Below are 57,515 nucleotides of genomic sequence, written 5' to 3'. Positions count from 1 at the left end.
GGTCATGTGAATGGCTTTCGGTGATCGAGGTCGATGGACGGGGCGCTCTGCGTGCGCCGACGTTGAGTTAGAACGGGTCAGCGACAACAGAGCTTGCGCATGCGCCGGGTCATCGAGTCGAAAGTCACGTGCCCAGTGTCGTCGGGCCGGGAGGAACGGTCGAGGTTTTGCGCTCTGCTGATTTTTAGGCGCCCCGTTCGCCGACCTGCGCATTGGTGTGATCTGTCCCCTGGTCAGTGGGACCTGGTTTTCGGGCGGCGACCTGGTGGCGGATACTCTTGATCGAGGTCTTCGGTGCGGGACAGCCCCCTGCGCCGACCGGTTTGACAGGCCTGTCATTCGTCCGGTGTTGAAGAGGATTGCGGTAAGGAGAACCTGGTGACGTACATCATCGCCGAGCCCTGCGTCGACGTCTTGGATAAGGCGTGTGTCGAGGAGTGTCCGGTCGACTGCATCTACGAGGGCGAGCGGATGCTCTACATCCAGCCCGACGAGTGCGTCGACTGCGGTGCGTGCGAGCCGGTCTGCCCCGTCGAGGCCATCTTCTACGAGGACGACGTGCCTGACGAGTGGGAGCCTTACGTGGGCGCCAACGTCGACTTCTTCGACGAGCTCGGTTCGCCGGGCGGGGCGAGCAAGGTCGGCAAGGTCGAGTCGGATGCGCCGTTCATCAAGAGCCTGCCCCCGATGAACACCGAAGAAGACTAGCCCCAGTGAAACGCGTCAGCACCGCGCTTCCCGACTTCCCCTGGGACACCATTGCTGCGGTCAAACGCACCGCTGCCGCGCACCCGGATGGAATCGTCGATCTGTCGGTCGGTACGCCGGTCGATCCGGTCGATCCGGTGATCCGTGCCGCGCTGGCGGCGGCGTCGGATTTCCCGGGCTATCCGACGACGGTCGGCACCCGCGAATTACGTTGTGCCGCAACGTCGGCGCTGACGCGACGCTATTCGACGGCGCAACTCGACGACTCGGCGATCCTGCCGGTGATCGGCACCAAGGAAGCGATCGCCGGGCTAGTCAGCGCGCTCGGCGTCGAGCCCGGGGAGAATGTGATCATCCCCCAGGTCGCCTACCCGACCTACGAGGTGAGCGCGATTCTGGCCGGTGCCACGCCGATTCGTGCCGACGCGTCGGGCATCGCCGACGTCGATTCCGCCGCAATCGTTTTCGTCAATTCACCGTCGAACCCGACCGGTGCGGTGATGGACGTCGACACGCTTCGACGCATCGTGGCGTGGGCGCGTGACCGCAACGCCGTCGTCGTGTCCGACGAGTGCTACCTCGGCCTGGCGTGGGAGGCCGAGCCGGTGTCGGTACTCGACCCGCGCGTCTCCGGGGGCGACCACACCGGATTGCTTGCCGTGCATTCGCTGTCCAAGGTGTCCAACCTGGCGTCCTACCGGGCGGGTTTCCTCGCCGGCGACGCCGAACTGATCGCCGAATTGCTCGCTGTCCGAAAGCATTCCGGCTTCATCGTGCCTTTCCCGATCCAGGCGGCGATGGTCGCCGCGCTCGACGACGACCGGCACGTCGACGAGCAGGCGGCGCGCTACCGGGCACGCCGCGACATTCTGAAGCCAGCCGTCGAAGCCGCCGGATTCACCGTGGACCATTCGCAGGCCGGGCTGTACCTGTGGTCGACGCGCCGGGAGTCGGGGCGCGACAGCATCGAGTGGCTCGCGCAGCGCGGCATTCTGGCCGCGCCGGGCGACTTCTACGGTCCGGCGGGTGTGAATCATGTGCGCATCGCACTGACCGCCACCGACGAACGGATCGAAGCCGCCGCCCGCCGGCTGCGCGGCTGATGCGCACTCAGTAGAACAAGTGACCGTCTCCGGTGTTTGGTGCGCCGGGGGCGTGGTATTCGATCCACTGACGACGCCGAAATGAATGTGAGTTAGATCTCATTTCGGCGTCGATCGCGATGCCAGCTTTGTGCCGCGGTGTCCCAATTTTCTTAAAGGCCGCTGAAAGAGTTCGGTACTCGGTTCACCCGCTGTTCATGTTCGTGACGGTTTCCAGACGAAAACTCCGGTGCGGCACCGGATTTGCACGCCGCTGCAATTCTCGTCAGGCGCTAGGGTTTTCGGCGTACCAGCGCGGGCGGTTATGGTCCGGGCGCGAGAGGCATCGCGAGGAAGACCCACCATGACAGTCGTCGATACCCGCCGCCGGTTGACCAGCCCCGAGGCCGTCCGCGAACGAAGCGGCGGCGTGGCCGCCGACATCTTGATCCTCGTCGGCGCGATCGCGTTGATCTGGGTGATCGTGCGGATTTCGCAGGGGATGAACGCCTCGGTGAACCTGTCGAACGCGCCGACGTCGATCGACACCAACCCGGCCAAGCTCCCGTACTACGCGGCGCGGTCGTTGCTGCGCATGTTCATCGGCCTCGGGCTGTCGCTGATTTTCACGTTCGTCTACGCAACGATCGCCGCACGGTCCCGCCGAGCACGAATCGTGTTGTTGCCCGTCCTCGACATTCTGCAGTCGGTGCCGATCCTCGGCTTTCTGTCGATCACGGTGACCATGTTCATCGCGCTGTTTCCCGGCTCGGAGCTGGGACTGGAATCAGCGGCGATCTTCGCCATCTTCACCTCGCAGGCGTGGAACATGACCTTCGCCTTCTACCAGAGCCTCACGTCGCAGCCCCGCGATCTCACCGAGGCTGCCGTGAACCTCAGATTGTCGCGCTGGCAACGGTTTTGGCGATTGGACGTACCGAGCGGCATGATTCCGCTGGTCTGGAATTCGATGATGAGCTTCGGCGGCGCGTGGTTCTTCCTGACGGCGTCGGAAGCGGTGTCGGTGTCGGGCAAGTCGTTTGCCCTGCCGGGAATCGGTGCCTACGTGGCCTCGGCGTCGAGCGAAGGCGATCTCGGTGATGTCTGGTGGGCGATCATCACGATGATCATCGTGGTGGTGGTCGTGAACTTCGCCTTCTGGAGTCCGCTGACGGCTTGGGCCGAGCGCTTCCGCGTCGAGAACTCGGCGTCGGGGCGCGAGCCGAAGTCGTTGGTACTCAACCTATTACGACGATCGCACGCCGCAGGTTTGGCGAATCGACTGCTCGATCCGGTCACCGATGTCTGTGACCGGGCGTTCGGGGTGCTCGGCGGTCGTACCGGCCCGCCGCCGGTTGTGCACGCACAGCGCCGACGAATCGCCGACGTCCTGTTCGCTCTCGCTGTGGCCGCATTGCTCGGCTATACGCTCTACCGGATCGTCGAGGTGATTCTCGGCGACGTCGGACTTCATGAAGTGGGCTACACGGTCCTGCTCGGCTGCGCGACGATGGCCCGCATCGTCGTGGTGATGATCGTCTGCACCGCGATCTGGGTGCCGATCGGAGTTCTGATCGGGCTCAACCCCAAGCTGTCCCGGATGCTGCAGCCGGTCATCCAAGTGTGCGCGAGTTTTCCGGCCAACTTCCTGTTCCCGATCGTGACCGCCGTGTTCCTCGCGCTACACATCGGCCTCGACGTCGGCGGCATCGTGCTGATGGCACTCGGTACGCAGTGGTACATCCTGTTCAACGTGATCGCGGGGGCGTCGGCGATACCCAACGATCTGTTGGAGGCATCCGCCGATATGCGGTTGTCCCGGTCCCTGCGCTGGCGAAAAGTGTTGCTGCCGGCCATCTTCGCGAGCTACGTGACCGGTGGTATCACCGCTGCGGGCGGTGCGTGGAACGCCTCCATCGTCGCCGAGATCATCACCTACAACGGTCAGACCTACAACGCGCACGGCCTCGGCAACTACATCGCGCAATGGACGGCGTCGACGGCACCCGATCACTGGGCGCACCTGCTACTCGGGATCTGTGTGATGTGTGCCTTCGTGGTGGCGACCAACGCCGTCTTCTGGCGCAGGCTCTACGCACTCGCCGAACGCCGCTACACACTCTGACGGCTGCTGCCACCCCCTCTACCGACAAGGACGTCCCATGACCGCCATCGCCAAGGCACCGCTGATCGACATCGCCGATCTGACGAAGAGTTTCGAAGGGCCGCAAGGTGATACGTTCACCGTTCTCGACGGTATCGATCTGCGTATCGACAGTGGTGAGATCGTCGCACTACTGGGCCGGTCGGGGTCGGGAAAGTCGACGCTGTTGCGTATCATCGCCGGCTTGATCCCGGCGTCGTCGGGGAAGGTCGACGCAGGCGGAGCTCCGTTGGTCGGGGCCAATCCGGCGACGGCCATGGTCTTTCAGTCCTTCGCGCTGATGCCGTGGCTCACCGTGCAGGACAATGTCGAGCTGGGTTTGGCGGCACGGGGAGTGGGCCGCGACGAACGGCGTGAACGTGCCCTGCAAGCCATCGACATCATCGGTCTGGACGGTTTCGAGTCAGCCTATCCGCGCGAGCTCTCCGGCGGCATGCGCCAGCGTGTCGGCTTCGCCCGCGCGCTGGTCCTGCAGCCCGACCTGCTGCTGATGGACGAGCCGTTCTCGGCGCTCGACGTACTGACCGCGGAGAACCTGCGAAATGAGCTCGTCGAGCTGTGGACGCAGGACGACTTCCCGACCAAGAGCGTGTGCATCGTCACTCACAACATCGAAGAGGCGGTACTGCTCGCCGACCGCGTCGTCGTACTCGGCAGCAAGCCCGGCCGAATCATCCACGAAGCCCGGGTCCGGATGGAACGGCCACGTGATCGGCAGAGCACCGAATTCGAGGCGCTGGTCGATGAACTGTACGGAGCGCTGACCGGTCGCGATACTCAGCTGCAGGTAGATACCCCGGTCGGTGAGGCCACTCCGGTCACCCGCCCACTGCCCGACGCGACCGTGGGCGGGCTCGCTGGTCTGGTGGAGATGGTCGCCGCTCGAAATGGAACCGTCGACCTGCCCGACCTCGCCGCGGAGCTCAACTTCGAGATCGACGATATGTTGCCGCTCGTCGACGCCGCGGCGATGCTGGGCTTTGTGTCCGTCGACGACAACGACATCTCGCTCACCGACATCGGCGAACAGTTCGTCACCGCCAGCATCGTCGAAGCCAAACAGGTCTTCGCCCGGCAGGCCGGCGACCGGGCGCCGCTGGTGCGCACGATCGTGCGGGCGCTGACTTCGAGCGCGAATCGCAGTCTGCGACTCGGCTTCTTCGAGGATCTGCTGCGCCGCGGTTTCGCCGCCGACGATGCTCAGCGCCAGTTGCACACCGCGATCGACTGGGGCCGCTACGCGGAACTCTACGATTACGACGCCGACGACGACCAGCTGCGACTGGATCCCGCGCAGCCCGCGAGCTTCGGCTGAGTTTCGTCATCCTCGGAATCGACGCGGTTAGTTCTTGTGCAGCGCCGCGTTCAGGGCGATGCCGTCGCCCTTCCACGGCACCACTTCGACTGCGCCGGTCGAGGAGTTGCGGCGGAACAGGATGTTCGAGTGCCCGGACAGCTCGCGCGCCTTGATGACCGTGCCGTCGGGCCCGGTCACCTTGGTGCCCGCGGTGACGTAGAGACCCGCCTCGATGACGCAGTCGTCGCCGAGCGGGATGCCGCAACCAGAGTTGGCGCCCAGCAGGCAGCGCTTTCCGAGGCTGATGATCTCCTTGCCGCCGCCGGACAGGGTGCCCATCGTCGACGCGCCGCCACCGATGTCGGAGCCGTCGCCGACGACCACTCCCGCCGAGATGCGGCCCTCGACCATCGAGGCACCCAGCGTGCCCGCGTTGAAGTTGACGAAGCCCTCGTGCATGACGGTGGTGCCCGACGCGAGGTGTGCGCCCAGCCGCACCCGGTCGGCGTCGCCGATGCGCACGCCGGCGGGCGTCACGTAGTCGACCATCCGCGGGAACTTGTCGATGTGCGAGACGATCACCGGTCCGCGCGCGGCGCGCAGGCGGGCGCGGACCTGCTCGAAGCCGTCGACTGCGCACGGGCCGTGGTTGGTCCACACCACGTTGGCGAGCAGCCCGAACTGGCCGTCGAGGTTGGCACCGTGCGGCGCGACGAGACGGTGCGAGAGCAGGTGCAGGCGCAGGTAGACGTCGTAGGCGTCGGTCGGCGGCTCGGTCAGGTCGGCGATGTTGGTGCGGATCGCGACGGTCTTGACCCCGCGCACGTCGTCGACGCCGACGAGCTCGCGCAAATAGTCCGGGGTGTCGGCGTCGTCGAGGACGACGGTCCCGGTGATGTCGATGGTGGCGAGCTCGGGTTCGGGGAACCAAGCGTCGAGCACCGTGTGGGTGTCGGCGCCGGTGCCGTTGGTCAGGGTGGCGATTCCGATCGCGAATGCTCCATGCGTAGTCACGAGGCACGAGTTTACCGGGCATAGTCTTGGGTGGTGACCATCAGCGCTTATCGCGAACGCAGGGCCGGGCGGGTCCCCGGCGTGCTGTGGTGCTCGACGCACGCCGGCGGCGCGGCGACGATCCTGCCCGACGGCTGCATGGACATCATCTGGACCGGGGAATCGCTGATGGTCGCCGGTCCCGACACCGTCGCGGCGTCGTATCTGAGCGCAGGGCCGCATCGGATGGTCGGGTTGCGGTTCGATCCGGGGGTCGCGCCGTCGGTGCTCGGTGAGCGGGCGGATGCGTTGCGGGACAGTCGAATTGATCTCAGCGCCGTGTGGGGTGATCGTCGTACGCGCAGCTGGCTGGACCGGATGTCATTGTCCGACGACCCCGCCGGGGCACTGGTCGACATGTGCGCCGAAGCGCTGGCCGACGTTCCCGAGTGGGTCACGCCCACCGTCGCGATGCTGCGCGACGGCGTCGACGTCGCCGACGCGGCCCGCGCCGCCGGAATGTCCCCGCGCACCTTTCAGCGCCAGGTCAATCAGCGAATCGGATACGGTCCCAAGGTCTTTCAGCGGATTTCACGCCTCACCGACGCCCTGCCCGACCTTCGAGCGGGACTGTCGTTGTCCGACGTCGCGCACCGTCGCGGATACGCCGACTATCCGCACATGCACCGGGAGTTCAAGGCGTTGACGGGCGAGTCGCCGGCTGACCTTCGCGGCACGTCGCCGTGAGTCCGGGCCGGGTCGGCGACCCTCACACCTCCAGTGCCGCATACAGTTCGACGCTGTTGCCGTCCGGATCCGCGACGCTCGCGTATCGCTGGCCCCAGAAGGCGTCGAAGGGCTCGAGGTGGCCGTGGTGGCCCGCGCCGGTGAGCTCGGCGTAGACGCGATCCACCTCGGCCGGTGTGCCGCAGTCGAATGCCAGCGACACGCCTTCGTTGGGGCTGGCGGGTGGCGTCCATCCCGGCTGGAACGACTGTGCCACCGCGTGCGTGTCGAACATGATGCGGAAGCCGTCGACGTGGGACTCGACGTGTTGCGCCTTCTCGACGCCGTCGGGGAATTGATCGTCGCCGAAGGTCAGCCCGCAGATGCGGTAGAAGTCGACACTGGCTGACATGTCGGCGACCAGGACGGACAGCGCGTTGAATCGTGGAGTCATGACTACGTACGGTAGCGGGCGCCGCCCGAGGAGTCTTGAACGTTTCGGCCACTCGCGCCCGGTACGGTGAAGGCCATGTCCCTCGACTTGTCCGCCGATCCCGCGCAGCTCACCGCCGACTTGATCGACATCCGCAGCGAATCGCACGACGAGGCGGCCATCGCCGACGCCGTGGAGCACGCATTACGTACGCAGACAACGGGTTTCGAGATCGTCCGACACGGTAACCGGGTGCTCGCGCGTACCGCGGCGGGCCGGCCGAGCCGGGTGATCCTCGCCGGGCACCTCGACACCGTGCCCATCGCCGACAACGTCCCGCACCGCCGCGAGACCACCGCCGCCGAGGGCGAGGTGATCCATGGCTGCGGCAGCGTCGACATGAAATCCGGCGACGCGGTGTTCCTGCACCTCGCCGCGACGCTCGACGATCCCCGCCACGACCTCACCCTGATCTTCTACGACTGCGAGGAGATCGCGGCCCAGTACAACGGACTGGGCTTCATCGAACGGGAACTGCCCGGCTGGCTCGACGGCGACGTCGCCATCCTCGGCGAGCCGACCGGCGGCCTCATCGAGGCGGGTTGCCAGGGCACCTTGCGAGTGTCCGTCTCCGCGTCGGGGCAACGGTCGCACTCCGCACGATCGTGGATGGGGGACAACGCGATTCACAAGCTCGGCGGGCTGTTGACAACACTGTCCGGGTACGCGCCCCGACGCGTCGACATCGACGGCTGCGAGTATCGCGAAGGGCTCAACGCGGTCGGGATCAGCGGCGGCGTCGCGGGCAACGTCATCCCCGACGACGCCGCGGTCACCATCAACTTCCGCTTCGCCCCCGACCGCAGCATCGAACAGGCGACCGACCACGTCCGCGAGGTGGTGACGTCGTCGCCGAGCGGCGATCAACTGACGGTGACCGTCACCGACGCCGCGGCGGGTGCGCTGCCCGGGCTGTCGAATCCCGCCGCCGCCGAACTGGTCGCCGCCGCCGACGGCAACTTCCGCGCCAAGTACGGCTGGACCGACGTCTCGCGCTTCTCCGCACTCGGCATCCCGGCCGTCAACTACGGCCCCGGCGATCCCAACCTCGCCCACCGCGTCGACGAACGCGTCCCCGTCGCGCAGATCCACGAGGTGCATCGGGTGCTGCGAAACTACTTGCGGTAGGTCCGATCACGTCGACTCGGCTCGTTTGCGTAGCCGCCCCGGCGTGGCCGGTCCGTGCGATGCGCCCGCGCGACTACGCTGGCCGCCATGACCACAGGAGACACCGACGACGCGATGATGCCCGACGAGGGCTGTTACGTCGGCCCGATGCGGATACGACGTTCCGCCGACCAGCTTGCGATGACCACCGATCGCCGACTGCTCGACGCCTCGCAGCGCACCTCCGAAGCGCGTGCCCAGCGAGCCCAGAAGGATCCGTGGCGGGTATTGCGCATCCAATCGGAATTCGTGTCCGGATTCGACGCCCTGCGCGACCTGGGCGAGGCCGTGACGGTGTTCGGCTCCGCCCGCACGCAGCGCGGTACCGATACCTACGAACTCGGCGTCGGTGTGGGAGAAGCGTTGGGGCGCGCGGGATTCGCCGTCATGACCGGTGGCGGCCCGGGCGCCATGGAAGCCGCGAACAAAGGCGCGTTTCAGGCCGGCGTGCCGTCGATCGGCCTCGGTATCGAGCTGCCGTTCGAACAGCGTCTCAACGAATGGGTCGACATCGGCCTGAACTTCCGCTATTTCTTCGCGCGCAAGACGATGTTCGTCAAGTACGCGCAGGCGTTCGTGTGCCTGCCCGGCGGCTTCGGCACGCTCGACGAACTCTTCGAGGCGCTCACCCTGGTACAGACGACGAAGATCACCCGGTTCCCGATAGTCCTTGTGGGAAGCGACTTCTGGTCGGGGCTGATGAATTGGATCCGGGAGGTGCTGGTCGCGGAGAAGATGGTCGGCGCCGCCGACGTCGACCTCCTGCAACTCGTCGACACACCCGAGGAGGTCGTCGAGGCGATCGCCCGTACCCGCCGCGAGCTCGACGAGCAGGCACCTCGGTGAGCGCGATCTGCGTCTATTGCGCCTCGGGACCGGTCGGCGACTCCTATCTGCGCCTGGCCGCCGACCTCGGGACCGCGCTCGGCGACGGCGGGCACACCCTGGTCTCCGGCGGCGGCAACGTGTCGATGATGGGTGCGGTGGCCCGGGCCACGCGTGCGGCGGGCGGGCAGACCGTCGGTGTCATCCCGCAGGCGCTAGTCGACCGGGAAGTCGCCGACACCGCGGCCGACGAGCTGATCGTCACCGACACCATGCGGCAGCGCAAGGCGCTGATGGACGACCGCGCCGACGGATTCATCACGCTGCCCGGCGGCATCGGCACGCTCGAAGAGCTCTTCGAGACGTGGACCGGCGGTTACCTCGGCATGCACGACAAGCCGGTGGTACTGCTCGACGCCGGGGGCTTCTATGCGCCGCTACTGGCCTGGCTCGACGACCTCGCCGAGCGCGGATTCGTCAGCGATCGCGCGCTGAACCGCCTGCTCATCGCTGCAACGGTAGCCGAAGCGCTGGAGCTTGCTACTGCTCGGTAAGATAACCGGGAACGTGTCCGCGAACACCCGTACGGAGCAACAGTGACCACCACCGCGTCAACAACCAAAGTCGGTATCGCCGATATCGCCAAAGGCCTCGTCGACATGGCGCCGTCGGTGCCGCTGATCCTCAAGCACGTACCAGGCTTGATTCATCGACCGGCCGACGCCAAACGCACCATCGGGCATGTCTTCCAGAAGGAAGCCGCCGCGCACCCCGACCGGCCGTTCGTTCGATTCGAGGGCCGGTCCACCACGTACGGCGAAGCCAACCGCACGGTCAACCGTTACGCGTCGACGCTGAGCGACCTCGGCGTCGGCGAGGGCGACGTCGTGGCGATCCTGGCCAAGAACTCGGCGACCGATCTGCTGTTGATGCTGGCCACGGTGAAGCTCGGTGCGGTCGCCGGCATGGTCAACTACAACCAGCGCGGCAAGGTGATCGAGCACAGCATGACGCTGCTCGGTGCCAAGGTGCTCGTCTGGGATCCCGACACCGCGGAGGCGTTCGACTCGATTCCGCAAGATGCTCTGCCGCAACATGTCTTCGACTTCGACAGCTTCATCGAGGCATCCGCGGGCCGCTCCGAAGCCAACCCGGCGATCACCGCCACGCTCCCCGCCTCGACGAAGGCCTTCTACATCTTCACTTCGGGCACAACGGGTTTGCCCAAGGCCAGCGTGATGAGCCACAACCGCTGGCTGGCCAGCATGTCGGGCATCGGCGGCATGGCCGTTCGCCTGCGCCACAGCGACACCCTCTACGTTCCGCTGCCGCTCTACCACAACAACGCGCTGTCGGTGTCGTTGTCGTCGGTGCTCGCCGCGGGCGCCTGCATCGCCATCGGCAAGCAGTTCTCGGCGTCGAAGTTCTGGGACGACGTGATCCTCAACCGTGCCACCGCATTCTGCTACATCGGCGAATTGTGCCGGTACCTGCTCGCGCAGCCCGCCAAGCCGACCGACCGTACCCACTCGGTGCGACTGATCGTCGGCAACGGCATGCGCCCGGAGATCTGGGACGAGTTCGCCCAGCGGTTCGGCATCGAACGGATCGTCGAATTCTACGGTGCCAGCGAGTTGAACCTCGCCTTCGTCAACGCATTCGGAGTCAAGCGCACCGCGGGCTTCTGCCCGCTGCCCTACAAGGTGGTTCAGTACGACGACGAGACCGGCGAGGCGAAGCGAAATGCCAAGGGCCGCTTGGAGGAAAGCCCCAAGGGCACGCCCGGGTTGTTGATCGCGCAGATCAGCGACCGCGTTCCGGTCGACGGTTACACCGACTCGTCGGCCACCGAGAAGAAGATCATCCGCGACGCCTTCGCCGACGGCGACGCCTGGTTCAACTCCGGTGACCTGGTCCGCGAGCAGGGGTTCAAGCACATCGCCTTCGTCGACCGACTCGGCGACACCTTCCGGTGGAAGGGTGAGAATGTCGCGACCACCGAGGTGGAGGGGGCACTCGACGGCCACGACTGCGTCGAGCAATCGGTCGTCTACGGCGTCGCGATCCCCGATACCGACGGCAAGGCGGGCATGGCCGCGGTGAAACTGCGCGACGGGGCGTCGTTCGATCCGGCCGGCGTTGCGGCGCACCTCTACGACACACTCCCGGCGTATGCCGTCCCGCTGTTCATCCGCATCGTCGACGAGTTGGAGACCACCTCGACGTTCAAGAGCCGCAAGGTCGAACTGCGCGAGGAGGGCTACTCGTCGACCGGCGACGACCCGCTGTACGTTCTCGCAGGTCGCGCCGCCGGCTACGTCGACGACTACGACGACTATGTGGCCGACGTGACCAACGCCCGCGCGCCGCGGGGCTGACGCGTGAGCAGCGGAATCGTCGCCCGATCCGCCGCTGCACTACCCTCGGGCCTATGACCAGTTCGACGACACAGACGTTGTGCGGTCGGCCAGTCGCATCGGATCGGGCGCTGGTGATGGCCATCGTCAACCGCACCCCGGATTCGTTTTACGACGCCGGGGCCAGCTTCGCCGACGACGCCGCGCAGGCTCGGGTGGCACAGGTGGTTGCCGAGGGTGCCGACATCATCGACATCGGCGGCGTCAAGGCCGGCCCCGGGCAGACCGTCGACGCCGCCGAGGAAGCCGCTCGGGTGGTTCCGTTCACCGCGTGGGTGCGGGAGAACTTCCCCGACCTGCTGATCAGCGTCGACACCTGGCGGGCGGAGGTGGCCGACGCCGCGTGTGCGGCCGGTGCCGATCTCATCAACGACACGTGGGCCGGTGCGGACCCGGATCTGGTGAAAGTCGCTGCGGCACACCAGGTCGGCATCGTATGTTCGCACACCGGAGGAGCGATTCCGCGGACCCGGCCGCATCGGGTGCGCTATCCCGACATCGTCGGGCAAGTGGTCGCCGAGCTGTCCGCGGCGGCCGATCGGGCCGAAGAGGCGGGTGTGCCCGCGGATTCCATCCTCATCGATCCGACACATGATTTCGGCAAGAACACCCACCACGGGCTGACGCTGCTGCGTCACATCGACAAGCTGGTCGCGACCGGCCGCCCGGTGTTGATGGCGTTGAGCAACAAGGACTTCGTGGGGGAGGCATTGGGCGTCGAATTGCGTGAACGAGTGGAGGGCACGCTGGCGGCGACCGCGTTGGCCGCCGAGCACGGGGCACGAGTGTTCCGGGTCCACGAGGTGGCGCAGACGCGTCGCGTCGTCGACATGGTCGCCGCGATTTCCGGTGCGCGCCAACCGGTTCGGACTGTGCGGGGTCTCGCGTGAGCAGCGTGCACGTCATCGACTGGGCCGAGGTGGCCGAGCTCGTCGAGGCAAAGGACGGCCGCACCGTGTCGGTGGTGCTGCCTGCGTTGAACGAGGAAGCGACCGTCGGCGACGTCGTGGCGTCCATTCGCCCGTTGCTGGGCGGGCTCGTGGACGAACTGGTCGTCATGGATTCGGGATCCACCGATGCCACCGCCGCTCGGGCGACCGCGGCGGGGGCGCGCGTCGTCACCCGCGAGGAGGCGGTGCCGTCGGTGCCGCCGAAGCCGGGCAAGGGCGAAGTGCTGTGGCGCTCGGTCGCCGCGACCACCGGCGATCTCATCGTCTTCGTCGACTCCGACCTCATCGACCCCGACCCGATGTTCGTACCCCGACTCGTCGGGCCGTTGCTGCGCGATCGCGGGGTCTCGTTGGTCAAGGCGTACTACCGCAGGCCGCTGCGCATCGGCGAGAACCGGGACGAGGGTGGCGGCGGCCGAGTCACGGAACTCGTTGCGCGGCCGCTGCTCTCGTCGCTCAAGCCGGAACTGAGCACCATCATCCAACCGCTCGGCGGCGAGTACGGCGGCACCCGCGAACTGCTCAGTTCGGTGCCGTTCGCGCCCGGGTACGGGGTGGAGATCGGCCTGCTGATCGACGCCTACGACCGATGCGGCATCGACGCGATCGCACAGGTGAATCTCGGTGTGCGCAAGCACCGGAACCGCAAGTTGACCGAGCTCGGCGTGATGAGCCGGCAGATCGTCGGCGTACTGCTGGGCCGGTGCGGAGTGGTCGACTCCCGGGCGGCGCTGACGCAGTTCGTCGAAATCGACGACGACGATGCCGGGCGACCGCGGGCGGTGCCGCAGTTCGTCCGATCTGACACCGAGGTCGATCTCACCGACCGTCCGCCGATGGCATCGGTGATGCCGAGCGCGGCCGGTCGTCCCCGGCCTCAACCCGCCCACGTGACACGATAGAAATCATGACGACTCTCCTGTTGTACCTGCTGATCATGGCGATCGTGGTGTCGACGCTGTTCGTCGTCGTCTGGTTCGTCTTCGGACGGGGCGAGGATCTGCCGCCGATCGATCCCGGGACCACGTTGACCCGGCTGCCGCGCGAAGGAGTCACCGGCGACGACGTGCGCGCGGTGCGTTTCCGGCTCGCGGCGCGCGGGTATCGGCAGTCCGAGGTCGACTGGGCACTGGAGAAGGTGGCGCGCGAGCTCGACGAACTGCGCAAGCTCACCGCGACTCTTCAAGCACGCGATCTTGCCGATGCCGCCGCGAAGACGTCGACGGTAAAACCGTCTCAGGCCGACGAAAGCCACAACTGACTTGCGAGTATAATTACCGAAGTGTGCCTGCGGGGATCCGCGAGAAGGCGACTACCGAAGATCACATGGCCGCCGGTGGCGGTCGAAGGAGGAGTTCGGCAATGGCGGCGATGAAGCCACGCACCGGTGACGGCCCGATGGAAGCGGCCAAGGAAGGACGCGGCATCGTCGTCCGTATCCCCATCGAAGGCGGCGGACGCCTAGTAGTCGAACTGACGCCCGATGAGGCTGCGGCACTCGGTGAGGAACTGCGCGGAGCCACCGGCTGACCGGCCCACTCGCGCATGTTGCGCACATTCTGGCCTGCCCGGTCTGTGCCGAGGCAGTGGCCGTCGTCCAAGAGCGCGACGGTCAGCCGGCAGTTCTCGGATGTTCGGGCGGGCATCGATTCGACGTCGCACGGCAGGGTTATGTGACACTGCTCGGCGGCGGCACGCGGGGACTCGCCTCTGACACCGCGGAGATGGTCGCGGCGCGGACTCGAGTACTCGCCGACGCCGGACCGTTCGCGTCGTTGCGTTCGGTGATCGCCGGGATCGTCGAAGAATCCGCGCCCGATGCCGAAATGCTGCTCGACGTCGGGTCGGGCACCGGGCAGTACACCGCGGCCTGTCTCGATCGGCTGCCGGCCGCGTACGGCGTCGGCATCGATCTGTCGAAGGTATGTGCCCGGTCGACCGCTCGTGCCCATCCGCGGCTGGCCGGGATCGTCGCCGACGCGTGGTCGCGGCTTCCGTTGGCCGGCGAGTCCGTCGACACGCTGATCTCGGTGTTCTCACCGCGCAACGTCGACGACTTCGCCCGCGTGCTGCGCGGCGGCGGACGCCTCGTCGTTGCCGCACCGGAGACCGGCCATCTACGCGAGCTGATCGAGCCGATGGGCATGCTGCGAGTGGGGGAGGACAAATACGACGCCCTGCGGACGTCGACGGCTCACGCATTCGCCGAAGTGTCATCGCAGATCGTCACCTACCGATCCGACGTCGGGGAGTCGGCCATCGCCGACCTAGTCGGCATGGGCCCCAGCGCTTTTCACCTTTCAAGTGATGAGATCTGTTCGCGCGCAAGAAGTCTCGCGGGTTCGTCGACGGTGCCCGTCACCATCGCGGTGCGGGCCACCGTACTCCGCCGACGCTGAGGCCTGAAGAACTGGGGCCTAGAGCACCGACCGGTACACGTCGAGAGTCTGTTCGGCGATCGTCGCCCACGAGAACTTGTCCCGGGCACGCGCGCGACCCCGCTGACCCATGGCGGCGGCCTCGTCGGGGTCCGCGACGACGGCGTTGACGGCGTCGGCGAAGGCATACTCGAAGCCGGTCGGGTCGGCGGCGTCGTATGCGACGAGCTTGCCGGTCACGCCGTCGTCGACGACCTCCGGGATACCGCCGACAGCAGAAGCGACCACCGCGGTGCCGCAGGCCATCGCCTCGAGGTTGACGATGCCGAGCGGTTCGTACACCGACGGGCATACGAATACTGTTGCGGCGCTCAATATCTCGCGGATACGCGGGCCGGGCAGCATCTCCTGGATCCAGTACACGCCGGACCGGTCCTCGTTGAGCTTGGCCACTTCGGCGGTCACCTCGGCCTCCAGCTCGGGAGTGTCGGGGGCGCCGGCGCAGAGCACCAACTGGACTTCGGGGGCGAACCGCGCTGCCGCACGCACGAGATGTGCGACGCCCTTCTGCCGGGTGATCCGGCCGACGAAGGCGACGATGGGTCGGTTCGGGTCGACGCCACGCGCGGTCAGCGCCGACTCCGGCGTGAACGGGTCGTCCACCTGATACCACTGGTCGGTGTCAATTCCGTTGAGCACCACGTGAACTCGGTCGGGATCGATGCGCGGGTAGGTGGCGCAGATCTCCTCGCGCATGCCCGCGCTGACGGCGATTACCGCAGCCGCGTTCTCCATCGCGTTGCGTTCGGACCAACTCGACACGTGGTAGCCGCCGCCGAGTTGCTCGACTTTCCACGGCCGCGACGGTTCGAGGGAGTGTGCGGTCACGACGTGGGGGACCGAATACAGCAGGCCGGACAGGTGACCGGCGAGGCCGGTGTACCAGGTGTGCGAATGCACGACGTCGGCACCGGCGACTCCGGACGTCATGCGCAGGTCGGTGGACAGGGTCGCGATGGCGGCATTGGCGTCGGCGAGCGCCGGATCGGGTTGGTAGATGAACGCCGTGTCGCGTGGGGCGCCCATTGCGTGGACGTCGACGTCGGTGAGCGCGCGCAGATGGCGGACGAGTTCGGTGACGTGAACGCCCGCGCCGCCGTAGACCTCCGGCGGGTATTCGCGGGTCAGGATGGCAACTTTCGGGGAACGGCCCGGGGCGGGGGAAGTCATGCCACGACGCTATCGCCTAACGCGCCGGTAAGCCCGCCAGTTGAGGCATCTCGTCGGCGTGCGGCGGCGGGCGAAAATTTTCTGGATCAGTTTTCTCGGCGCGGTAGCCCACACTGCAGTGGCCGGATAAGTTGAACGAGTGAGTTCTGGACCGAATGTGCTGGGGATCGTGCTTGCCGGTGGCGAAGGCAAGAGGCTGTATCCGTTGACCGCTGACCGCGCCAAACCCGCTGTGCCGTTCGGGGGTGCGTATCGCCTGATCGACTTCGTGCTCTCAAATCTGGTCAACGCGGGCTATGAGCGCATTTGCGTTCTGACGCAATACAAGTCGCACTCGCTCGACCGGCACATCTCGCAGACGTGGTGGTCGTCGGGCTTCCATGGCGAGTACATCACGTCGGTGCCCGCACAGCAGCGCCTCGGTCCGCGGTGGTACACCGGCAGTGCCGACGCGATCTTCCAGTCGATGAACCTCGTCTATGACGAGCAGCCCGAGTACATCGTCGTCTTCGGTGCCGACCACGTCTACCGCATGGACCCCTCGCAGATGGTGGAGGCACATATCGCCTCCGGTGCGGGCGTCACCGTCGCAGGCATCCGCGTCCCGCGATCGGAGGCATTCGCCTTCGGTTGCATCGATGCCGACGACAGCGGTCGCATCACCCAGTTCCTCGAGAAGCCGAGTGACCCGCCCGGCACGCCCGACGACCCCGAGGCGACGTTTGCGTCGATGGGCAACTACGTCTTCACCACCGAGGCGCTGATCGATGCGATCAAGGCCGACGCCGCCGATCCCGACTCCGATCACGACATGGGCGGCGACATCATCCCAGCATTCGTCGCACGCGGCGAAGCGAACGTCTACGACTTCAAGGACAACGACGTACCCGGCGCGACCGAACGCGACAAGGGCTACTGGCGCGACGTCGGAACCCTCGACGCTTTCTACGATGCGCACATGGACTTGGTATCGGTGCACCCGGTGTTCAACCTCTACAACCGACGGTGGCCGATCCGCGGCGAGACGCACAACCTCCCGCCGGCCAAGTTTGTGCGCGGCGGCCTCGCCCAAGACTCCGTCGTCGGAGCAGGCTCGATCGTCTCGGCCGCCACGGTCAGCAACTCTGTGCTCAGTTCCAACATCGTCGTCGGCGAGGGAGCGGTGGTGCAGGGCAGCGTCCTGATGCCAGGTGTGCGCATCGGCGCCGGAGCCGTGGTGCGCAACGCGATCCTCGACAAGAACGTCGTGATCGGCGACGGAGCGCAGTTGGGCGTGAATCTCGAACACGACCGCCAGCATTACGCGGTAAGCCCCGGCGGCATCGTCACCGTAGGTAAGGGCGTGCGAATCGAGAGGTGATCGACCGGCTCGCGTCCCGAGCCACCCCGCTCCCCGAGTGTCGAAGTGGTGGGGTTGGGCGGCCACACCGCTCCCCGAGTGTCGAAGTAGAGGGGGTGAGCGGCCACCCCGCTCCCCGAGTGTCGAAGCGAGGCACGAGCTTCGATGTAACGAGGGGTTGGTGACCCGAAATGCCAACTGCTGCTAGGCATTTCGGGGTGCTGCTCGCCTGGGTCCTGAGACCAGGATGACATGACGACGCCGTTGGGCGACTTCGGTTGTCCGCGTCGCGTTTTCGATAGTTGCGGGCCGCACGTCGTATTGCGGTAATGGGCCCGCGCTGCGGTGATGAACTTCCCGCTGCGCTGTTGTGTCCCGCGGACGTGGTCATCGTGGCGTGAGGTGACTACCGTAGTGGGCCGCTGACGCGAGGAGTCGAGATGGCTCGTCGTCGCTGAGATCTTTCGAAACGGCTTGCCCCCGTATGTATTTCAAGTCGCGGGCCCCTCGTTACACCGAAGCTCGTTCCTCGCTTCGGCACTCGGGGAGCGGGTTACACCGAAGCTCGTTCCTCGCTTCGGCACTCGGGGAGCGGGTTACACCGAAGCTCGTTCCTCGCTTCGGCACTCGGGGAGCGGGTTGCACAGAAGCTCGTTCCTCGCTTCGGCACTCGGGGAGCGGGTTGCACAGAAGCTCGTTCCTCGCTTCGGCACTCGGGGAGCGGGTTGCACAGAAGCTCGTTCCTCGCTTCGGCACTCGGGGAGCGGGTTACACAGAAGCTCGTTCCTCGCTTCGGCACTCGGCGGCGTCGCGCCCTAGATCAACCTCACGCCCGCGGCGATCAACGGCCGCAGGGTCGGCGTATCCGCGTTCTCCGGCAGCGCGTCCACCGGCCACCAGGCGAGGTCCGTCGACTCATCGCTGATCGCCGGCTCGGGAAGGCGCCCGGATGAATCGCGCCTGGCCACCGCGCAGAATTGGACGTCGAGGTGACGCGTCGGCACGCCCAGCGAGCAGGTGATCGGATGGGTGTGCAGCCGTGCGATCGAGGTCAATCGCAGCCCCGACAATCCCGACTCCTCGGTCGCCTCGCGCAGTGCGGCGGCGTCGATCAAGGGGTCGTCGGGTTCCATGTGCCCGCCCAATTGGACCCAGCGGCCGATCCGCGGATGCAGCGTCAACAGGGTGTGGGTGCCGCGGTCGTCGAGCACCACGGCCGACGCCGTGAGGTGTCCCGACGCCGAACGTCGCAGGCACGCATCGGGATTCGCGGCGAGAAAGGCCAGGTAGGTGTGTCGCAGCGAGTCCTGCTCGACGTCGGGCGCACGCCAGCGCGTGAGTCGTTCGACGGCACTGGAGTGCAGGCTCATCGTTGCACCACCCACTCGTCGATCGGTGCGGGCGCCCGCGCGGTCAGCGGCTCGCTCGGGTAACCGATTGCGATGGCGCCCAACGGTTCCCAGTCTGCGGCTAGGTCGAGGGCCGCGCGCACGACGTCGGGCGCGAAGATCGTGGAGCCCACCCAGCAACTGCCGACCCCGCGTACCGACAGGGCCACCAACAAGCCCTGTACCGCTGCCCCGGTCGCGACGGTGAACATCGTGTGCTCGGCCGCTCGACGCCGGGCGTCCGGATAGTCGTGGACTCCGTCGGGTACCAGGCACGGAACCACGAGTTCCGGTGCATCGTAAAGGATTTGACCGCGCCGCAGTCGTTTCTCGATGGATTCGGGCGTTTTCTCGTCGCCGGTCAGATCGGTCCGCCACGCCGCGGCCATGGCGTCGAGCATGGCTCGGCGTCGCTCGGCGTCGCGCACCCAGACGAACCGCACCGGATGCGTGTGGTGTGGTGCGGGGGCGGTGAGCGCATCGGCGAAAGCCGCGTTCATCACGTCCTCGCCGACGGTGCCCTCGGCGCCGTCGGCGAACTGCCGGACCGAGCGACGGGTCAGCAGCGCCTCGCAACGACCCTTAACAACCGCCTCATCTGTCCCAAGACGGAACAGATCCTCCTCGGTGGGCCTGACCAGCGACCGTGCCGTCGAACCGTCGTCACGGGGATTCAGGCCCCGAACGACCGCAACCGGAATCCCCGCTAGTTTGCCCTTCACGAGGTCGGCGGCCGCCGCGATCTCGTCGGCGACGGCGATATCGGTCACGACCAAGGGGTTGCCGTAGTCGTCGACGCCGCCGTCGTACGGGTGGGTGACCGCGATGCCCGACGCCCCGATGGCGACGTCGGTCTGCCCGGTGCGCCATGCCCGGCCCATCGTGTCGGTGATGATCACCGCGACGTCGAGGCCCTTCTCGGCGAAGGCCGCACGGGTACGTGCGGCGCTGGCGTCGGGATCGATGGGGAGCAGCGCCAATTGATCCGACGGCACATTGGATCCGTCGACACCGGCCGCGGCCTGCACGAGTCCGTAGGCGTTCTCGGTGATCAGCGTGCGGTTCTTGCGTGCCAGCACGCGCACCGATTCCTGCTCGACGAGCTTGCGGCGCAACGCATCTCGCTCGTCCGGGTCGGCCGGAGCGTCGACCATCCGGCCTTCGACCTTGGAGAAGATCTTGCTGGTGATCACTACCACGTCACCGTCGGCGAGCCACGGGGCGGCCGCGACGATCTCAGCCGCGACGTCGGAGCCGGGCCCGAACTCGCCGAGTCCGGGCACCGGTCGGATCTGCAGTCCGTCGACGGCGCGATGGTCGGCGATCATGCATCGTCTCCCGTTGCGCGAGGCAGCGTCACGCCGACCAGCTCGGCGGCAGCGACGACCATCGCCGCGGTGGTCGGCGGATCGGTCATCAGCAGTGGAGCCTGCCCGATGGCGATTCCGTCGACGACGGCCTCGTCGCCGTCGGCGATCAACCAGCCGTCGAGCAGTCCGTTGCCGCTGCGCGCGCCGTAGTGCGCCGCGATGGCCTGCGCGGTGGTCTCGACGCCGATGACCGACAGGCACTCGTCGGCCATGCCGCGCAGCGGCTTGTTGTCGATGACCGGCGAGATGCCGACCACCGGTGCGGGCGTATTACGAAGTGCCGCACGCAATCCCGGCACGCTCATGATGGCGCCGATGGATACCACCGGGTTGCTCGGGGCGAAGATGACCAGGTCGGCGCCGGCGATGGCGTCGAGCACCCCGGGCCCGGGTTTGGCGTCGGACCCGACCTGCGCGAAGCCGAAGGTCGGGATCTGTGCGCGATAGCGGACCCACCACTCCTGGAAGTGGATGGCGACGCGCTCGCCGTCGGCGCCGCCGGGCTTGTCGACCACGACGTGCGTCTCGTGGCGATCCTCGGTGGCCGGCAGCAACCGCACACCGGGCTGCCACCGCTTGGACAATGCGGCCGTGACGTCGGCGAGCTTGTAGCCCGCCTCCAACATCTGGGTGCGGATCAGATGCGTCGCCAGGTCGCGGTCGCCGAGGCCGAACCAATCGGGGTCGGCGCCGTAGGCGGCGAGCTCCTCTTTGGCGTGCCACGTCTCGCCGCGGCGGCCCCACGACCGTTCCGGGTCGATGCCGCCGCCGAGCGTGTACATGCAGGTGTCCAGATCGGGACAGATCCGCACACCGTGCATCCAGGCGTCGTCGCCGACATTGACGATCGCGGTTATCTGATGGGTGGTGTCGGTCGAATCACCGACGGTCGGGAACGGCGTCGCGCCGAGAAGCTCGCGTACTCCAAGCAGGAATCGAGCTCCACCAACGCCGCCGACGAGAACAGTCACCTTCACGAAGATTCACTGTAGTGTGGGGAGTTCGCGACGGTGCTGCGCGCATCGGCGGGTGGTGTCCTATCGGCTGAGGTATAGGCAGGTATCAACTGAATGTCATTGGTATGTAACGATTTTGATAGTTCGACTTGACCCCGCAAACGTTACGGTATCTAATAACAGTAGTGTCATTCCGGTATTCAAGATCGGAAATGTTGTGTGAGTTCCGCAATCTCTTAGCGCGATCGACAACATGTTCGAACCTTGATCTCACGTCGGTCGGATGGCGCTAGTGTGCGAGTGGAGATGTTTTGTGAGCGCAAGGAACGACGCCGGGTGGGTGTCAGAATTGACCAGTTGTGATTGACGAGAACGATTCATCCAAGGAGGTGCCGACGGTGGCTTTTGAGAACCACATCGGCCCTGCACTTGATCCGCACTACAGTCCCTACGAACTAGCCGGCGCCGGTCATTCCGCTGACGCAGGTGTCGACGTCGCCGGGGCTCGTAAGCATTTGTCGTTGGTACCCAACGACTTTGACGAACTTTTCGATGCGGTCGAGGAGCAGTGGCAAGAGCGTGCGCTCTGCGCACAGACGGATCCCGAAGCGTTTTTCCCCGAGAAGGGCGGGTCCACCCGGGAGGCCAAACGCATCTGTCAGGGGTGCGAGGTGAAGCCCGAGTGCCTGGAGTTCGCGTTGCATAACGACGAACGCTTCGGCATCTGGGGTGGACTGTCCGAACGTGAGCGGCGCCGACTCAAGCGCGGCATCATCTAGCTCACCTGAGATATGACGCGTGAAACTCCCGCCCGGCCCCGACGGCCACTGGCGGGAGTTCGCCGTTTGCGCACCCGTTCGATACTGCGCGCGAAAGCGTGCGCGGGTCAACGCCCGTCCGGAACGTGCTTGTCCGGAAAGTGATTGTGCGACTTAGGCTTCCGGCCCGCGATCGATGGTCTCCTCGTCGACGCCGAGGTAGGTCGCGACCTGCTGCACGAGCACTTCGTGGACGAGGTCGAGCAGATCCTCGCCGCGTTTGGCGCGACTTTCCAGCGGACGCCGGAACAGGATGATGTGCGCCCGGGTGGGGTTGCCCTCGGTGTCGATCCCGGCGTTGATCAAACGCGCGAGCGGTACGTTGCCGTCGGCGGTCACCTCGTCGGGCCACTCGACGTCCTCGGCGTCTCGCGGCAGCATGCGCGGAATGTCGTCGACCGCGACGTCGAGTCCGCCGAGGCGATCACGCCACCGCAGGTCGATGTCGGCGAAGGCCTCCAACGCCACGGCGTCGAACGCATCGGCGCGCGAACGCCATGCCGGTACCTGCTGCGGCAGCAGGGGACCGCGCAGACCTCGGCCGTGCCGGTCGCGGCGTCGGCGCCTGCGCGCCGGCGTCGACCCCCGTATCGACGGCTGCGCTCGGGTGTCGCGTCGGTTGGGCATGAATGGACTATAGATGCACTCCGGCAAATCGGTGGTCTTCGCGGTCTCCGACGGTGTGTCTCGTGTCCACTGACGCGCTCAACGGGCTAACCTCGACGGGTGAGTTCTCTTCGTCAGTGCCGCCGCCCGGGCTGCTCGCGTGCCGCAGTGGCGACGTTGACCTTCGTCTACGCGGAGTCGACGGCCGTGATCGGACCGCTGTCCACCAATCCCGAGCCGCATGCCTGGGATCTGTGTGCCGACCACGCCGCGAACATCACCGTGCCCCGCGGCTGGGAGATGCTGCGCAGTGAGCGCGGTTTCAGTGCTCCGCCGGAGGACCTCGAGTTGACCGCGCTCGCCGAGGCGGTGCGCGAATCGGGTGCGGCCGTCGGGAGCGTCCCGTTCGACGGTCTCGACGACCTTCCGTTGCGATCCGGCCCGCCCGGCGTCGGCGGACGATTCGACCGTTCGGGTCCCGGCGAAGGTGGGCGCCATCGGGCCGGGGTCAAGCCGCGGCCCGGTCGTCGGGGACACCTGCGTGTTCTTCCCGATCCCATCGACTGAAACCCCGTCCGAGTCGATACGCTGACACGTATGCGCTCCGACATCGCTGACTTCGACGACGTCGAGGCATTGCTGTCCGCCGACCGCGACGGACTGCTTCAGTCGGTTGCTCTCGCCGGCGCCCAGGTCCGGGCGATCGCCGAGGCCCGCCGCGAGGGAGTCCTGGACCCGCTGGGCGACCTGCGCCCGCGAAGCCTGGTGATCGTGACCGGCTCGTCCGCGGTCGGCGCCGACGCGGTCGCCTTCGTCGTCGCCGCGATGGGCGCGCGAGTCGACGTCCCCATCGTCGTGATCCCCACCATGCCCAGTTGGATCGGGCCCCTCGACGTCGTCGTTCTCGCGGGCGACGACGCCGGTGATCTCGCTCTCATCGACGCCGGGGCGCGCGGTGCCCGCCGCCGCGCCGAAGTGGTCACCTTGGCGCCACTGGAAGGACCGTTGCGCGACGCCGTCGCGGGGCGGATCGTCGACCTGTCACCGCGCGTCTACACCGCACCGCAGTTCCGGTTCTGCGGGCTCGTCGCGGGGCTCCTCGCCGTCTGTGCGGCGCTGGTTCAGGTGCGGACCACCGGCGCCGTCGTCGACTTCGACGACCTCGCTTCCGCACTCGACGCCGAGGCCGCCGCGAATCATCCCGAGCGTGAGGCCTTCCGCAACCAGGCGAAACTGTTGGCCTCGAAAATGCAAGAGCGAGAAACGATTTGGTCCGGTGACGACACGCAGACCGACGTGCTCGCTCATCGGGCCAGCGTGGTCTTCGCGACTGTCGCGGGGGTCACCGGAACGCCTCTGACGCTACCCGCGGCCCTCGGTGCGGTGAAGCTGCGATCGGCTGCCGGAGCCGCTCCGGTCGACTCGATCTTCTTCGACCCGCAGTTCGATGCGCCGCTCGATCAACCGCCGCAGCTGATGGTGGTGAGTTCGGTCCAGCGGCAGTGGCAGACACGCCAGCGGTTGGGGGCGGTGGCCGCGGACATCCTCGTCGATCTCGTCGATCTCGTCGATCCCGACGAGACAGCGGTGGCCGGACACGACGACATGATGGGCTACCTTGTTTTGATGCTGCGAACCGAAATGGCGGCGGTGTATCTACGACTGTTGGGAGCGCGACGGGCATGAAACTGCTCGAAGGTGTGGTGCGTCCGTACGCCTGGGGGTCACGGACATCGATCGCCACCATCCGTGGTCTCCCGACGCCCTCTCCGCATCCAGAGGCTGAACTGTGGTTCGGCGCGCATCCAGCGGGGCCGTCGACGTGCGTCGACGGATCCGGACAGGCGACGACGCTGCTCGCCGAGATCGACGCGCACCCGACCGACGCCCTCGGTGAGTCGGCGGTGGGGGAGTTCGGGCCGCGCCTGCCCTTCCTGCTGAAGATCCTGGCCGCGAACGAAGCGCTGTCACTGCAGGCCCATCCGAGCGCCGAGCAGGCGGCGGAGGGCTATGCCCGCGAGAACGCCCTCGGACTCGCGGCCGACGCGCCCGAGCGCAACTATCGCGACGGCTGGCATAAGCCGGAGGTGATCGTCGCCGTCACCGAGTTCGACGCGCTCGCCGGTTTCCGGGACCCGCGCCAGACCGTCGACCTGCTTCGGGAACTGCAGGTCGCCGAACTCGATCCCTACCTGGGCATGCTGGCCGGACAGCCGGACTCCAACGGATTGCGCGCACTGTTCACCACCTGGATCACCCTGCCGGAGGCGGTGATCGCGACGCTGGTGCCCGCCGTGCTCGACGCCGCCGTCGGTGTCCTGGCGGCGGGTGACTGTGAGTTCCGCGCCGAGCTGCAGACGCTCCTCGAACTCGGCGAAGCGTATCCGCGTGATCCCGGGGTTCTTGCTGCGTTGCTGCTCAACCGGATTCACCTCGAACCAGGCGAGGCGCTGTTCCTGTCGGCCGGTAATCTGCATGCCTATCTGCAGGGCACCGGCGTGGAGATCATGGCCAACTCGGACAATGTCCTGCGCGGTGGGCTGACGCCCAAGCACATCGACGTCCCCGAGCTGCTGCGCGTCCTCGACTTCACTCCGGTCTCCCGTGACGATCTGTCCCCGGCGGTGCGTACGGTCAACGCCGAACGGATCTATCTGACGCCCGCGCGTGAATTCCGGTTGTCCCGAATCGAATTGGACGGCACCGGTCTGCACCACGCGTCGTCGATCTCCTTCGACATGCCCGGCCCGCAGATCCTCGCGGTGCTACGCGGCATCGTCGAGGTGCGCTCGGCGACCGGCGGACCCACGACGGTGCGTGCGGGGCAAGCGATTTGGATCTCCGACGACGACCCCGATGTAGTGGTGCGGGCGGCGTCGGCGAAGGTGACCTTCTTCCGTGCGCTGGTCCCGGTGCCCCACCACGCACGGGGATGACGCGGTGTGCGTCGGGCGCGGTTGAGGATGGGGTTCGACACGTTCGTCGCTAACGCTCCTCACGGCTCAACCAGCGGGTGGGGAGGTTCAACCAGCGGGTGGGGAGGCTCAACCAGCGGGTGGGTGCGCCGTCGGTGAGTTCGGCTCAACCAGCGGGTGGGGCCTGCCGTCGGTTGGAGCGGGTTACCTCGGCACCAGGATGGGGGTGGTCTGCCGGCTGTCGAGGGGGCTGGTCACCGGCTCGTCCGGCGGCCGCGGGCGCCCGCCGATCCCGCCGAGCAAACGCCACTCCTGTGGCGTCGCCACGATCGACACCCGCATCCGACGTCGGGGTGTCTCGACGTCGACGAAGCCCGGTGACGTCGGATCCTGGATGAGTCGCAGCTCGCCCTCGGGTGCCGCGCGGGCGTCGTCGACGACGATCAGTCGAGTGCCCGGCGACTCCGGCACGAGATGCTCTGGGGCGCAACGTGTTCCGTCGACGACTAGCAGTGCGGCCGACGCGTCGCGCGATCCCGCGGCGTCCAGGCGCAGCGCCGTCGGGTCACCGACGACGGCAATCAGCGGCTGCCAGTAGTCGACGCGATCGGTCGCGACACGAATACGCACACCGGTCGCCAGAGCGCGAATGATCAACTGCCACACCCATGACTGCTCGCCGGCGACGACCACCGTCGCCGCGGACGTGAGTGCGACGGCGACTCCGCGCCCGGCCGCGTCGGCGCCGATGAGCGCACCGCATCCGCCCAGGCCCGGCTGGGGGCCGTCGTCGGTGATCGGCGTCCAGGCGAGCCGGCGGTCGAGCCACGGCGACGAGCCAACCGGCAGGGTTGCACACAATGCCTCGAACTGCGCACCGAACAGCGGTTCGAGTCCGGTGATCGGTTGCCGTAGAACACGATTCGACGCCGGATGCTCGGTGACACGCAGTACCGCCGCATACTCGTGGCCGGCGGCCGACGGTCGGATACGGACGCCGAGCGTCGTCGACAGTGCGCTGTGCGTCCATCCGGTCGACGCGGCTACGGCCGACGCGGCGTCGGCGGTTACCGCGAAACCGCGGATGCGGGTGCCGGAGGAGGTCAGCTCCGACCAGGCCTCCGCGACGTCGGCGATCGGTGCGCCGTCGGCGAGAAACACTGTCGCGTCGGTGATTTGACGTGCCGTGAGGATCCGCGCGGGCACCCCGGCGTCGTGCAGAGCGGCGGCGATTCGCCGGGTGGTCACGACGGCTGCGCGGATCGCGCCCGATGAGCCGCCGCCGCGCCGGGCCACCGCGGCCGGGCAGTCGGCCGGACGAAGCCGGATGACCAAGAAGGTCGCCCGATTCGCCACGGCAGGCAGCGGACCGAGCGTGGCGTCGTAGACCTGTGCGATATGCGCGGGCCCGGTGGTGCGCTGCCCGTGGCTGATCAGGTCGACGGCATCGACGGTGATGTCGAAGGTGTCGAGACATGCGGCGATCTGACGCAACGTTGCGCAGTGGCCGCCGGGGTCGACGATGCCGTGTGGCGTCAGCGTCGTCGGCGCGGTGGGGTCGGTGTCGAGGGCGAGCATGGTGATCAGTGTGTCGTCGACCCAGCGAGCTCCCATTCGAGTGGCCGAGGTGCGCTCGCCGTCCCTGGTCCCGGACACCGGGACGTCGAATGCCGCGGTCAATACGTCGGCAGGATTGCGACGCGCTCGTCTCATGATGAATTGCGTTCGGAGCCAACGGTTTCGGCATCGTGTTCGGACGGGTGGCAGGGCGGCGACGGCGACCGCGGCGACACATGCGAGCAGCACCCAGGCGCCGTGTCGATCACCGATGATCGTCCAGCCGACGAACGCGGCGGCGAGCATGAGTTCACCGGCGACCGCGAGTCGTGTGCGCCGCGGAAGTCGGCGAGGTGTCGTGAGTCCGTTCATTGTCGCCCCCTTGTGCCCCGTGCCGTATGCCGTGGGCGTTTTGCGCGAATTCGACCCGCCGGATGACGACGTGGCCTACGGTAGTCCACATCGCTCGGCGGCGTGTCCGATTCCGTCGAGTCGAGCGGGGGGAGTGCGGATATGGTTCGGCAATTGACGACCAAGGCGCAGGTCAACGGGTATCGCTTCCTGCTTCGGCGCCAAGAGCACGCGCTGGTGCGCCGAGACGTGCGGATGCTGCACGACCCGATGCGCGCCGAACGCAACGCGCTATTGGCCGGTGTGCTCATCGGTGTGCTGCTGCTCGGCGGATGCGGAATCTATGGACTGGTCAAACCGCAAGGGACGGTTGGGGACTCGACGATCTTGGTGAGCAAGAGCAGTGGGGCGATGTACGTCCGGCTCGACGACCGGCTGCATCCGGTGCTGAACCTCGCGTCGGCGCGGCTCATCGTCGGGTCGGCGGCGTCGCCGAAGTCGGTGAGCGACGACGTACTGGCGAAGTACTCGCGCGGGCCGCTGCTCGGCATTCCCGGGGCGCCGAGCTCGCTGCCCGCGCCGCGCGGATCGTCGCAGTGGTCGGTCTGTGACTCCGCGACCGGCCGGGGCGCCGACAGCGTCGTCGAATCGACGACACTGCTGATCGGCGCGCCGACGACGGCATCCGAGCCTGCGCGGATCGGCAGTGGGGCAGTGGTGGCCGCGGCGGATGGCAACTACCTGATCTTCACCGCACGCGAGGGAGAGCGGACACGACCGGTCCGGGCGCGCATCGACACCGCCAGTGTGCCGATTCTCCGGGCGATCGGTGCGGAGGGCGTGCCCGCACGTCCGATGAGTCCGGCGCTGCTCAACAGCGTGCCGCGGGTGCCGGATCTCGTCGTGCCCGCGATTGTCGGGAGCGGATTGCCCAGCGCGCTGGGGGCTGATGTACCGGTGGGGTCGGTGGTGCGCACCGTCGACGCCGCGGGCAAGTCGTCGTTCCATGTGCTGCTATCCGATGGGGTGCAACGGATTTCGAGCGTCGTCGCCGATGTCTTGCTGCTGGCCGGCGGATCGGCCGTCGCCGACGCCCGGTCTCCGGCTCGATCGGTCAGCGCGGCGGCGCTGGCGGGGCTCCCGGTCAGCGACGCGCTGCCGGTGAACCATTTCCCCTCGGCGACACCGCATCTCGTCGACGTCACCACCGCGCCGGTGCTCTGTCAGGAGTGGCGCGCGGATACGGCGGGTACGTCGAGTACGTCGATCCGCTTCTCGCATACCGTGCCGCTCGGCACGCGACAACGGCTGTCGGTGCCCGTCGGAGCCGACGGCTCGGGGCCGGGGGTCGATGCGATCGCCGCGGTTCCGGGCGGCGTCGAATACTTCCGGGTGACCGGACTCGATGCCGACAGTCCGCGTCGGCAGGGGCGGTATCTGGTGTCGGACAATGGGATTCGCTATCGTATCGCCGATGCGGAGACGGGGTCGACGCTCGGCCTCGGTGACGACACCGAGGTACTCGCACCGTGGCCGATGGTGTCGCTACTCGCGCCCGGACCGACCCTGTCGAAGACGGATGCGCTCGTGGCGCATGCCGGTATGCCGCCCGACCGGTCGGGAGTCCCGGTGGTCACCGAGGGATCATGACGATTCACCCCCGGCCGCGCGAAGCAGTCGGGGGTGAATCGGAACGAAATTCCCGGTCGGTCAGGCGTTGACCTTGGCGGCGTCGGCGAGACTCGCGACGGCGACGAGCACCTGGGCGACGACGTCGGCGTGGCCGACGCCCTCGTCGGTCAGGTCCGCGGTGGTGATGCCGATCTCGACCTCTTCGACGACGCGGCTGCCCGCGATCCCCACGGACTTGCGGGTGTCTTCCCGCGACCACTTGCCGCCGAATCGGCCGAGCGCAGCGCCGATGACGCCGACCGGCTTGTCCTTCAGCGCGCCCGCGCCGTACGGGCGAGACAGCCAGTCGATGGCGTTCTTCAGCACGGCCGGGATGGTTCCGTTGTACTCGGGCGTGACGATCAGCACGGCGTCGGCGGCGGCGACCGCCGCACGGGCGGCGACGACCGACTCGGGCAGTGCCGCGCCCTGGCCGTCCGGAGTCGCCGGGTCGGCGTCCTCGTTGTAGAACGGCAGGTCGCCGAGGCCCTCGACGATGGTGAGGGTCACACCGTCGGGGGCGTTGTCGCGGGCAACTTCGGCGAGCTGGCGGTTGATCGATGCCTTGCGCAGGCTGCCGACGAGGACGGCGATCGTGGTGTTCTGAGTGGTCATCGGTGAATCCCCATTCTGTGTCAATGGCGTCGCCGGGTTTCGGCGGATGTCGGGTCGTAAGCGGTTGGCGCTACAGTGGTAGTAACCGGACTACGGTCCGTTCAATTCCCGTCCCAGTCAACAGTTACGCTCATCACATGCAGGATCTCGACGGCACCTTGCCACTGTCACGCGAATGTGAGCGCGCCGATGCCGCGCGCAATCGTCGTCTGCTGCTCGATGCCGCCACGAAACTCGTTGAGCGCCATGGCGCGGCGGGCGTGACGATGGACGCGCTCGCCCGTGAGGCCGGCGTCGGCAAGGGCACCGTCTTTCGGCGATTCGGTAACCGGACCGGCCTGATGCGGGCCTTGCTCGACCACTCGGAGACCGAGTTGCAGCAGGCGTTCATCGCCGGACCGCCGCCATTGGGGCCGGGAGCGCCGCCGTTGGACCGGTTGCTCGCCTACGGACGCGCGCGGCTGCAGATGAACGCCGACCACCTCGATCTGCTGCTCGCGGCGGACGAGGCCGGCGGCGATCGGTTCACGCATCCGGTGTTCGCGGCGTCGACCGCACACGTGACCATGCTGCTGCGGCAGCTCGGTTTCGTGGACACGCCGGTACTCGCGCTGGCGATCCAGGCGCCGTTCGAGGCCGCGGCGATCACGCACCTGACCACCGCGGCGGGTCTCGATCTGCTCGACGTGATCGCCCGGTGGGAGGCGATGGTCCGGGCGCTCGTCGCCGGTGCGCCGACGCCGTAGTCGACGCGGGTCGCGGCGTCGAACCGGGTTGTCATACCCCCGGTGTAGTGATGAAGCCATGAGAAGAACAACCATCGACCATGACCGTTGGCACCCGCGTTCAGCACACCGTATGCGACACGCCCAAGCTCGTCGCGACACGCCGGAGTTTGTGATTCTGCACTGCCGCGACCTGGGACTTTCATGAATGTGATTCACAAGTTCTTGTGTCAGTTCCAATCGCTGACCACTAGGTGTAGTGTCTGAGGAACCGGAACGGCAGACGGCGCCATCCCAGTGGGGACGTGCTTGTGCCGTTGGTAATCGCCGACGGAAAGTTCACGATTCACCACACCGGAGCATCAAGTTTTCCATCCCATCCGCTGTGAGGAGCACCTGAAAAATGGCAATCACCGTCTACACCAAGCCGGCCTGCGTTCAGTGCAATGCGACCTACAAGGCACTCGACAAGCAGGGGCTCTCCTACGAGGTCGTGGACATCAGCGAGAACCCCGAGGCCCGCGACTACGTGATGGCGCTCGGCTACCTGCAGGCCCCCGTCGTCGTCGTCGACGGTGAGCACTGGTCGGGTTTCCGTCCGGACCGCATCAAGGCTCTCGCGGTCAACGTCGCCTGACCCTTCGATGACCGATCCGAAGGGGAAGCCGGGTCTGGTCACACGCGCAGCGATGGCGAGCGAACTGATCATCACGTACCACGACGTCGGACACCGCGGGAGGAAGACATGGCAGCATCATCGCCGCTGATCGTCTACTTCTCGTCGGTGTCGGAGAACACTCACCGATTCGTCGAGAAGCTCGGGATGCGCGCACTGCGTATTCCGGTTCACGGATCGTCCAGCGCGGCAAGCGCTTTCACCGTCGACGAACCCTATGTCTTGATCACCCCGACATACGGGGGAGGCAAGGTCGGGTCATCGACCGGTGGTGGGTACGTTCCCAAGCAGGTCATCCGCTTTCTGAACGATCGCCACAACCGGTCCCGCATCCGTGCGGTGATCGCAGCGGGCAATACCAACTTCGGTGAGGAATTCTGCATGGCGGGCAACATCATCGCCGCCAAGTGCGGGGTTCCCTACCTCTATCGATTCGAACTGATGGGCACCGACTACGACGTCGAGCGCGTCCGCGAGGGTCTGACGGAGTTCGCCGGGACCACGCGCTTCTCGCGGTCCACTCTGACGCCGAGCGTCTGAATGTATGTCCAGCAATACAATTCACTTCTAGGGAGTAGTCGTGTCGCCCACCATCACCTCAGACGTCCCGTCGGCCAGTAAGTCCGGCGTGCACGCCGGACCCAGCGGGCATGAGCCGGGCGAGCTCGACTACCACGCGCTCAACGCGATGCTCAACCTCTACGACGCCGACGGCCGGATTCAGTTCGAGAAGGACCGCGAGGCGGCCAACCAGTACTTCCTGCAGCACGTCAACCAGAACACGGTGTTCTTCCACGATCTCGAAGAGAAGCTCGACTACCTCGTCGAGGAGAACTACTACGAGCCCGAGGTCCTCGAGCGCTACGACCGTGAGTTCATCAAGGCGCTGTTCACCCACGCGTACAAGAAGAAATTCCGGTTCCCGACCTTCCTCGGGGCGTTCAAGTACTACACCAGCTACACGCTCAAGACCTTCGACGGCAAACGCTTCCTCGAGCGCTTCGAGGACCGTGTCTGCATGGTGGCGCTGACCCTCGCCGCCGGCGATGAGACGCTCGCGCGCAACCTCGTCGACGAGATCATCGACGGCCGCTTCCAGCCGGCCACCCCGACGTTCCTGAACTCGGGCAAGAAGCAGCGCGGCGAGCCGGTGAGCTGCTTTCTTTTGCGCATTGAAGATAATATGGAATCGATCGGCCGCTCGATCAACTCGGCGCTGCAACTGTCCAAGCGTGGCGGCGGAGTTGCCTTGCTGCTCAGCAACATTCGTGAGCACGGTGCACCGATCAAGAAGATCGAGAATCAGAGCTCGGGCGTCATCCCGATCATGAAGCTGTTGGAGGATTCGTTCTCCTACGCCAACCAGCTCGGTGCCCGGCAGGGTGCGGGCGCGGTGTACCTGCACGCGCATCACCCCGACATCTACCGCTTCCTCGACACGAAGCGGGAGAACGCCGACGAGAAGATCCGCATCAAGACACTCAGCCTCGGCGTCGTGATCCCCGACATCACCTTCGAGCTGGCCAAGAACAACGACGACATGTACTTGTTCAGCCCGTACGACGTCGAACGTATCTACGGTCTGCCGTTCGCCGACATCAACGTCACCGACCGGTATCAGGAAATGGTCGAGGACAAGCGGATTCGCAAGACGAAGATCAAAGCGCGCGAGTTCTTCCAGACTCTCGCCGAACTGCAGTTCGAGTCGGGCTACCCGTACATCATGTTCGAAGACACCGTCAACCGGGCCAACCCGATCGACGGCAAGATCACCCACTCCAACCTCTGCTCGGAGATCCTGCAGGTGTCGACGCCGTCGACCTTCAACGACGACTTGTCCTACAAGGAAGTCGGGCGTGACATCTCCTGCAACCTCGGCTCGCTGAACATCGCCAAGGCGATGGACTCGCCGGACATCGGGCGGACCATCGAGACCGCGATCCGCGGGTTGACGGCCGTCGCCGATCAGACGTCGATCGACTCGGTGCCGTCGATCAAGCACGCCAACGACAGTGGGCACGCCATCGGTCTGGGTCAGATGAATCTGCACGGATACCTTGCGCGCGAACACATCTTCTACGGCAGCGAAGAAGGCATCGACTTCACCAACATCTACTTCTATGTGGTGCTCTATCACGCGTTGCGCGCGTCGAACAAGCTGGCCAAGGAGAACGGTCGCGCCTTCGCGGGGTTCGAGAACAGCAAGTACGCCAGCGGCGAGTTCTTCGACAAGTACACCGATCAGGTGTGGGAGCCGGCGACTGAAAGGGTGCGTGAGCTGTTCGCCAACGCCGGCGGCGCCGACGGAAGCCTGTTCGCCACCGACGGCATCGCGATCCCGACCCAGGACGATTGGCGTGAGCTGAAGGCGTCGGTGCAGAAGTACGGGATCTACAACCAGAACCTGCAGGCCGTGCCGCCGACCGGCTCGATCAGCTACATCAACCACTCGACCAGCTCGATCCACCCGGTCGCCGCGAAGATCGAGATCCGCAAGGAAGGCAAGATCGGCCGCGTCTACTACCCGGCGCCCTACATGACCAACGACAACCTGGAGTACTACCAGGACGCGTACGAGATCGGCTACGAGAAGATCATCGACACCTATGCGGCGGCCACCCAGCACGTCGACCAGGGACTGTCGTTGACGCTGTTCTTCCGCGACACGGCCACCACCCGCGACGTCAACAAGGCACAGATCTACGCGTGGCGCAAAGGTATCAAGACGCTCTACTACATCCGCTTGCGCCAGATGGCGTTGGAGGGTACCGAGGTGGACGGCTGCGTCAGCTGCATGCTGTAGGGGTGAGATGAGTCCCAAAAGGGGGGAGCGCGTCCCGCCGCCGCGACGGCCGAAGGGCTGGGAGTTGCGGTTCGCGACGTCGGATGCGGTGAAAGGCTGGGAGGAACTGTGCCGTAATGCTGCGGCTCAGACTTGGGACGCGTGGACCATACTGTCGGAGCGGCCTGTCACTCCCATGAACCGAGCGCGTCAACATCAACTGAAGGGGCAGTTGGGTACGCGCTCAGTTCAGGGAGTCAGCATGCCGCAATGGCAGTACGAAGTTACTTCGAGTGGCCGCATCTGGTACTGCGTCGACGAGGAGAACATGGTTGTCTGGCTGACGATGGCCAGTACGTCGCACCCGAAAGCGACCGAATAGGTCTTGCACTCAGGCGACAGGCGATGAAACTGGTCCGAGGTCATCGACGATCGGCTCCGCCAGCGTCTTCGCTAGCGTTGAATCCGCATGCACCGCAGCGGTGTTGCGCCATTCCAGCATGGTCTGGTCGAGGAGGTCCCACCGACCGGTCTCGGCAGACGTTTGGAAACTGCGCACGAACTCGATGAGGAACTCTCGTTGGTCGGCGTCTGGAAGCAGGTCCAGCCACGAGAATTCGTCAATCAGGCCCGCAAGGAGGTCGTCTGGGGAGACGTGCGCGAAAACCGTGCGTAGCGTGCGTGCGGCCGCCAGCGCACCGCTCATCACAGAACGTTCGTCGTCCTCGCGGATAAGGAGGAGCGGAGCGCCATCGCGTCTACGTACGCGTACGGCCCCGGTCTCGGCCAGCTTCGCGACTTGTTTGGGGTCACGCTGTAACTCACTCCACTGCACTTCGGCGACCATATCTCTATTCTGAACTTTTTCAGAAGAGTTGTCGAGTTGTTGTCCGCCGACCTCAATCGGCGGGATTCGATCTGCGCCCGCACGACGGCACTCGATCAGCCAGCGGTAGAGCGTGCCGAGCCGTATCAGCGGCCTCAACTGTGCAGGCCCGGTTAGGGGCGGGGCTGCTCGGTCAGTCGGTGACGGTGGGCGTAGACGACGGCGTGGATACGGTCGCGGACCCCGAGTTTCGCGAGGATATGGGAAACATGCGTCTTCACGGTCTGTTCCCCGACGAACAAGACAGCGGCGATCTCGGCGTTGCTCAGAGCGTCGGCGAGCAGGAGTAGCACTTCGTACTCGCGGGCGGTGAGCGTCGACACCGCGGCCGGGACCGGTACCGGCGCTAACGTCTCGGCGACCCTGGTGGCCAGGCGCTTTGTCATCACGGGATCGATGACGGAGTCGCCACGGGCCACGACGCGGATGGCGCCGATGAGTTCCTCCGGTGGTGACGATTTCAGCAGGAACCCCGCCGCGCCCGCCCGGAGCGCGTTCGCAAGGACTTCCTCGCTGTCGTAGGTGGTCAGCATCAGCACCCGGACGGAGGTCGCGTCGACGATCGGTCCGACGGCGGCGACCCCGTCGAGTTTGGGCATTCGCACATCGAGGACGGCGACGTCCGGTCGAGTCCGGAGCACCTCGTCGATCGCCGCTCGACCGTCGCCCGCCTCGCCGACGCAGGTGGTGTCGGGACAGGCATCGATCACCGTTCGCAGCCCCGCACGGAACATGGCGTGATCGTCGGCGATCAGCACCCGGATCGGCTCGGTCATGTTGCTCCAATCGGAATGGTGACGGCGCTCCGCCAGGCCCCGAGCGGGTCGGGGCCGCACTCGACCCGGCCGTCGAACAACTGTGCACGTCGCCGTATGCCGTCGAGACCGCGATGCGACGATTCACCGGTATAGGCTTGCGCCGCAACGGAATTGGTCTCGACGATCGAGATCTCCGCCCCACTGCTGCGGATCTGCAGCCGCGCGGTGCCGTCGCCGTGGCGCAGTGCGTTGGTGAGCAGTTCCTGCACGATCCGGTACACCGTGACGTCCAACGACGCCGGCAGGTGCACCGCGGACGACGGAAGATCGAGCTCCACACTCAGACCCGTCCGCCGCACCGAATCGACCAGCTCGGCGATATCGGCGAGACCGGGCTGACGGTCGCCGGCGGCGGAGCGGCCATGCAGCAGGTCCAGTTGCCGCCGGAGGTCCATCATCGCGGCCCTGCTCGATGTCTCGACCGCTCGCAGCGACCGGATCGACGCCTCCGCATCGGTCGGCAGTGCCATCCGGGCGGCCCCCGCGTGGATTCCGATGGCGCTGACGTGATGCGAGATCACGTCGTGCAGGTCGCGGGCGATGGCCTCCCGCTCGTCGGCGAGTGCACGCTCGAGATCGGCACGGTTGCGCTGGCGCTGCAGTTCCAGCTTCGTCACGTACGCACCACCCGCGGCGGTGTATCGACCGACCAGCCAGGGGATTACCGCGTTCGACACTGCGATAGCGAGCACCATCCACCAGGAATGAGCGGCGCCGTTGATCAGAGCTGCTCCGGAGACTCCCGCCACCAGTACGGGTACCACCACCGTGGACGCCCGGTCGGACAGCCAGGCGCCGGCCCGGTAGCCCGCGACCAGGATGCCCACGTCGCCGATCGCACCGGCTGCACCATAGCGGCTGAGTAGGAGACATGCGGCGATCCGGGTCATCACCTGGATCACGGCGACCGCCGCCGTGGTTCGCGGACGCGCAGCCAGCGTGAGATCGGCCGCGGCCAGCAGGAACGACATCGTCAAGCCGGCCAGCGGTGCCGCGGAGACGATCCCCGACGACACGAAGACAGCCACATCGACAACCGCGGCGAGTACACCGACGAGCAGTGATTGCCGTTCCAGCGATCGCCGCACGACAGCGAGGCCCGACACGGTCATGGCAGACGACTATAGCGCCGAGGCGCGTACGTCTGCCGCATGACCGGCCGGGCCGGGCCGGCTCCGTCAGACTGCGACGGAGTCACGGCGCGCGGTCTCGCCCTTCGCCTCGATGAATCCGGGAGGGCCGAAGATGTATCCGAGGCGGCCGCGCCAGGTGCGGGCGTGTGCGGAGTCGCGGAGCATGTTGATCGTCTCCAGGTAGTTGTATTTGATCGGGTTCTGGGTCTCGATGTCGTGGATGAGTCCGTACCGAACGGGTTCGGTCTCCTCGGCGTACGAGCCGAAGATGCGGTCCCAGATGATGAACACACCGCCGTAGTTCTTATCGATGTACGGCTGATTGGAACCGTGGTGCACGCGGTGATGCGACGGAGTGTTGAACAAGAACTCCCACGGCGCCCAGAGTTTGCCGATGCGCTGGGTGTGGCACGGAAGCTGGAAGATCAGTCCGGCAGTGTTCAGCAGGAAGATCAACCAGACCGGGAATCCGAGCAAGGCCGCGGGTAGCCATGCGAGGCTGCGCAATGTGTAGGACACCGGGTGGAACCAGGGCAAACGCAGGTTGGTGGACATGTTGAAGTGAGTGCTCGAGTGGTGAACGCTGTGCGCGGCCCAGAGCAGCCGGACCCGGTGATCGGCCCGATGTGCCCAGTAGTAGCAGAAGTCGGTCACGATCAGGCCCAGCACCCATACCCACCAATGTCGGGCGGACAGATGCAGCGGGGTCAGGGCGGAGGCGATGACGATGGTGGAGAACGGGAGCACATACTGGGTGACCATCTTCACCGCGGAGTTGATCAGGTAGGTGGCCCAGTTGCCGGCGTAGTCGCGCAGGAAACCGGACGAGCGCCCTGAGCCGTCGTCTCTCGCGTTGGCGTTGTCGGGGTCGCGCCGCTCGTCGATCCATTCGACGACCGAGAGCACGATGAATGCGGGAACTGCTGCGATGAGGAGTGTTGTTGTTGCGTCCATGGGAATAACGGTATGGACAGCGCGAGTCCGAAACATCGTGCGCGCGGCTGATTTCGTCTCCCCCGCGTGGGGGAGATCGGCCGCAGGTCGTTATGCGATGGGATCGAGACGGCGAGCGAGGTAGTCCCACACCTGATGTTGCGCCTCGTCCGAGTAGATGTGCTCGCACTTGGCTCGGGACTCCTCCGGATCCGACCAACTGGGCGTGCCGCCGTAACCGAGCGTGGTCAGTTGCTGTTGACACGCGCGGTCGAGGATCACCGCAGCCACGGTGGCGGTCTCCAGATCGGGTCCGACGGTGACGATTCCGTGGTTGACGAGGAACAGTGCCTGAGCGTCGCCGAGGGCGCGCGCCACGCTGCGACCCAGGTCCTGGGTGAGAATCAGGTCCGCGGTGTCGGTGAACCGGGGGACTCCATGCTCGGCGAAGTAGTTGGCCTCGTGGCTGACCGGCAGCAACTCGGCGGCAGCGGCGGCTAGCGCCACGGCGTAGCGGCTGTGTACGTGGACCACACCGCCCACGTCCGGTCGGGCCGCCAGCACTTCGGTGTGGATCGGGTACTCGCTGTGGCGCTGACCGCCGCCGTCGAGAACGTCGCCGGCGGGCGAGACCAGATGCACGCGCTCCGGGGTGATCTCGTCGAGGCCGTACGAGGCCTGCTTGAGCCAGGCGCCCCGGCCCGCGGGGTCCCGGGCGCTGACGTGGCCCCAGATCAGGTCGCCCGCGCCGGTCGCGGCCAAGATGCGGGCGGACGTGGCGACGGTGCTGCGCAGGCTGTCCTCGGTGCTGGTCATGAGATTTTCCTATCGGTCGATTCGTGGGTGGGAGGTGGGTCGGCGGGCTCAGCGGAACATGATGTTGACGACCTTCTCGTCGGTGTAGCTCAGGAGTTCCTCGAGGCACTCCTCCTTGCCTCCGACACCCGATCCCTTGACGCCGCCATACGGGACATTCGGGAAATGCGTCGATGACCCGTTGATCCAGGTGTGGCCGGCCTCGAAGTCGCGGGTCACTCGATGCGCTCGGTTCAGGTCGCAAGTCCATACGCTCGCGGTGAGCCCGTAGTCGACGGAGTTGGCGATCTCCACCGCCTCCTCCTCGGTGTCGAACGGGATGACGGAGAGCACCGGGCCGAAGACCTCTTCGCGTGCGATCCGCGCTCCGGGGTCGACGTCCGCGAACACCGTCGGGGCGACGAAATAGCCGGTGGCACACCGGTCGCCCTCGGGGCGCCCGCCGCCGGTAATCAGCCGCGCGCCCTCGGCAAGTGCGACGTCGATGTAGGACAGGGATTTCTCGTACTGGGCCCGGTTGATCATGGTGCCCTGTTCGGTGGCCTCGTCGAGCGGATCGCCGATCGTCCTCTCGCGCACCAGTTCCGCGACGCGGTCGATGACGGCCTCGTAGATGGGGCGTTGCACCAGTAGCCGCGAGTTGGAGCCACAGGACTGCCCGGACCAGGTGAAGTTCATCCCGAACACGGCCCCCGCGGCCGCGGACTCGATGTCGCTGTCGGCGAAAACGACCATCGCGTTCTTGCCGCCGAGCTCCAACGTCACATGTTTGACCGCGGACTCCGCGGCCGCGCGTTGGATCGCGCGTCCGGTCGGCTCCGAGCCGATGAACCCGATGCGGCGCACAGCACGGTGGCGCACGAGGCGGTCGGGTGTCGCCGGACCATCGCCGACGACGATGTTCACGACGCCGGCCGGGAACACCTGCGCGGCAAGCTCACCGAGCCGCAGCGTGGACAGGGGAGCGGCCTCCGGCGGCTTTCCCACGACGGGGTTGCCGGCGACGAGCGGTGCCGCCATGCGGCACGCGAACATCAGCGGGTGGTTGTACGGCCAGATCTTGGCGACCACACCCACGGGCTCGCGGACCGTCACGTGCAGCGCGTTGGAGGCGGGAATAGTCTGCCCCTTCATCTCCAGCGCGAATCCGGCGAACATCCGCATCTGCTGGAGCGCGATCTGTACATCGAATCGTGCGTTGCTGATCGGGGACCCGGCGTCGACGCTGTCCAGGAACGCGAGCTCGTCGGCATGACTCTCGATCAGGTCGGCGAAGCGCAGCACCAGCGCGGCCCGATCGGTCGGGGGAACCGCTCGCCACTGGGCGCGGGCGGCGGTGGCCGCGTCGACGGCAGCGTCCACGTCCTCCGGCGTCGCATCGGGAACCTGCGCAAGGGGCGATTCGGTGAACGGGTCCGACGTGGTGAAGGTCGCACCGTCGGCAGCGGGACGAAGGTCGCCGCCGATCAGGAGCCGCCACGGGTGGTCGGCCAGCGCCGCGATCCGGTCGTGGTAGGCGGCGTGTCCGCCGCGCTGAGGGGGCTTCGTCATGGCAATAGCTCCTCGCCGGAACCGATCGACCGCGTGAGTAACTCGTGCAACTGGTCGTCGGTGAAATCCTTGCGGTTGTTGATGCGGAAGGGGTGTCCGGTGCTTGCGGCGATCATCGATGCGATCTGTCGTTCGCCGACTGTGGCACTGTCGAATTGCGGGTGGAATCCGAGCACTTCGTACAGTGCGGGTAGCCGGTCGATCAGATCAGCGGCGTCCGGCGAAACCGCGGACCGGTTGAGTTCGGCCACCCGCGGTAACAGGACTCCGTTCTGCAACCCGTGCGGCAGGGTGACCTGGACCGACGCCGATAGGGCGTGCACCAGGCCGAGGCCACTGTTGCCGCAGGCCAGGTTGGCTGCGGTGCTGGCCTCGAGTAGCCGCTGCAGCGCGGCGTCGTTGTCGCCGTCGGCATTCGCGCTCCCGGCACCCGCGACGGCCACCGGCAGCGTCGCCAGGATCTCGTGCGCGGCGCGGATCGCGAGCGACTCGGTGAACACGGTGGAGCCGTTGGCCCACAACGATTCCAATGCGTGGGTGAGTGCGTCGAGGCCCGCATACAGCATCGGCAGGCGCGGCAACCGTCGCAAGATCGTCCCATCGAGGATCGCAGTGCACGGCTCGCATCCCGGGCCGCGCACGATGATCTCCCGGTCGCGGCCGGGCTCGTGCAAGACCAGGGCGTTCGACACCTCGCTGCCGCTGCCGGCGGTGGTTGGGACGGCAACCGTCGGTGCGGGGAGTCGTGGGACCCGGCCCGTGCCCTCGTAGGCGGTGATCGGTCCGGGGCTGGTGAGCTGGATCGACACGGCCTTCGCCGCGCCGAGTCCCGACCCGCCGCCCACGGCGAGCACGCTTGCGCAGCCGGCCGATCGCGCCGCGTCGGCGGCGGCCTCGACTGCGGCGAGGTCGGGGTCGGGATCGACCAACGCCGTGGTGCCGATCCGGCTCTCGTCGACGTGGCCGAGGAGCTCCGCCAGCAGCCCGATATCGGCCAGCCCGGAATCGGCGACGACCGCGGTGGGGCCGGGCAGGCTCGCCAGTTCCGCGTCGAGGCGGTCGAGGCTTCCCAGCCCCGCCACGACCCGCGTCGGGGCGCTGAAGGTGCGCACAGACATGGTGCCTCCTACCGCAGCTCGATGGTGAGGGTGTCTGCCGCGCCCGGCCGGGCGACGGCGCTGTCGAGCAGCGTGCCGCAACCCGGGCAGGCGTACTCGCGCAGCTCCAAGCCCTCGTGAAGCCGGAGGAACGAACCGTGGCCCAACGGATCGACCACGCGGCGCACCGTTCCCGCCAGCCAGTCGTTCGACGGGCCGAGCGCGGCACCGCACCGGCAGTGAACGACGCCGTCGTCCGCCCTGATCAGCGACGGCCCGATCGGCAGCCCCGCGGCGGCGGACTCGGTCCGCGCGTGCGCCCCGCTGGCACGCGCCGCACGGATCTCGCCCCGGCGGGCTGAGGTTGCCTGATCGTCGACCCGGCCGTCCACCAGGATCACTCCGTACAGGTCGGATGCGGCCTCGACGCTGACGTATCCGTGCTCGACGTCGGTGGCCACCGCTCTCGGCTCGCGGGTGAGTGGATCGCCGTACCCGCCGCCACCCTGGAAGCTGTAGGCCAGGGTGTCCCCGGGGCGCAGCGCGAGGAAGCCTGGCTTGGCGCCCAGCACCTCCCGGTCATCGCCGGTCAGCTCCAGGTCGTCGACGGAGGTAATCCGGCCCGCGGGGCTGTCGCCGGCGCAGCGAACGAGCTGATTGCGGTTGCACGAGCCCTCCAGACCGCCGAACAAGCCGATGCTGTTGGGCACCTCGACACCGTGCCCGACGATCATCGCGGTCAGTTCGTCCGTGTCGTGCGGCGTGATCGCCAGGCCGACGGTGGCGCCGCCACGGAACTGCCCGGCACCGCCGGTATCGGTGAGGATCGACCGATAGAGGAACAGGATCGGGCCGTTCGCCTCGTGGCTCTCGACGTTGGTGATCGCCGGGCGGGGGACACAGAAGTCGCCGGAGCCGTTGAGCCCGTCGTGATCTCGGTATGCACCGCCACCGCCGGCTGTGGAGTCGAGGAGGAAGTTGCCGTAGGGGAGACCGTCGCGGTCGCGGCCGTTGAGCACGAGTGCTGTCATCGACCCCTTCGTGACCGCTGCGGAGTCCTGCGCCGTGAGGGGCGAGGTGGCCGCGAGGCGCGACAACGCCGCCAACGCCACGTTCTGCACCACCCACACCGCCGAGATGGTGGCCGACGAGACCGGCGCGGGCCAGGTGGCGTTGCAGATGACGCCGTCGGGCGCGGTGATGGTGAGCGGCCGGAACAGTCCTTCGTTCCAGCTGATCCGCGGGGCGAGAGTGGGGAGCAACGCCGTGAAGACGCCGGCGACCAGTCCCGATCGCGTGCAATTGACGAATCCCGGGGCCTGTGGATCGGTACCGGTGAAATCGAAGTCGAGGTGGTCGTCGGACTTGGTCACGGTGAGCCGGAACTCGTACAGCGCGTTGGTGTGTCCGTCGTGTTCGAGGTAGTCGACGGCGCGGAAGACGCCGTCGGGCAGTTCGCGCAGACGATCCCGGAGCTGCTGTTCCGCGTGGTCGATCTCGAGGTGCATCACCCGCAGCACCACGTCGAGACCGTAGCGCTCGAACAGCTCGCCCAGCCGTCGTGCGGCGACCTGGTTCGCCGCGATCATCGCCTTCAGATCCAGGCCCACGGCCATCGGCATCCGGGTCATCCCCATCACCATGTCCCACAGGTCACCGCGGATCTCGTTGTTCTCCACGATCTTCACGCCCGACAGCAACATGGCCTCCTGCTGGATCTCGGTCGCGCCGAAGGCCCAACTGCCGAAATTCAGGCCGCCCACATCGATCTGGTGCGCACACGCGCCGACCCAGGCAACTCGCTCTCCGTCGTGGAAGACGGGAGCGACGATGGAGACGTCCTGCTGATGCAGCGCGCCCTTGTACGGGTTGTTGAGGATGAACATGTCCCCCTCGGCGATGCCGGGGTTGTCCGAACGATCGGCGATGATGTTGCGTACGACGCTCGCCATCGATCCGGAGTGGAACAGCACCTGCGGGCCCATCGTGACGATCGAGCCGTCGGACAGGTAGGTCCCGACGTTGAAGTCGGTGGCGTCGGTGACCACCGGGGAACCCGACACCGATTTGAGGGTGATCGCCTGCTCCTCGGTGATCGCCGAGAGCCGGTTGCGGATCACCTCGAAGCTGATCGGATCGACCTCGGTCGCGGCCGCTGCCAGTGTGTCTGTACTCATGATTGGTCTCCTGTCGCGCTCAGGCGGTGATGATCAGATTGCCGAAGGTGTCGATGCCGACCTGCTGGCCGAGGCCGGTGTACACCGTGGTGGTGGGATGTTCGACCACGGCCGGTCCGCGGATCTTCCGGCCCGGCTGGAGCGAATGCCAGTCCACGACCGTGGCATCCAGCCAATCGCGGGCCGCGACGTCGTAGACCCGCCGTGCGTGCTCGCGCTGCGCGGCGACCGGAGCGGTGTCTCGAAACGCCGGTTTGGGCGTGCGGCCGATGCCGCTGACTCGGAAGGTGGTGAGTTCGATGCCCGCCTCACGGAAGCCTGCGCCCTTGCCGTAGGTGTCCTCATACGCGGTCTCGAACCGGTCGACGATCCCGCGGACCAGCTCGGCGGTGATAGCGCCCGGTTCCACCGGGATGATCAACTCATGGGTCTGGCTCCGATAGCGGACGTCCACCGACCGTTCGATGATCATGTCCGCGGGCTCGACGCCGTCGCGGGCGAGCTGAGCCCGGGTCGATGCCCCCAACTCGGCATAGATCTCATCGAGTGCGCGAGCGTCGATGTCCTCCCACGGGCTGGTGTTGCCCGGCGTCGTCTTGACCAGGAACGAGCGCTCCGTGCCGTGGTAGATGTCCGCGGCGAGCGCCCCGTAGGCCGAGTGCGCCATCGACGTGGCGGGGACCACGATCTGCGCGACCCCGAGATCTCCCCCGAAGCCCGCGCAGTGCATCGGGCCGGCGCCGCCGTAGGCGTAGAGCACGAAGTCACGAGGATCGAGCCCTCGGCCGACTGACAGCTCGCGGAGGGTGTCGGCCATCCGCGAATCGACGATGTGCCGGATACCGGCGGCCGCCTCCACGAGGGACAGGCCCAGGGGCTCCGCGATCTGGGTGGCGATGGCCTCCTGCGCGGCGCGCTTGTCCAGCTGCATGCGTCCGCCGAGGAATGTGTCGGGATCGATCACGCCCAGCACCACGTCGGCGTCGGTCACCGTCGCCCGGGCGCCTCCGCGGCGATAGCAGACCGGCCCGGGGAAGGCGCCCGCGCTCTCCGGGCCGACGCGCAGTTCCCCGGCGACGACCTCGGCGATGGAGCCGCCGCCGGCACCTATCGCCGTGATGCTGACCATCGGCGCGGCCACGTGGTACTGCGCCACCTCGGTGACAGCTGAGACCACCGGCCGGCCGGCCACGATGAGCCCGACGTCGAAGCTGGTTCCGCCCATGTCGGAGGTGATGACGTTCGGGTGCCCCAGCTGCGCGGCGAGGTGTTGGCTGCCCAGCACGCCGCCGGTTGGGCCGCTGGCCAGCAGGAGAACGGCCTTGTCGGCCGCGTCGCGGGCACTCATCACACCACCGATGCTGTTGAGGACGCTGAATCGGCCTGACATGCCCGCTTCTCTCAGCTTGCGCTCCATGCGCTCGAGGTAGCGCTGCACGCTGGGTCCCAGGTAGCTGTTGAGCACGGTTGTCGACGTGCGCTCGTATTCGCCGAGAACGGGATTCACCTCGCTCGACAGGCTTACGTACACGTCGTCGCCCGCGAGTTCGCGCACGATCGCGGCGATCCGCTGTTCGTGATCCGGGTTGCGGAACGCCCAGAGCAGCGCGATCGCGTAGGCCTCGACACCGTCGGCAACGAGTTCCGCGACCGCGCTGCGCACTCCGGACTCGTCTAGCTCGATCACGACGGAGCCGGACTGATCCACGCGCTCGAGGACCTCCTTGATCCGACTGCGCGGCACCAGTGGATCGGGGTAGCGGCGGCGGCTGAACTCGCCGAGCTGCTCGACGGGGGTGCCGGCGGTGAACCCCATGAGGCGCTGCAGCAGCAGGGTGTCACCGAAACCCTTCGTCGTGATCAGGCCGGTGCGCGCCCCGCGGCGCTCGATCAGCGCGTTGGTGGCCTGCGTCGTGCCGTGCCCGAAGCTGGCGACCTGAGCCAGCATGTCGGCGAGGGATTCGCCGCGTTCCCCGGCGATCAAGCGCAGCGCGGCGAAGACGCCGTCCTCCAACGCCTGCGGCGTGGTCGGTGCCTTATTGGTGAGCACGGCACCGGTCTCGTCCATCACCACCACATCGGTGAAGGTGCCCCCGGTGTCCACGCCTACGTAGAGTCTTTGGTTCATCGTCATCTCGCCTTTCTCGTTCGTCGAGCACGTTGAGGAAGACCGTCCGTCAGGGGATGAATGTCGTTGTGCGACTGGGTTTATCGGCTATTCCGATGGGAAACGGTGCGGTACTGATCTGCTCGCACCGACGACGCTACTGTGATCTGGAAGACACTCGGCCTACGATTCTGATATGCGGAATCGGCCGACGTACGGGCAGAGTTCGGTCGACAATGCGCTGCTATTGCTGCACATCCTGCGAGACCAGGGGGTGGTGACGGTGAGCCAGGCCGCAGAGTTGCTGGGGGTGGCCAGGTCCACGGCGCACCGGCTGCTGGCAATGCTCGTATACCGCGATTTCGCCGTCGAGAACGAGGAGCACAAATACCTGCCCGGACCGGCGTTGTACGTCTCCGCCGTCGAGCACCGTCCGACGGGGGAGTACAACACGCACCTACGGCCGGCGATGGCGGCGATCTGCGCGGATACCGGCGAGACTGTGCAATTGGCGGTCCGCACCGGCCGGTGGGTGCGGTTCATCGCGACGGTCGAGTCGGAGCAGGCGATCCGGGTGGGCGATCGGCGCGGCGTCGCTCTGCCCGCACGGCTGACTGCGACGGGACGCGCGATACTCGCCGACCTCGCCGCACCGCAATTGCAGAAGCTCTACCGCAGTCCGGGTAACGACTCGGAGGCGGGCCTGGGCAATCAGCAGTGGCAACGGTTGGTGCGGGATCTGGAGACGACGCGGCGCCGCGGATACGCAGTCAACTCCGAGGACACCGAATCGGGTCTGGTGGCGGTCGGCGTCGGCGTTCGCGGCGCCGAAGGTCGGATCGCGGCGGCCATCTCGGTGGCGGGCCCGTCGACCCGGCTGGGCGAACGGAGGATCCGCGACCTCGGCGAGTACTTGATCGGTGCCGCGGGATCCCTACGGCTTCCCGCCGACGACGAACAGTAGGGAACAGTCGCGACGGTGGCTACTCCTGAAGCCGGAACTGCAACGCTGAGTGTGCGTCGGTGATCGCCTCGGCGAGTACGCGGGCGCGGGTCCCGACGTCCGGTGCGCACAGTGCCCGGTGCCGATCGGCCTGGGTGATCGGCATGAAAGCCGCTGTGGCGTAGGTATATTCGGACGCCGGCAGGTCGGGGCGGGCCAGTCGGGGGAGGGGCAGATCCTGCTTGTTCTCGTGAGTGTATGAGGCGAGGAAATCGATGAGTCGGGTCGAGGCCTGTTCGAGTTGGATCAGCCATCGGTCCCACTCTTTCGGCGTGATCGGCGGGTCCGGCCAGGTGGACACGCGCGCCCGCGGATAGGGGGCGTCGTCGAGCCATTCGTCGATTCGGATGCGTTCGACGCCGCGACACAGCAGGGCCCAGGTGCCGCCCGCGGACCGGCGGTGTTCGATGACCTCGGCGATGGTCCCGACGTCGGTGCGGATGTCGCCGCCGCCCACCTCGCTGCCGCGTTCGATCAGCACCACCCCGAAGCGCATGTCGCCGGAATCGATGCAGTCCTGCAGCATCTCCCGGTAGCGGGGCTCGAAAATGCGCAGCGGCAGATGCTCGCCGGGCATCAGTGCGGAACCGAGCGGGAACATCGGCATTTCGGTCATGCCGTCCAGCATGGCCGATGGCACTGACAAAGCGCCCGGGAATCGGCGTGGCGGGCAATGGCTTCCAGAATTGCAATATGCAAAACTTGTCGAATGACAAATGTTTGCCAGGCCGACGTAGATTCGCTGCAGCGGCTCACTCGAGACCTCCTCGCCGTCGCCATGACCACGGTGCAACAGAGCACCGATGTGTCGATGCAGCAGATGCGCCTGCTCTTCGCGGTACACGACGCCGGGTCGTCGTCGTGCGGAGTGCTCGCGCAGCAACTCGGCGTCGCGGCGTCGTCGGTGACCAGGCTCGCCGACCGACTCGTCGCGTCGGGTCTACTCGATCGGACGCACAGTGCGGACAACCGCAGCGTGGTGCTCCTGTCGCTGAGCGGCGCCGGGCGTGCGGTGATCGACGCCGTCGTCGAACGTCGGGCGGCTGTCTTTCGAAATGCATTGCGGCGCATGGACTCCAGGACGCGCAGGAATCTCGTGGACGGCCTCGCCGAGTTGCATATCGCCCTCGGCGACGATGTGCGCCAGACGGTGGGGTGACCGCGGTGGTGCTCAATACCCAGCTCGGTGACTTCGCGATCGACAAACGCATGCCGGTGATCGCGCTGCTCGCCGTTCCGGTCGGCGCGTTGGGGGCACTCGCCGCATGGGTTCTGCTCAAGTTGATCGGACTCGTCACCAACCTCTGCTTCTACGGTCGCGTGTCGACGCAACTCGTCGCGCCGGGTGCCGCAGCCCATCCCTGGTGGCAGATTCTGCTCCTGCCCATCGTGGGCGGGCTCATCGTCGGGCTGATGGCGAGGTTCGGCTCGGAGAAGATCCGCGGGCACGGCATGCCCGAAGCGATTGAATCGATCCTCACCCGCGGTAGCATCGTCGAACCGAAAGTCGCTGTACTCAAACCGATTTCGTCTGCGATCAGCATCGGCACGGGCGGTCCGTTCGGCGCCGAAGGACCGATCATCATGACCGGCGGCGCGATCGGATCCATTCTGGCGCAGCATCTTCACCTCACCGCCGACGAACGCAAGGTCCTGCTCGTGTCGGGGTCGGCGGCCGGAATGGCGGCGACCTTCAACTCGCCGTTGGCCGCTATTCTGCTCGCCGTCGAGCTGCTGCTCTTCGAGTGGCGGCCACGCAGCTTCGTGCCGGTGTGCGCGGCGGTCGCGGTGGCGACGGTGGTGCGCGCGCCGATCCTGGGTAGCGGTCCGATCTTCCCGGTCGTCACCGGTGGGGCGCACGCCTCGGCGCTGGTCGACGCACTGGCCGTCACGATCGGCGTCTGCGGCGCGGTCGTGGCGGTCGGCGCGACCTGGCTGGTGTATCGAGCCGAGGACGCGTTCGCGCGGCTGCCGCTGCATTGGATGTGGTGGCCGGCGATCGGCGGGCTCATCATCGGCGTCGGCGGCCTGGTGGAGCCGCAGGCGCTCGGCGTCGGGTACAACGTGATCGACGACCTGCTCACCGGCCACGCAACGGTGAACCTGATCGTCGGGATCCTCGTGGTGAAGACCCTGATCTGGTCGTTGTCACTCGGATCGGGCACGTCGGGCGGCGTGTTGGCGCCGATCTTCATGATCGGCGGTGCACTGGGCGCCGCGGTCGGGCTGGGGATGCCCGACGTGTTTCCCGGCTTCTGGGCGATCCTCGGTCTGGCGGCAGTCGTCGGGGGAGTGATGCGCTCCCCGTTGACCGGAGTCGTCTTCACGATGGAGCTGACCCAGGCGTGGTCGGTGGTGCTCCCGGTGATGATCGCCTCGGTCACGGCGTACGCGATCTCGGTGATGGTTCTGCGCCGATCCGTGCTCACCGAGAAGATCGCCCGACGCGGACTGCACCTGACCCGCGACTACACGACCGATCCGCTCGAGACGTTCTTCTGCGCCGACGTCGTGCATCGCGACCCGGACAGTCTCCGACTCGCGCGCGCAGCGTCGGGCCCGACGCTGGGTATGCGCGACACCTTGCGGCACGCGGCGTATCTGATGGCCGACAACGACGTCGAGACCGTTCCCGTCGTCGCCGACGACGGCGAGCTGGTCGGCGTCGTGCGGCTGTCGGACCTGTTGATCGCCCGCAGGCACGACCTCAACGAGGCTACCGAGCGGGAACGACCGCGAAGGTTGTTCATCCGGCCGTGACGAGCCGTTCGTCGACGCGGAGGTGGCATATCGCCGGTGCTGTTCCGACGAAATGCTTCCACTTTGATCGTTGATAATCTATCGTTTCCTTGTCGCCGAGATGAGGAGCGGTAGTGACGATGGCCACAGACATGGTTCTCCACGAACTCGAACTGGAAGTCGAGGTTCGCTCCGTGGTGCGCGAAGCGGAGGGCGTGGTGTCGCTGACCCTCGCACTCGACGACGGGCGGGCGCTGCCGCCGTGGACGCCCGGCGCGCATATCGACCTGATCCTGCCGACCGACGGCGATGAACCACTCGTCCGCCAGTACTCGCTGTGCGGTGACACGCGGGATCGTGGAACGTGGCAGGTCGGCATTCTGCGCACCCCCGACTCGCGTGGCGGGTCGGAGTACGTACACGACCGCATCGCGGCGGGCGACACCGTCCGCGTGCGTGGACCGCGCAATCACTTCACGCTGGTGCCCAGTCGCAAGTACCTCTTCATCGGCGGCGGCATCGGAATCACGCCACTGCTCCCGATGATCGCCGAAGCCGCGGGGGCGGGCGCTGACTGGACGCTGGTCTACGGCGGCCGCTCGCGCGGATCGATGGCGTTCCTGCCGCGACTCGCCGATCACGCTGATCGTGTCCGGTTGATGCCCGAAGACGAAGTCGGCCGCCTCGACCTCGGCGCCATTCTGTCGACACCCACGCCCGACACCCTCATCTACTGCTGCGGGCCCGAGGGGCTGCTCGACGCCGTCGAAGCGGCGTCGAGCAATTGGCCGGCCGGGTCGCTGCACCTGGAGCGCTTCTCCGCGAAGAACACCGGCGGCGAGAACACCGAATTCGACGTGATTCTCGAACGGTCGGGTGTCACGCTGACCGTCCCGGCCGACAAGTCGATCTACCAGGTCTGCAAGGACAACGGGATCGCCGTGCTCGGATCATGCCTGGAAGGCATCTGCGGCACGTGCGAGACCGACATCGTCGACGGCGAGGCGGACCACCGCGACGTCGTTCTCGACGACGACGAGCGCGCGGCCAACACGTCGCTGATGATCTGCGTGTCGCGCTGCCGCGGCCGCGAACTGACCCTGGACCTGTAGACCGGACTACTCAAGGACCGCCACGATGAGTGCACAGAGTTCCCCCGCATCCACCGACTTCCCGTACAACGCCTGGTACGCGGTTGCGAGCAGCAGCGAAGTCGGCCGATCTCCGCTCGGAGTCCGGCTCCTCGACACCGGCGTGGTGCTGTACCGCAAGCTGACCGGCGACATCGTCGCCCTCGCCGACCGCTGCATCCACCGGCCGTACCCGCTCAGCCGGGGCACCGTGTCGGGCGACGACCTCGTGGCCGCATACACCGGCTTCGTCTACCGCCCCGACGGCACCGTGGCATCGGTCCCCACGCAGACGAGCCCACCGGTCGGTGCCGCGGTGCGGACGTTCCCGGTGATCGAGCACGGTGGAGTCGTGTGGGTGTGGCCGGGGACCCCGGATCGGGCCGACCGGCGCCCGCTCATCGACCTCCCGTGGCTCGACGGTGACGGTTGGACGAGCTTCGGGCAGGCGTGGGTGACGCGTGCGACGGGCGCGCTATTGCAGGACAACTTCTCCGACATCACGCATGTCGCGCAGGTCGATCCGGTGCTCTCGCCGCCCGCTCTGCACGGCCCGCCGCCCACGCTCGTCGTCGAGGTGAGTGAGCAACAGGTTCGGTTCTGGCGTGACTTCCCGGCGTCGAAGCTGCAGAACTGGCAGTACGAGGTCCTCGGCATCGAACACGGCAGCGAGCACGTCCAGCACGAGGAGGGACTGTTCGCCAGCCCCGGTCTCTGGGTGGACCGATGGGACGTCGCCGGCCCCGACGGTCCGCTGCAGATGTACTTCAGTCACGCGATCACCCCGATCGATGCGACGACGACCCGCCACCACTGGGTGGTGAGCCGCAACTTCGGACACAGCGACGCGGTCACCGGCACCCTGCGCCCGCTGTTGACCGCGTACTACCGACGGGTCCAGGTCGAGCTGGAGATCATGCAGGGCGTGATCGACCGCGACGGCTGGGTCCGCGAAGTGAACGTCGCCGCCGACGCGGCGCTGATCCAGGTGCGCAAGGTGATGCGTCGCCTGCTCACCGAGGATGCACATCCCGGCCGCTGAACCGCGGTACACCCCCGCGGCGCCTGCCGCATCGACTCGCGCCGCAGATCCAGTAAGGAGAGCGACGTGACGTCGTTTCAGATAGTCAATCCGGCGACCGGCGAGCACGGTGCGCACTACCCGACCGCCACCGATGCGGAGATCGCGGCCGCGATCGCCGGCGCCGACTCGGCCTTCGAGCAGTGGCGACAGACGCCGCTGGACGAACGCGTCGACATCCTGCGCCGCGTCGCCGCGCTGCACCGCGAGCGTGCCCCGGAACTCGCCCGGATCATGGCCGCCGAGATGGGCAAGCCGGTGCGCGCCGGCCGCGGCGAAATCGGAATCTGCGATGACATCTACCGCTACTACGCCGACAACGCCGAGGCGATGCTGGTCGATCAGGCGGTGCCCGGCATCGACGCGGGTACCGCACTGATTCGGTTGGCGCCGATCGGCGTCATCCTCGGAATCATGCCGTGGAACTACCCCTACTACCAGGTGGCGCGATTCGCCGCGCCAAACCTGTTGCTGGGCAACACGATTCTGCTCAAGCATGCGCCACAGTGCCCGGAATCGGCGCGGCAGATGGAACGGATCTTCCTCGACGCCGGGCTTCCCGCGGGCGCCTACGTCAACGTGTTCGCGTCCAACGAGCAGGTCGCCGACATCATCGCCGACGACCGCGTTCAGGGGGTGTCGCTCACCGGCTCCGAACGCGCGGGAGCGGCCGTCGCTGAGATCGCCGGCCGACACCTCAAGAAGGCGGTGCTCGAACTCGGCGGATCGGACGCGTTCATCGTGCTCGACACCGACGACGTCGATGCACTGGTCGGCGAGGCGATCGTCGGGCGGATGGGCAACACCGGTCAGGCGTGCAATGCCACCAAACGCTTCTTCGTCCCCGACGACCTGTATGACGACTTCACCACCAAGTTGACCGCGGCCGTCGGGCAGATCGAACCGGGTGATCCCCTCGACGAAGCCACCACCATGGGACCGCTCGCGTCGGTCGCCGCCGCCACCGAGGTGGAGGCACAGGTGCGCGACGCCGTCGAGCGCGGTGCGACGGTGGAAGTCGGCGGACGTCGGGCGGGCCCCGACAGCGCGTATTACGCGCCGACCGTGCTCACCGGAGTTCAGCCGGGGATGAGAGCCTTCCGTGAAGAGATCTTCGGGCCGGTCGCCGTCGTGTATCGGTACGGCGACGTCGCAGACGCGATCACCGCGGCCAACGACTCACCGTACGGACTGTCGGCGTCGCTGCACTCGGCCGACCCGTTGCGCGCGCTCGCTCTCGCGGATCGGCTCGACGTCGGGATGGTGTTCATCAACGAGTCACCGTCGACCGCCGCGGCACTGCCCTTCGGCGGTGTGAAGCGCAGCGGTTACGGGCGCGAACTGGGCACGCTGGGCATTCAGGAATTCGCCAATCGCAAGCTGGTGCGGGCCAAGTCCGTATAGCCAGCAGACGACTGGGAACGTCCCAGACGATTGGAACGACGTAGCCCCCGGACCGCGGTATCGGTCCGGGGGCTACGTCGTTCGCGGGTTACCCACCCGCACGCGTCAGGCGACGAACTCCTTCAGAGATTCGTTGGCGTCGCGCTTGTTGGCGGTGACGAATCCGAAGGCCACACCGGCGGCGAAGACGATGAACGGGCTCAGGCACAGCAGCCAACCGGTCGCCGACATCTGCCACGATTCGAGGGCGCCGCCGGATGTACCACTGATGAGGCCGAAGCGGCTCATCAGCAGATACATGATGACGACCATGGACACCAGGCTGACGGCCGGCGCGATCAGCGTGTTCCAGAGCCGGGTGTCTTCGCGGGTACGTCGGAAATAGACGATGACCGCAACGCTCACCAGCGCCTGAACGAAGGTCAACGCGAGGATCGCCGTGATGGAGAACCAATAGAAGAGGTTCACCACCGGGTCGAGTTGGAATACCGCGAACGCGACGATGATGACGACGGCGACGGTGGTCTGCAGGAACGACGCGTTGGCGGGGACGCCGTGGCCGCGCGTGCGTCCGATCGCCTTGGGTAGCAATCCGGACCGGCTCATCGCGAAGAAGTAGCGCGTCGCTGAGTTGTGGAACGCGAGGACGCACGCGAACATGCTGGTCAGCAGCAGGACGCGCATGAGCGACGGCAACCACGAACCGACGTACTGGTCGGCGACGCTGAAGAGTACCTGGGTGGGATCGGCGAGCGGTACGCCGCCGACCGTCGTCAGGCTGATCGTCTTGTCGACTGCGTGGGAGGCACCCATGCCGCTCACCATGCCGAGGGTGACCACGGTGAACAGAAGCGTGATGATGGTGACCGACGCGTACGTCGCGCGGGGAACGGTCCGTCGCGGGTCGCGCGATTCCTCACCGTAGATCGCTGTCGCCTCGAATCCGATGAAGCCCGCGAATGCGAACGCGAAGGCGATGCCCGGCGCGCCGTCGGCGATCGCCGACGGACTGAACGACGCGCTGAAGTCGATTCCTTCTGGGCCGCCACCGTGGGCGAAGACCGCGATCGCGGTCAGGAGCATCGACCCGACTTCGGTGAGCAGGAGCACGCCGAGAACTTTCGCGCCGAACTCGACGTGCATCAGCCCGAGTATCTGGACCAGGGCGGCCGCCAGCAGCGACCACACCCACCACGCGAACGGGATGTCGGGGACGGTGGTGGTCATGACCGCGCCGAAGTATCCGTACACGGCAGCCTGGACCAGGCAGTACGACATCACCGACACGAACGCCGACGCCACGCCCCACGGCAGGCCGAGACCGCGGCCGATGTAGGCGAAGAACGCGCCGGCGTGGACCACGTGGTTGCTCATCGTCGCGTAGCCGACCGAGAAGACGAGGAACACGATGCCCGCGACGAGGAACGTGCCGGGGACGGCCGGTCCGTTGCCGATCGCGATGATGCTCGGGACCAGTCCCGTCATGCCCGCGATCGGTGCCGCGGCGGCGATGACGAAGAAGCAGATGCCGAACACGCCGATCGCATTGCGCTGCAATGACGACCCTTTCGCGTCGTGCTCGGCCTGGTCGGGGATGGGGTCGGGGGTGGAGGTCACTTCGCTCATTTGGTCCTCGTCGGGATCGTGGGTCGTCGGGGGATGGGACAGGGGTCAGTTCATCGTCAGCACGATGCGGCCGCGGGCCGTGCCGTCGCGCAGGCGCTGATGTGCTTCGTTGGCCGCGGCCAGGGGCATCGTCTCGACCACGTTGACGAGCTTTTCGCGCCGGGCGAGGTCGAGCAGTTCACGCAGGTCGTCGAGGCTGCCCCACACGCTGGTGGTGAACGACGCCTCGCTGGGCAGGTGACCGAACCCGAACGGAACCGTGCCCCCGAACATGCCGACCAGCACGACAACGCCTCCGCGGGCGACCACTTTCGCGCTGCCCGCCAACGTGGCGTCGGCGCCGACGAAATCGATGATCGAGTCGAACTTCTCGCCGGCGACGTCGTCGAACGTGCCGGCGGCGTCGGCGCCGAGTTCCAGGGCCGTCGCCTGTCGCGCGGGCAGGGTGTCGACCACGGTGACGTGGGCGTCGGCGAGCAGCTTGAGGTACTGAACGGCGTATTGTCCCAGTCCGCCGGCCCCGACGACGAGCGCCTTGCGCCGCGCCGTGCTCGACTCCGACAGCCCGATCGCGCGGCGGACGGCCCGGAATGCGGTCAGCCCGCCGCATGCGAGGGGAGCGGTCGTGACCGGGTCGAGGCCGTCGAGCGGCAATAGATACTCGCGATGCGGAATCCGCATCCGAGGGGCGTAGCCGCCCGGATCCAGGACGCCGGCCTCATGGCTGTCGGCGCAGATCATCTCCAGGCCGGCCGAGCATTGTGCGCACTCGGCCTTCCGGCAACCCCACGGTGCGTAGACGAGGACGGGCCCCAGGTCGGCGTCGACGCCAACTACCTCGTGTCCGAGGATCAACGGTGTCCGCCCGATGCTGCCTTCGACCACGTGCAGATCGGAGTGGCACACGCCGCACGCGGTGACGTCGATGATCGTCTCGCCGTTCCCGGCGACCGGATCGGGAACGTCTTTGCTGATGAGAGGCGTATTCGGCGCCTCGATGACCATGGCTCGCATTTGTCTGGGACCTCCATTTTTCACAATTTCCAGCCGTTGTGATCTGCGTTACGATACTTTATCGTTTAGAGAATATCTAGGATTGAGGAAGGAGGGCTCGATGGCTGACGCCGAGGCTCGCACACTAGGCGAATGCGCAAAGATCGCGTCCGACAACAACATCGGCACCGTCGCTTGCATGTTCACTGACACCTGGGGCATCCCGAGAGGTAAGCGCCTGCCGCTGGACCAGTTCTTGCGGGGCGCGGGCTTCTCGATGGCGGGGGTGGCGTTCTCGTGGACGCCGCGGTCGGACATCCTGCCGACGCCCTGGGCCGAGATGGACAGCGAATTCCGCGACATGAATCTCGTGCCCGACCTGAACTCCTTCCGCGTGGCGGGCTGGACCGAGGGACTCGCGGTGGTGATGTGCGACGCGATCGACCCGGTCAGCCACGAAGCCATCCCGATGGACGCGCGCGGAATGGTCAAGAAGTCGCTCGCCGAGTTCGCCGACGCCGGCTACAGCGTCAACATGGCACCCGAACTGGAGTTTCATCTCTTCAACGACGACTGGTCGCCGGTGTCGGATCAGACACTGTGCTATTCGATGGATCGCGCCGACGAACTCGAGACCGTCATCGGCGGCATCCGCGAAGCGCTGCGCCGCAGTGGTATCGACTGCGAGGCGAGCAACGTCGAGTACGGCCAGTCGCAGGTCGAGATCAACCTGCGTTACGGCGAGGCGCTCGCCTCGCTCGACGAGACCATTCTGTTCCGCCACATCACGAAGGCCGTCGCCCGCAAGCACGGTTACCACGCCACCTTCATGGTCAAGCCGATCAACGGCGGAGCGGGCTCCGGTATGCATATCCACCAGAGCCTGGTCGACGGCAGCGGCGAGAACGCCTTCGCCCGGGTCGACGATCCGTCGCACCCGGTGACCTCGCAGGTGATGCGCGACTACGTCGCCGGTCTGCTGACTCATCAGCTGGAGCTGCAGGCGATCGCCATGCCGACGCTGACCTCCTACAAGCGTGCCGAGGACTACTCGTTCGCTCCGACGCAGGTGTGCTGGGGGTTGGACAACCGGCTGGTCGGTGTGCGGTGCCTGACCGGTATCGGGCCGGGCACCCGCGTGGAGGTTCGCTGGGGTGCCGCCGACGCGAACCCGTACCTGCTGGCTCAGGGGTATCTGCAGGCCGGGCTCGCCGGTATGCGCGAGCATTACACGCTGCAGAACATCTCCAGCGGCGATCCGCACGCCGACACGAGCCTGCGCCGGGTGGCGCTGTCACTCGAATCGGCCGTCGACACCTTCTCGGCGAGCCCGTTCGCCCGACGGGTGTACGGCGACATGTTCGTCGACACCTTCACGAAGATGCAGCACGACGAAATGGCCGCGTTCGCGGCACACGTGACCGATTGGGAGTTCAAACGGTATGCCGACATCTTCTGATGCCGCACGGGTCGCGGTGCTCGTCACTCATGAGGCGGCGGGCGTCGACGACACCGGCATCATCGGCGATTATCTGGCGACCCGCGGCTGTCGGGTGATCCGCCACCAGGTGTTCGCGACCATCGAGGCGCAGGACCCGAACGTGGACCTGCCGTCGCTCGACGGTGTCGACCTGGTCATCGTGTTCGGGTCGACCGAGCACGCGTGGGAAGAAAAGTCCCGGCACTGGGTCGACGTCGAGACGGCTTGGGTTCGCTCGGCGCTCGACCGCGATATCCGGGTGGTCGGAATCTGCTTCGGAAGTCAGATCCTGGCTCTCGCGCTCGGCGGGGCGGTCAGGCCGACCGGCCGGGTCGAGGCCGG

Annotated in this window: 54 protein-coding genes (2 of these 54 running past the window's edge); 32 read left to right on the top strand and 22 right to left on the bottom strand. The window is 66.8% G+C overall.

Translation table 11 applies throughout. From position 1 onward, the window contains the following. Positions 1-6, bottom strand: the start of a protein-coding gene (locus HH308_RS12625; RefSeq protein WP_170194560.1) for a cysteine dioxygenase. The gene continues 573 nt to the left of window position 1, outside the view; 6 of the gene's 579 nt are visible here — the first part of the coding sequence; it begins with the start codon at positions 4-6; the stop codon falls past the left edge of the window. 369 nt (positions 7-375) lie between these two features. Between HH308_RS12625 and fdxA the strand changes: the two genes are divergently transcribed. The 4 genes from fdxA (at position 376) to HH308_RS12605 (ending at position 5,269) form a co-directional block, all read left to right on the top strand. Continuing rightward, on the top strand, positions 376-708 hold the full coding sequence (gene fdxA / locus HH308_RS12620) for a ferredoxin (RefSeq protein WP_170194625.1): 333 nt from the start codon (positions 376-378) through the stop codon (positions 706-708). Between the two features lie 5 nt (positions 709-713). Beyond that, entirely contained in the window at positions 714-1,811 is a 1,098-nt protein-coding gene (gene dapC, locus HH308_RS12615) for a succinyldiaminopimelate transaminase (RefSeq protein WP_170194559.1), read from the top strand. A gap of 343 nt (positions 1,812-2,154) precedes the next feature. After that, positions 2,155-3,915 (top strand): ABC transporter permease, encoded by a 1,761-nt coding sequence (locus HH308_RS12610; protein ID WP_170194558.1) that lies wholly within the window; start codon positions 2,155-2,157, stop codon positions 3,913-3,915. Between the two features lie 37 nt (positions 3,916-3,952). Continuing rightward, positions 3,953-5,269: an ABC transporter ATP-binding protein gene (locus HH308_RS12605; protein ID WP_170194557.1), complete on the top strand. Its 1,317-nt coding sequence runs from the start codon at positions 3,953-3,955 to the stop codon at positions 5,267-5,269. Positions 5,270-5,296: 27 nt separating this feature from the next. Here HH308_RS12605 and dapD read toward each other — a convergent pair whose 3' ends face one another. Next, positions 5,297-6,265 carry a 2,3,4,5-tetrahydropyridine-2,6-dicarboxylate N-succinyltransferase gene (gene dapD, locus HH308_RS12600; RefSeq protein ID WP_170194556.1) on the bottom strand — a complete coding sequence of 323 codons (969 nt, stop codon included), beginning with the start codon at positions 6,263-6,265 and terminating at the stop codon, positions 5,297-5,299. Positions 6,266-6,298: 33 nt separating this feature from the next. Between dapD and HH308_RS30430 the strand changes: the two genes are divergently transcribed. After that, a complete protein-coding gene (locus HH308_RS30430) occupies positions 6,299-6,991 on the top strand; it encodes a helix-turn-helix domain-containing protein (protein WP_170194555.1) in 693 nt (230 codons plus the stop codon). 22 nt (positions 6,992-7,013) lie between these two features. On the opposite strand, the gene HH308_RS12590 is transcribed toward HH308_RS30430, so the two are convergent. Further along, positions 7,014-7,424 (bottom strand): VOC family protein, encoded by a 411-nt coding sequence (locus tag HH308_RS12590; RefSeq protein ID WP_170194554.1) that lies wholly within the window; start codon positions 7,422-7,424, stop codon positions 7,014-7,016. A gap of 75 nt (positions 7,425-7,499) precedes the next feature. Here HH308_RS12590 and dapE point away from each other — a divergent pair, with 75 nt between their 5' ends. From dapE to HH308_RS12545, 9 genes are all read left to right on the top strand, one after another. Beyond that, entirely contained in the window at positions 7,500-8,591 is a 1,092-nt protein-coding gene (gene dapE / locus HH308_RS12585) for a succinyl-diaminopimelate desuccinylase (RefSeq protein ID WP_170194553.1), read from the top strand. Between the two features lie 87 nt (positions 8,592-8,678). Further along, positions 8,679-9,476 (top strand): LOG family protein, encoded by a 798-nt coding sequence (locus tag HH308_RS12580; protein ID WP_170194552.1) that lies wholly within the window; start codon positions 8,679-8,681, stop codon positions 9,474-9,476. Then, entirely contained in the window at positions 9,473-10,009 is a 537-nt protein-coding gene (locus tag HH308_RS12575; RefSeq protein WP_170194551.1) for an LOG family protein, read from the top strand. Before HH308_RS12580 ends, HH308_RS12575 begins: the two co-directional genes overlap by 4 nt. 42 nt (positions 10,010-10,051) lie before the next feature. Further along, positions 10,052-11,833 (top strand): long-chain-acyl-CoA synthetase, encoded by a 1,782-nt coding sequence (locus HH308_RS12570; RefSeq protein ID WP_170194550.1) that lies wholly within the window; start codon positions 10,052-10,054, stop codon positions 11,831-11,833. A 53-nt stretch (positions 11,834-11,886) separates the two neighbouring features. Further along, positions 11,887-12,762 carry a dihydropteroate synthase gene (gene folP / locus HH308_RS12565; protein ID WP_170194549.1) on the top strand — a complete coding sequence of 292 codons (876 nt, stop codon included), beginning with the start codon at positions 11,887-11,889 and terminating at the stop codon, positions 12,760-12,762. Continuing rightward, complete coding sequence (locus HH308_RS12560; RefSeq protein ID WP_170194548.1) at positions 12,759-13,724, top strand: glucosyl-3-phosphoglycerate synthase; 966 nt, start codon at positions 12,759-12,761, stop codon at positions 13,722-13,724. Before folP ends, HH308_RS12560 begins: the two co-directional genes overlap by 4 nt. A 5-nt stretch (positions 13,725-13,729) precedes the next feature. Beyond that, positions 13,730-14,083, top strand: coding sequence for a DivIVA domain-containing protein (locus HH308_RS12555; protein ID WP_170194547.1), 354 nt, complete (start codon positions 13,730-13,732; stop codon positions 14,081-14,083). A 101-nt stretch (positions 14,084-14,184) separates the two neighbouring features. Beyond that, positions 14,185-14,352, top strand: a complete 168-nt coding sequence (locus HH308_RS12550; protein ID WP_170194546.1) for a DUF3117 domain-containing protein — start codon at positions 14,185-14,187, stop codon at positions 14,350-14,352. Next, the gene (locus HH308_RS12545) at positions 14,349-15,221 is read left to right on the top strand and encodes a methyltransferase domain-containing protein (RefSeq protein WP_376767223.1); all 873 of its coding nucleotides are present in this window, start codon (positions 14,349-14,351) and stop codon (positions 15,219-15,221) included. The genes HH308_RS12550 and HH308_RS12545 overlap by 4 nt, the downstream gene beginning before the upstream one ends. An 18-nt stretch (positions 15,222-15,239) precedes the next feature. On the opposite strand, the gene glgA is transcribed toward HH308_RS12545, so the two are convergent. Then, on the bottom strand, positions 15,240-16,430 hold the full coding sequence (gene glgA / locus HH308_RS12540; RefSeq protein ID WP_211188438.1) for a glycogen synthase: 1,191 nt from the start codon (positions 16,428-16,430) through the stop codon (positions 15,240-15,242). 139 nt (positions 16,431-16,569) lie between these two features. On the opposite strand from glgA, the gene glgC reads away from it, so the two are divergent. After that, positions 16,570-17,790, top strand: a complete 1,221-nt coding sequence (glgC, locus tag HH308_RS12535) for a glucose-1-phosphate adenylyltransferase (RefSeq protein ID WP_170194545.1) — start codon at positions 16,570-16,572, stop codon at positions 17,788-17,790. Between the two features lie 794 nt (positions 17,791-18,584). Here the strand turns inward: glgC and HH308_RS12530 are convergent. The 3 genes from HH308_RS12530 to cofD are packed head-to-tail and all read right to left on the bottom strand — an operon-like array spanning position 18,585 to position 21,504. Then, a complete protein-coding gene (locus HH308_RS12530) occupies positions 18,585-19,139 on the bottom strand; it encodes an NUDIX hydrolase (RefSeq protein WP_170194544.1) in 555 nt (184 codons plus the stop codon). Continuing rightward, positions 19,136-20,485 (bottom strand): coenzyme F420-0:L-glutamate ligase, encoded by a 1,350-nt coding sequence (locus HH308_RS12525; RefSeq protein ID WP_170194543.1) that lies wholly within the window; start codon positions 20,483-20,485, stop codon positions 19,136-19,138. Before HH308_RS12525 ends, HH308_RS12530 begins: the two co-directional genes overlap by 4 nt. Then, on the bottom strand, positions 20,482-21,504 hold the full coding sequence (gene cofD / locus HH308_RS12520) for a 2-phospho-L-lactate transferase (RefSeq protein ID WP_170194542.1): 1,023 nt from the start codon (positions 21,502-21,504) through the stop codon (positions 20,482-20,484). Before cofD ends, HH308_RS12525 begins: the two co-directional genes overlap by 4 nt. A 338-nt stretch (positions 21,505-21,842) precedes the next feature. On the opposite strand from cofD, the gene HH308_RS30710 reads away from it, so the two are divergent. Then, positions 21,843-22,262 carry a WhiB family transcriptional regulator gene (locus HH308_RS30710; RefSeq protein WP_376767219.1) on the top strand — a complete coding sequence of 140 codons (420 nt, stop codon included), beginning with the start codon at positions 21,843-21,845 and terminating at the stop codon, positions 22,260-22,262. Between the two features lie 153 nt (positions 22,263-22,415). On the opposite strand, the gene HH308_RS12510 is transcribed toward HH308_RS30710, so the two are convergent. Then, positions 22,416-22,928: a metallopeptidase family protein gene (locus HH308_RS12510; RefSeq protein WP_170194541.1), complete on the bottom strand. Its 513-nt coding sequence runs from the start codon at positions 22,926-22,928 to the stop codon at positions 22,416-22,418. A gap of 99 nt (positions 22,929-23,027) precedes the next feature. Between HH308_RS12510 and HH308_RS12505 the strand changes: the two genes are divergently transcribed. The 3 genes from HH308_RS12505 to manA are packed head-to-tail and all read left to right on the top strand — an operon-like array spanning position 23,028 to position 25,843. Then, on the top strand, positions 23,028-23,474 hold the full coding sequence (locus HH308_RS12505) for a DUF3499 domain-containing protein (protein ID WP_170194540.1): 447 nt from the start codon (positions 23,028-23,030) through the stop codon (positions 23,472-23,474). Positions 23,475-23,504: 30 nt separating this feature from the next. Further along, positions 23,505-24,593, top strand: coding sequence for a hypothetical protein (locus tag HH308_RS12500; RefSeq protein WP_170194539.1), 1,089 nt, complete (start codon positions 23,505-23,507; stop codon positions 24,591-24,593). After that, positions 24,590-25,843, top strand: a complete 1,254-nt coding sequence (manA, locus tag HH308_RS12495) for a mannose-6-phosphate isomerase, class I (protein ID WP_170194538.1) — start codon at positions 24,590-24,592, stop codon at positions 25,841-25,843. Before HH308_RS12500 ends, manA begins: the two co-directional genes overlap by 4 nt. Before the next feature lie 183 nt (positions 25,844-26,026). Here the strand turns inward: manA and eccE are convergent, their stop codons facing one another. Then, a complete protein-coding gene (gene eccE / locus HH308_RS12490; RefSeq protein WP_170194537.1) occupies positions 26,027-27,751 on the bottom strand; it encodes a type VII secretion protein EccE in 1,725 nt (574 codons plus the stop codon). 141 nt (positions 27,752-27,892) lie between these two features. On the opposite strand from eccE, the gene eccB reads away from it, so the two are divergent. Continuing rightward, on the top strand, positions 27,893-29,380 hold the full coding sequence (gene eccB, locus HH308_RS12485) for a type VII secretion protein EccB (RefSeq protein ID WP_170194536.1): 1,488 nt from the start codon (positions 27,893-27,895) through the stop codon (positions 29,378-29,380). A 60-nt stretch (positions 29,381-29,440) separates the two neighbouring features. On the opposite strand, the gene HH308_RS12480 is transcribed toward eccB, so the two are convergent. Continuing rightward, on the bottom strand, positions 29,441-30,016 hold the full coding sequence (locus tag HH308_RS12480; RefSeq protein ID WP_170194535.1) for an NAD(P)H-dependent oxidoreductase: 576 nt from the start codon (positions 30,014-30,016) through the stop codon (positions 29,441-29,443). Between the two features lie 137 nt (positions 30,017-30,153). Here HH308_RS12480 and HH308_RS12475 point away from each other — a divergent pair, with 137 nt between their 5' ends. The 4 genes from HH308_RS12475 (at position 30,154) to nrdE (ending at position 34,220) form a co-directional block, all read left to right on the top strand. Continuing rightward, a complete protein-coding gene (locus HH308_RS12475; protein WP_170194534.1) occupies positions 30,154-30,762 on the top strand; it encodes a TetR/AcrR family transcriptional regulator in 609 nt (202 codons plus the stop codon). Between the two features lie 382 nt (positions 30,763-31,144). Then, positions 31,145-31,378 (top strand): redoxin NrdH, encoded by a 234-nt coding sequence (locus tag HH308_RS12470; protein WP_170194533.1) that lies wholly within the window; start codon positions 31,145-31,147, stop codon positions 31,376-31,378. Between the two features lie 108 nt (positions 31,379-31,486). Continuing rightward, positions 31,487-31,957: a class Ib ribonucleoside-diphosphate reductase assembly flavoprotein NrdI gene (gene nrdI / locus HH308_RS12465; protein ID WP_170194532.1), complete on the top strand. Its 471-nt coding sequence runs from the start codon at positions 31,487-31,489 to the stop codon at positions 31,955-31,957. Between the two features lie 40 nt (positions 31,958-31,997). Beyond that, entirely contained in the window at positions 31,998-34,220 is a 2,223-nt protein-coding gene (gene nrdE / locus HH308_RS12460) for a class 1b ribonucleoside-diphosphate reductase subunit alpha (RefSeq protein WP_170194531.1), read from the top strand. A gap of 370 nt (positions 34,221-34,590) precedes the next feature. On the opposite strand, the gene HH308_RS12450 is transcribed toward nrdE, so the two are convergent. From HH308_RS12450 to HH308_RS12410, 9 genes are all read right to left on the bottom strand, one after another. Further along, positions 34,591-35,184 (bottom strand): hypothetical protein, encoded by a 594-nt coding sequence (locus tag HH308_RS12450; protein ID WP_170194529.1) that lies wholly within the window; start codon positions 35,182-35,184, stop codon positions 34,591-34,593. 14 nt (positions 35,185-35,198) lie between these two features. Next, positions 35,199-35,861 carry a response regulator gene (locus tag HH308_RS12445; protein ID WP_170194528.1) on the bottom strand — a complete coding sequence of 221 codons (663 nt, stop codon included), beginning with the start codon at positions 35,859-35,861 and terminating at the stop codon, positions 35,199-35,201. Beyond that, on the bottom strand, positions 35,858-37,015 hold the full coding sequence (locus HH308_RS12440; protein WP_170194527.1) for a sensor histidine kinase: 1,158 nt from the start codon (positions 37,013-37,015) through the stop codon (positions 35,858-35,860). Before HH308_RS12440 ends, HH308_RS12445 begins: the two co-directional genes overlap by 4 nt. Before the next feature lie 66 nt (positions 37,016-37,081). Next, a complete protein-coding gene (locus HH308_RS12435) occupies positions 37,082-37,990 on the bottom strand; it encodes a sterol desaturase family protein (RefSeq protein ID WP_170194526.1) in 909 nt (302 codons plus the stop codon). A 90-nt stretch (positions 37,991-38,080) separates the two neighbouring features. After that, entirely contained in the window at positions 38,081-38,785 is a 705-nt protein-coding gene (locus tag HH308_RS12430) for a class II aldolase/adducin family protein (RefSeq protein WP_170194525.1), read from the bottom strand. A gap of 48 nt (positions 38,786-38,833) precedes the next feature. Then, the gene (locus HH308_RS12425) at positions 38,834-40,336 is read right to left on the bottom strand and encodes an aldehyde dehydrogenase family protein (protein WP_170194524.1); all 1,503 of its coding nucleotides are present in this window, start codon (positions 40,334-40,336) and stop codon (positions 38,834-38,836) included. After that, positions 40,333-41,454 (bottom strand): iron-containing alcohol dehydrogenase family protein, encoded by a 1,122-nt coding sequence (locus HH308_RS12420; protein WP_170194523.1) that lies wholly within the window; start codon positions 41,452-41,454, stop codon positions 40,333-40,335. The genes HH308_RS12425 and HH308_RS12420 overlap by 4 nt, the downstream gene beginning before the upstream one ends. An 8-nt stretch (positions 41,455-41,462) precedes the next feature. Further along, entirely contained in the window at positions 41,463-43,610 is a 2,148-nt protein-coding gene (locus HH308_RS12415) for a hydantoinase B/oxoprolinase family protein (protein WP_170194522.1), read from the bottom strand. A 19-nt stretch (positions 43,611-43,629) separates the two neighbouring features. Further along, positions 43,630-45,738 carry a hydantoinase/oxoprolinase family protein gene (locus tag HH308_RS12410; protein ID WP_170194521.1) on the bottom strand — a complete coding sequence of 703 codons (2,109 nt, stop codon included), beginning with the start codon at positions 45,736-45,738 and terminating at the stop codon, positions 43,630-43,632. Positions 45,739-45,913: 175 nt separating this feature from the next. Between HH308_RS12410 and HH308_RS12405 the strand changes: the two genes are divergently transcribed. Beyond that, a complete protein-coding gene (locus HH308_RS12405; RefSeq protein WP_170194520.1) occupies positions 45,914-46,681 on the top strand; it encodes an IclR family transcriptional regulator in 768 nt (255 codons plus the stop codon). A 19-nt stretch (positions 46,682-46,700) separates the two neighbouring features. Here HH308_RS12405 and HH308_RS12400 read toward each other — a convergent pair whose 3' ends face one another. Next, a complete protein-coding gene (locus tag HH308_RS12400) occupies positions 46,701-47,336 on the bottom strand; it encodes an LON peptidase substrate-binding domain-containing protein (RefSeq protein WP_170194519.1) in 636 nt (211 codons plus the stop codon). A 93-nt stretch (positions 47,337-47,429) separates the two neighbouring features. On the opposite strand from HH308_RS12400, the gene HH308_RS12395 reads away from it, so the two are divergent. The 5 genes from HH308_RS12395 (at position 47,430) to HH308_RS12375 (ending at position 53,074) form a co-directional block, all read left to right on the top strand. Continuing rightward, positions 47,430-47,879, top strand: a complete 450-nt coding sequence (locus HH308_RS12395; RefSeq protein ID WP_170194518.1) for a MarR family winged helix-turn-helix transcriptional regulator — start codon at positions 47,430-47,432, stop codon at positions 47,877-47,879. A 5-nt stretch (positions 47,880-47,884) separates the two neighbouring features. Beyond that, a complete protein-coding gene (locus HH308_RS12390; RefSeq protein WP_312870561.1) occupies positions 47,885-49,480 on the top strand; it encodes a chloride channel protein in 1,596 nt (531 codons plus the stop codon). 119 nt (positions 49,481-49,599) lie between these two features. Continuing rightward, positions 49,600-50,571 carry a PDR/VanB family oxidoreductase gene (locus HH308_RS12385; RefSeq protein WP_246284564.1) on the top strand — a complete coding sequence of 324 codons (972 nt, stop codon included), beginning with the start codon at positions 49,600-49,602 and terminating at the stop codon, positions 50,569-50,571. A 25-nt stretch (positions 50,572-50,596) separates the two neighbouring features. Then, positions 50,597-51,631 (top strand): Rieske 2Fe-2S domain-containing protein, encoded by a 1,035-nt coding sequence (locus HH308_RS12380; RefSeq protein WP_170194517.1) that lies wholly within the window; start codon positions 50,597-50,599, stop codon positions 51,629-51,631. A 66-nt stretch (positions 51,632-51,697) separates the two neighbouring features. After that, complete coding sequence (locus HH308_RS12375; RefSeq protein WP_170194516.1) at positions 51,698-53,074, top strand: NAD-dependent succinate-semialdehyde dehydrogenase; 1,377 nt, start codon at positions 51,698-51,700, stop codon at positions 53,072-53,074. Between the two features lie 105 nt (positions 53,075-53,179). On the opposite strand, the gene HH308_RS12370 is transcribed toward HH308_RS12375, so the two are convergent. Next, positions 53,180-54,700, bottom strand: coding sequence for an APC family permease (locus HH308_RS12370; RefSeq protein WP_170194515.1), 1,521 nt, complete (start codon positions 54,698-54,700; stop codon positions 53,180-53,182). A gap of 45 nt (positions 54,701-54,745) precedes the next feature. Continuing rightward, positions 54,746-55,714, bottom strand: a complete 969-nt coding sequence (locus HH308_RS12365; protein ID WP_170194514.1) for an alcohol dehydrogenase catalytic domain-containing protein — start codon at positions 55,712-55,714, stop codon at positions 54,746-54,748. Positions 55,715-55,814: 100 nt separating this feature from the next. Here HH308_RS12365 and HH308_RS12360 point away from each other — a divergent pair, with 100 nt between their 5' ends. Together HH308_RS12360 and HH308_RS12355 are read left to right on the top strand one after the other, a co-directional pair. Then, positions 55,815-57,152, top strand: a complete 1,338-nt coding sequence (locus HH308_RS12360; RefSeq protein WP_170194513.1) for a glutamine synthetase family protein — start codon at positions 55,815-55,817, stop codon at positions 57,150-57,152. Further along, positions 57,136-57,515: the 5' portion of a type 1 glutamine amidotransferase gene (locus HH308_RS12355; protein WP_170194512.1), read on the top strand. The gene runs 340 nt beyond the window's last position; 380 of the gene's 720 nt are visible here — the first part of the coding sequence; its start codon is at positions 57,136-57,138; its stop codon lies beyond the right edge, outside the window. The genes HH308_RS12360 and HH308_RS12355 overlap by 17 nt, the downstream gene beginning before the upstream one ends.

This window comes from Gordonia asplenii (assembly GCF_012933505.1).
Taxonomy (GTDB): Bacteria; Actinomycetota; Actinomycetes; order Mycobacteriales; family Mycobacteriaceae; genus Gordonia; species Gordonia asplenii.
The sequence above is the reverse complement of the archived record's forward strand: the minus strand, read 5'-3'. Positions and strand labels throughout refer to the sequence as shown.

What these genes read in the sequence shown, in the direction of transcription:
- HH308_RS12610 (WP_170194558.1), top strand. Translation starts at nt 2,155, where the DNA reads ATGACAGTCGTCGATACCCGCCGCCGGTTGACCAGCCCCGAGGCCGTC.
- HH308_RS12605 (WP_170194557.1), top strand. Translation starts at nt 3,953, where the DNA reads ATGACCGCCATCGCCAAGGCACCGCTGATCGACATCGCCGATCTGACG.
- HH308_RS12590 (WP_170194554.1), bottom strand. Translation starts at nt 7,424, where the DNA reads ATGACTCCACGATTCAACGCGCTGTCCGTCCTGGTCGCCGACATGTCA.
- dapE (WP_170194553.1), top strand. Translation starts at nt 7,500, where the DNA reads ATGTCCCTCGACTTGTCCGCCGATCCCGCGCAGCTCACCGCCGACTTG.
- HH308_RS12580 (WP_170194552.1), top strand. Translation starts at nt 8,679, where the DNA reads ATGACCACAGGAGACACCGACGACGCGATGATGCCCGACGAGGGCTGT.
- folP (WP_170194549.1), top strand. Translation starts at nt 11,887, where the DNA reads ATGACCAGTTCGACGACACAGACGTTGTGCGGTCGGCCAGTCGCATCG.
- HH308_RS12555 (WP_170194547.1), top strand. Translation starts at nt 13,730, where the DNA reads ATGACGACTCTCCTGTTGTACCTGCTGATCATGGCGATCGTGGTGTCG.
- HH308_RS12550 (WP_170194546.1), top strand. Translation starts at nt 14,185, where the DNA reads ATGGCGGCGATGAAGCCACGCACCGGTGACGGCCCGATGGAAGCGGCC.
- glgA (WP_211188438.1), bottom strand. Translation starts at nt 16,430, where the DNA reads ATGACTTCCCCCGCCCCGGGCCGTTCCCCGAAAGTTGCCATCCTGACC.
- HH308_RS12530 (WP_170194544.1), bottom strand. Translation starts at nt 19,139, where the DNA reads ATGAGCCTGCACTCCAGTGCCGTCGAACGACTCACGCGCTGGCGTGCG.
- HH308_RS12525 (WP_170194543.1), bottom strand. Translation starts at nt 20,485, where the DNA reads ATGATCGCCGACCATCGCGCCGTCGACGGACTGCAGATCCGACCGGTG.
- HH308_RS12510 (WP_170194541.1), bottom strand. Translation starts at nt 22,928, where the DNA reads ATGCCCAACCGACGCGACACCCGAGCGCAGCCGTCGATACGGGGGTCG.
- HH308_RS12500 (WP_170194539.1), top strand. Translation starts at nt 23,505, where the DNA reads ATGCGCTCCGACATCGCTGACTTCGACGACGTCGAGGCATTGCTGTCC.
- manA (WP_170194538.1), top strand. Translation starts at nt 24,590, where the DNA reads ATGAAACTGCTCGAAGGTGTGGTGCGTCCGTACGCCTGGGGGTCACGG.
- eccE (WP_170194537.1), bottom strand. Translation starts at nt 27,751, where the DNA reads ATGAACGGACTCACGACACCTCGCCGACTTCCGCGGCGCACACGACTC.
- eccB (WP_170194536.1), top strand. Translation starts at nt 27,893, where the DNA reads ATGGTTCGGCAATTGACGACCAAGGCGCAGGTCAACGGGTATCGCTTC.
- HH308_RS12480 (WP_170194535.1), bottom strand. Translation starts at nt 30,016, where the DNA reads ATGACCACTCAGAACACCACGATCGCCGTCCTCGTCGGCAGCCTGCGC.
- HH308_RS12475 (WP_170194534.1), top strand. Translation starts at nt 30,154, where the DNA reads ATGCAGGATCTCGACGGCACCTTGCCACTGTCACGCGAATGTGAGCGC.
- HH308_RS12470 (WP_170194533.1), top strand. Translation starts at nt 31,145, where the DNA reads ATGGCAATCACCGTCTACACCAAGCCGGCCTGCGTTCAGTGCAATGCG.
- nrdI (WP_170194532.1), top strand. Translation starts at nt 31,487, where the DNA reads ATGGCAGCATCATCGCCGCTGATCGTCTACTTCTCGTCGGTGTCGGAG.
- HH308_RS12445 (WP_170194528.1), bottom strand. Translation starts at nt 35,861, where the DNA reads ATGACCGAGCCGATCCGGGTGCTGATCGCCGACGATCACGCCATGTTC.
- HH308_RS12440 (WP_170194527.1), bottom strand. Translation starts at nt 37,015, where the DNA reads ATGACCGTGTCGGGCCTCGCTGTCGTGCGGCGATCGCTGGAACGGCAA.
- HH308_RS12435 (WP_170194526.1), bottom strand. Translation starts at nt 37,990, where the DNA reads ATGGACGCAACAACAACACTCCTCATCGCAGCAGTTCCCGCATTCATC.
- HH308_RS12430 (WP_170194525.1), bottom strand. Translation starts at nt 38,785, where the DNA reads ATGACCAGCACCGAGGACAGCCTGCGCAGCACCGTCGCCACGTCCGCC.
- HH308_RS12425 (WP_170194524.1), bottom strand. Translation starts at nt 40,336, where the DNA reads ATGACGAAGCCCCCTCAGCGCGGCGGACACGCCGCCTACCACGACCGG.
- HH308_RS12420 (WP_170194523.1), bottom strand. Translation starts at nt 41,454, where the DNA reads ATGTCTGTGCGCACCTTCAGCGCCCCGACGCGGGTCGTGGCGGGGCTG.
- HH308_RS12415 (WP_170194522.1), bottom strand. Translation starts at nt 43,610, where the DNA reads ATGAGTACAGACACACTGGCAGCGGCCGCGACCGAGGTCGATCCGATC.
- HH308_RS12410 (WP_170194521.1), bottom strand. Translation starts at nt 45,738, where the DNA reads ATGAACCAAAGACTCTACGTAGGCGTGGACACCGGGGGCACCTTCACC.
- HH308_RS12405 (WP_170194520.1), top strand. Translation starts at nt 45,914, where the DNA reads ATGCGGAATCGGCCGACGTACGGGCAGAGTTCGGTCGACAATGCGCTG.
- HH308_RS12400 (WP_170194519.1), bottom strand. Translation starts at nt 47,336, where the DNA reads ATGACCGAAATGCCGATGTTCCCGCTCGGTTCCGCACTGATGCCCGGC.
- HH308_RS12395 (WP_170194518.1), top strand. Translation starts at nt 47,430, where the DNA reads ATGACAAATGTTTGCCAGGCCGACGTAGATTCGCTGCAGCGGCTCACT.
- HH308_RS12385 (WP_246284564.1), top strand. Translation starts at nt 49,600, where the DNA reads ATGGCCACAGACATGGTTCTCCACGAACTCGAACTGGAAGTCGAGGTT.
- HH308_RS12380 (WP_170194517.1), top strand. Translation starts at nt 50,597, where the DNA reads ATGAGTGCACAGAGTTCCCCCGCATCCACCGACTTCCCGTACAACGCC.
- HH308_RS12370 (WP_170194515.1), bottom strand. Translation starts at nt 54,700, where the DNA reads ATGAGCGAAGTGACCTCCACCCCCGACCCCATCCCCGACCAGGCCGAG.
- HH308_RS12365 (WP_170194514.1), bottom strand. Translation starts at nt 55,714, where the DNA reads ATGCGAGCCATGGTCATCGAGGCGCCGAATACGCCTCTCATCAGCAAA.
- HH308_RS12360 (WP_170194513.1), top strand. Translation starts at nt 55,815, where the DNA reads ATGGCTGACGCCGAGGCTCGCACACTAGGCGAATGCGCAAAGATCGCG.